The sequence below is a fragment of the Flavobacterium sp. FG68 genome, assembly GCF_057808895.1.
The window spans coordinates 1-57,671 of sequence record NZ_JBMDIY010000019.1; the positions used below are offsets into that span (position 1 = coordinate 1).

At 32.2% G+C, this 57,671-nt stretch carries 53 protein-coding genes (1 of these 53 running past the window's edge); 35 read left to right on the forward strand and 18 right to left on the reverse strand.

From position 1 onward, the window contains the following. Positions 1-650: 650 nt before the first annotated feature. The 3 genes from ACODSB_RS13295 to ACODSB_RS13305 form a co-directional block, all read right to left on the reverse strand. Positions 651-1,451 carry an ABC transporter substrate-binding protein gene (locus ACODSB_RS13295; protein WP_488937401.1) on the reverse strand — a complete coding sequence of 267 codons (801 nt, stop codon included), beginning with the start codon at positions 1,449-1,451 and terminating at the stop codon, positions 651-653. A 260-nt stretch (positions 1,452-1,711) separates the two neighbouring features. Continuing rightward, positions 1,712-2,539 carry an orotidine-5'-phosphate decarboxylase gene (gene pyrF, locus ACODSB_RS13300; RefSeq protein ID WP_488937402.1) on the reverse strand — a complete coding sequence of 276 codons (828 nt, stop codon included), beginning with the start codon at positions 2,537-2,539 and terminating at the stop codon, positions 1,712-1,714. Positions 2,540-2,648: 109 nt separating this feature from the next. After that, positions 2,649-4,832 (reverse strand): DUF5723 family protein, encoded by a 2,184-nt coding sequence (locus ACODSB_RS13305; protein WP_488937403.1) that lies wholly within the window; start codon positions 4,830-4,832, stop codon positions 2,649-2,651. Positions 4,833-4,992: 160 nt separating this feature from the next. On the opposite strand from ACODSB_RS13305, the gene ACODSB_RS13310 reads away from it, so the two are divergent. From ACODSB_RS13310 to ACODSB_RS13360, 11 genes are all read left to right on the forward strand, one after another. Continuing rightward, positions 4,993-5,466, forward strand: a complete 474-nt coding sequence (locus tag ACODSB_RS13310) for a Dps family protein (RefSeq protein WP_488937404.1) — start codon at positions 4,993-4,995, stop codon at positions 5,464-5,466. Positions 5,467-5,572: 106 nt separating this feature from the next. Then, complete coding sequence (locus tag ACODSB_RS13315; protein WP_053474138.1) at positions 5,573-5,758, forward strand: CsbD family protein; 186 nt, start codon at positions 5,573-5,575, stop codon at positions 5,756-5,758. 163 nt (positions 5,759-5,921) lie between these two features. After that, entirely contained in the window at positions 5,922-6,473 is a 552-nt protein-coding gene (locus ACODSB_RS13320; RefSeq protein ID WP_053474139.1) for a helix-turn-helix domain-containing protein, read from the forward strand. 21 nt (positions 6,474-6,494) lie between these two features. Then, complete coding sequence (locus ACODSB_RS13325; protein WP_053474140.1) at positions 6,495-6,944, forward strand: response regulator; 450 nt, start codon at positions 6,495-6,497, stop codon at positions 6,942-6,944. Positions 6,945-6,954: 10 nt separating this feature from the next. Continuing rightward, the gene (locus tag ACODSB_RS13330) at positions 6,955-8,736 is read left to right on the forward strand and encodes a CHASE3 domain-containing protein (RefSeq protein WP_488937405.1); all 1,782 of its coding nucleotides are present in this window, start codon (positions 6,955-6,957) and stop codon (positions 8,734-8,736) included. A gap of 140 nt (positions 8,737-8,876) precedes the next feature. Continuing rightward, on the forward strand, positions 8,877-9,446 hold the full coding sequence (locus ACODSB_RS13335) for a DUF4142 domain-containing protein (RefSeq protein WP_488937406.1): 570 nt from the start codon (positions 8,877-8,879) through the stop codon (positions 9,444-9,446). A 46-nt stretch (positions 9,447-9,492) separates the two neighbouring features. Further along, complete coding sequence (locus tag ACODSB_RS13340) at positions 9,493-10,143, forward strand: porin family protein (RefSeq protein WP_053474143.1); 651 nt, start codon at positions 9,493-9,495, stop codon at positions 10,141-10,143. Between the two features lie 32 nt (positions 10,144-10,175). After that, positions 10,176-10,328 (forward strand): lmo0937 family membrane protein, encoded by a 153-nt coding sequence (locus tag ACODSB_RS13345; protein ID WP_108422304.1) that lies wholly within the window; start codon positions 10,176-10,178, stop codon positions 10,326-10,328. Between the two features lie 48 nt (positions 10,329-10,376). Next, positions 10,377-10,661, forward strand: coding sequence for a YtxH domain-containing protein (locus ACODSB_RS13350; RefSeq protein WP_053474144.1), 285 nt, complete (start codon positions 10,377-10,379; stop codon positions 10,659-10,661). A gap of 36 nt (positions 10,662-10,697) precedes the next feature. Continuing rightward, positions 10,698-11,051, forward strand: a complete 354-nt coding sequence (locus ACODSB_RS13355) for a hypothetical protein (protein ID WP_488937407.1) — start codon at positions 10,698-10,700, stop codon at positions 11,049-11,051. A gap of 36 nt (positions 11,052-11,087) precedes the next feature. Continuing rightward, complete coding sequence (locus ACODSB_RS13360) at positions 11,088-11,477, forward strand: hypothetical protein (protein ID WP_256637415.1); 390 nt, start codon at positions 11,088-11,090, stop codon at positions 11,475-11,477. A 341-nt stretch (positions 11,478-11,818) separates the two neighbouring features. Here ACODSB_RS13360 and ACODSB_RS13365 read toward each other — a convergent pair whose 3' ends face one another. After that, positions 11,819-13,150 (reverse strand): DUF5723 family protein, encoded by a 1,332-nt coding sequence (locus ACODSB_RS13365; protein WP_488937408.1) that lies wholly within the window; start codon positions 13,148-13,150, stop codon positions 11,819-11,821. Between the two features lie 316 nt (positions 13,151-13,466). After that, positions 13,467-14,543: a peptide chain release factor 1 gene (gene prfA / locus ACODSB_RS13370; protein WP_180861522.1), complete on the reverse strand. Its 1,077-nt coding sequence runs from the start codon at positions 14,541-14,543 to the stop codon at positions 13,467-13,469. Positions 14,544-14,868: 325 nt separating this feature from the next. Here prfA and ACODSB_RS13375 point away from each other — a divergent pair, with 325 nt between their 5' ends. The 4 genes from ACODSB_RS13375 to ACODSB_RS13390 all read left to right on the forward strand — a co-directional run bounded on the left by ACODSB_RS13375 (position 14,869) and on the right by ACODSB_RS13390 (position 17,394). Further along, entirely contained in the window at positions 14,869-15,882 is a 1,014-nt protein-coding gene (locus ACODSB_RS13375) for a PD-(D/E)XK nuclease family protein (protein WP_488937409.1), read from the forward strand. Positions 15,883-15,978: 96 nt separating this feature from the next. Beyond that, positions 15,979-16,317: a hypothetical protein gene (locus ACODSB_RS13380; RefSeq protein WP_488937410.1), complete on the forward strand. Its 339-nt coding sequence runs from the start codon at positions 15,979-15,981 to the stop codon at positions 16,315-16,317. 53 nt (positions 16,318-16,370) lie between these two features. Beyond that, positions 16,371-17,141: a hypothetical protein gene (locus ACODSB_RS13385; protein WP_488937411.1), complete on the forward strand. Its 771-nt coding sequence runs from the start codon at positions 16,371-16,373 to the stop codon at positions 17,139-17,141. Between the two features lie 88 nt (positions 17,142-17,229). Beyond that, the gene (locus ACODSB_RS13390) at positions 17,230-17,394 is read left to right on the forward strand and encodes a hypothetical protein (protein WP_488937412.1); all 165 of its coding nucleotides are present in this window, start codon (positions 17,230-17,232) and stop codon (positions 17,392-17,394) included. 816 nt (positions 17,395-18,210) lie between these two features. On the opposite strand, the gene ACODSB_RS13395 is transcribed toward ACODSB_RS13390, so the two are convergent. Next, a complete protein-coding gene (locus tag ACODSB_RS13395) occupies positions 18,211-18,549 on the reverse strand; it encodes a hypothetical protein (RefSeq protein ID WP_488937413.1) in 339 nt (112 codons plus the stop codon). Between the two features lie 154 nt (positions 18,550-18,703). On the opposite strand from ACODSB_RS13395, the gene ACODSB_RS13400 reads away from it, so the two are divergent. Further along, positions 18,704-19,177: a hypothetical protein gene (locus ACODSB_RS13400; protein WP_488937414.1), complete on the forward strand. Its 474-nt coding sequence runs from the start codon at positions 18,704-18,706 to the stop codon at positions 19,175-19,177. Positions 19,178-19,278: 101 nt separating this feature from the next. Further along, positions 19,279-19,689: a DUF6157 family protein gene (locus ACODSB_RS13405; protein WP_488937415.1), complete on the forward strand. Its 411-nt coding sequence runs from the start codon at positions 19,279-19,281 to the stop codon at positions 19,687-19,689. A gap of 400 nt (positions 19,690-20,089) precedes the next feature. On the opposite strand, the gene ACODSB_RS13410 is transcribed toward ACODSB_RS13405, so the two are convergent. Both ACODSB_RS13410 and ACODSB_RS13415 read right to left on the reverse strand, forming a co-directional pair. Next, positions 20,090-20,875, reverse strand: coding sequence for a DUF5995 family protein (locus ACODSB_RS13410; RefSeq protein WP_488937416.1), 786 nt, complete (start codon positions 20,873-20,875; stop codon positions 20,090-20,092). A 163-nt stretch (positions 20,876-21,038) separates the two neighbouring features. After that, positions 21,039-21,416: a GreA/GreB family elongation factor gene (locus ACODSB_RS13415; protein ID WP_488937417.1), complete on the reverse strand. Its 378-nt coding sequence runs from the start codon at positions 21,414-21,416 to the stop codon at positions 21,039-21,041. A 439-nt stretch (positions 21,417-21,855) separates the two neighbouring features. On the opposite strand from ACODSB_RS13415, the gene ACODSB_RS13420 reads away from it, so the two are divergent. From ACODSB_RS13420 to ACODSB_RS13450, 7 genes are all read left to right on the forward strand, one after another. Then, positions 21,856-22,383, forward strand: coding sequence for a hypothetical protein (locus ACODSB_RS13420; RefSeq protein WP_488937418.1), 528 nt, complete (start codon positions 21,856-21,858; stop codon positions 22,381-22,383). A 127-nt stretch (positions 22,384-22,510) separates the two neighbouring features. Next, on the forward strand, positions 22,511-22,867 hold the full coding sequence (locus tag ACODSB_RS13425; RefSeq protein ID WP_488937419.1) for a hypothetical protein: 357 nt from the start codon (positions 22,511-22,513) through the stop codon (positions 22,865-22,867). 14 nt (positions 22,868-22,881) lie between these two features. Next, the gene (locus ACODSB_RS13430) at positions 22,882-23,376 is read left to right on the forward strand and encodes an SRPBCC family protein (protein WP_488937420.1); all 495 of its coding nucleotides are present in this window, start codon (positions 22,882-22,884) and stop codon (positions 23,374-23,376) included. Positions 23,377-23,515: 139 nt separating this feature from the next. Next, on the forward strand, positions 23,516-24,559 hold the full coding sequence (locus ACODSB_RS13435) for an SDR family oxidoreductase (protein ID WP_488937421.1): 1,044 nt from the start codon (positions 23,516-23,518) through the stop codon (positions 24,557-24,559). Positions 24,560-24,563: 4 nt separating this feature from the next. Beyond that, positions 24,564-24,728 carry a Rossmann-fold NAD(P)-binding domain-containing protein gene (locus ACODSB_RS13440; RefSeq protein WP_319800429.1) on the forward strand — a complete coding sequence of 55 codons (165 nt, stop codon included), beginning with the start codon at positions 24,564-24,566 and terminating at the stop codon, positions 24,726-24,728. A 149-nt stretch (positions 24,729-24,877) separates the two neighbouring features. Further along, positions 24,878-25,210 carry a Rossmann-fold NAD(P)-binding domain-containing protein gene (locus ACODSB_RS13445; protein WP_319800430.1) on the forward strand — a complete coding sequence of 111 codons (333 nt, stop codon included), beginning with the start codon at positions 24,878-24,880 and terminating at the stop codon, positions 25,208-25,210. 12 nt (positions 25,211-25,222) lie between these two features. Continuing rightward, complete coding sequence (locus ACODSB_RS13450; RefSeq protein ID WP_488937422.1) at positions 25,223-26,023, forward strand: helix-turn-helix domain-containing protein; 801 nt, start codon at positions 25,223-25,225, stop codon at positions 26,021-26,023. A 35-nt stretch (positions 26,024-26,058) separates the two neighbouring features. On the opposite strand, the gene ACODSB_RS13455 is transcribed toward ACODSB_RS13450, so the two are convergent. Continuing rightward, positions 26,059-27,060, reverse strand: coding sequence for a hypothetical protein (locus tag ACODSB_RS13455; protein WP_309841533.1), 1,002 nt, complete (start codon positions 27,058-27,060; stop codon positions 26,059-26,061). 212 nt (positions 27,061-27,272) lie between these two features. On the opposite strand from ACODSB_RS13455, the gene ACODSB_RS13460 reads away from it, so the two are divergent. From ACODSB_RS13460 to ACODSB_RS13485, 6 genes are all read left to right on the forward strand, one after another. Continuing rightward, positions 27,273-28,070, forward strand: coding sequence for a PhzF family phenazine biosynthesis protein (locus tag ACODSB_RS13460; RefSeq protein ID WP_488937423.1), 798 nt, complete (start codon positions 27,273-27,275; stop codon positions 28,068-28,070). A 14-nt stretch (positions 28,071-28,084) separates the two neighbouring features. After that, on the forward strand, positions 28,085-28,513 hold the full coding sequence (locus ACODSB_RS13465) for a copper resistance protein NlpE N-terminal domain-containing protein (RefSeq protein ID WP_488937424.1): 429 nt from the start codon (positions 28,085-28,087) through the stop codon (positions 28,511-28,513). 250 nt (positions 28,514-28,763) lie between these two features. Continuing rightward, complete coding sequence (locus tag ACODSB_RS13470; RefSeq protein WP_488937425.1) at positions 28,764-30,212, forward strand: hypothetical protein; 1,449 nt, start codon at positions 28,764-28,766, stop codon at positions 30,210-30,212. Positions 30,213-30,468: 256 nt separating this feature from the next. Next, positions 30,469-32,772: a type IA DNA topoisomerase gene (locus ACODSB_RS13475; protein ID WP_488937426.1), complete on the forward strand. Its 2,304-nt coding sequence runs from the start codon at positions 30,469-30,471 to the stop codon at positions 32,770-32,772. Positions 32,773-33,092: 320 nt separating this feature from the next. Beyond that, entirely contained in the window at positions 33,093-33,569 is a 477-nt protein-coding gene (locus ACODSB_RS13480; RefSeq protein ID WP_488937427.1) for a DUF6265 family protein, read from the forward strand. Positions 33,570-33,571: 2 nt separating this feature from the next. Further along, complete coding sequence (locus ACODSB_RS13485; RefSeq protein WP_488937428.1) at positions 33,572-34,006, forward strand: DUF4844 domain-containing protein; 435 nt, start codon at positions 33,572-33,574, stop codon at positions 34,004-34,006. 181 nt (positions 34,007-34,187) lie between these two features. Here the strand turns inward: ACODSB_RS13485 and ACODSB_RS13490 are convergent, their stop codons facing one another. Further along, positions 34,188-35,348 carry an MFS transporter gene (locus ACODSB_RS13490; RefSeq protein WP_073482855.1) on the reverse strand — a complete coding sequence of 387 codons (1,161 nt, stop codon included), beginning with the start codon at positions 35,346-35,348 and terminating at the stop codon, positions 34,188-34,190. A 272-nt stretch (positions 35,349-35,620) separates the two neighbouring features. Between ACODSB_RS13490 and ACODSB_RS13495 the strand changes: the two genes are divergently transcribed. The 4 genes from ACODSB_RS13495 (at position 35,621) to ACODSB_RS13510 (ending at position 43,117) form a co-directional block, all read left to right on the forward strand. Beyond that, positions 35,621-38,050 carry a TonB-dependent siderophore receptor gene (locus ACODSB_RS13495; protein WP_488937429.1) on the forward strand — a complete coding sequence of 810 codons (2,430 nt, stop codon included), beginning with the start codon at positions 35,621-35,623 and terminating at the stop codon, positions 38,048-38,050. Between the two features lie 323 nt (positions 38,051-38,373). Continuing rightward, on the forward strand, positions 38,374-39,099 hold the full coding sequence (locus tag ACODSB_RS13500; protein ID WP_488937430.1) for a DUF4198 domain-containing protein: 726 nt from the start codon (positions 38,374-38,376) through the stop codon (positions 39,097-39,099). A 239-nt stretch (positions 39,100-39,338) separates the two neighbouring features. Then, positions 39,339-41,633 (forward strand): TonB-dependent siderophore receptor, encoded by a 2,295-nt coding sequence (locus tag ACODSB_RS13505; RefSeq protein WP_488937431.1) that lies wholly within the window; start codon positions 39,339-39,341, stop codon positions 41,631-41,633. 167 nt (positions 41,634-41,800) lie between these two features. Continuing rightward, positions 41,801-43,117, forward strand: coding sequence for an APC family permease (locus ACODSB_RS13510; RefSeq protein WP_488937432.1), 1,317 nt, complete (start codon positions 41,801-41,803; stop codon positions 43,115-43,117). 65 nt (positions 43,118-43,182) lie between these two features. On the opposite strand, the gene ACODSB_RS13515 is transcribed toward ACODSB_RS13510, so the two are convergent. The 3 genes from ACODSB_RS13515 to ACODSB_RS13525 form a co-directional block, all read right to left on the reverse strand. Further along, positions 43,183-45,522 (reverse strand): hypothetical protein, encoded by a 2,340-nt coding sequence (locus ACODSB_RS13515; RefSeq protein ID WP_488937433.1) that lies wholly within the window; start codon positions 45,520-45,522, stop codon positions 43,183-43,185. Beyond that, positions 45,482-46,507 (reverse strand): hypothetical protein, encoded by a 1,026-nt coding sequence (locus ACODSB_RS13520; RefSeq protein ID WP_488937434.1) that lies wholly within the window; start codon positions 46,505-46,507, stop codon positions 45,482-45,484. Before ACODSB_RS13520 ends, ACODSB_RS13515 begins: the two co-directional genes overlap by 41 nt. 177 nt (positions 46,508-46,684) lie before the next feature. Continuing rightward, positions 46,685-49,318, reverse strand: a complete 2,634-nt coding sequence (locus tag ACODSB_RS13525) for a valine--tRNA ligase (RefSeq protein ID WP_488937435.1) — start codon at positions 49,316-49,318, stop codon at positions 46,685-46,687. 244 nt (positions 49,319-49,562) lie between these two features. Between ACODSB_RS13525 and ACODSB_RS13530 the strand changes: the two genes are divergently transcribed. After that, on the forward strand, positions 49,563-49,943 hold the full coding sequence (locus tag ACODSB_RS13530) for a DUF1573 domain-containing protein (protein ID WP_488937436.1): 381 nt from the start codon (positions 49,563-49,565) through the stop codon (positions 49,941-49,943). Positions 49,944-50,142: 199 nt separating this feature from the next. Here the strand turns inward: ACODSB_RS13530 and ACODSB_RS13535 are convergent, their stop codons facing one another. The 5 genes from ACODSB_RS13535 to ACODSB_RS13555 form a co-directional block, all read right to left on the reverse strand. Continuing rightward, a complete protein-coding gene (locus ACODSB_RS13535) occupies positions 50,143-50,634 on the reverse strand; it encodes a hypothetical protein (protein ID WP_053470972.1) in 492 nt (163 codons plus the stop codon). Positions 50,635-50,729: 95 nt separating this feature from the next. After that, positions 50,730-52,859: an OmpA family protein gene (locus ACODSB_RS13540; protein ID WP_488937437.1), complete on the reverse strand. Its 2,130-nt coding sequence runs from the start codon at positions 52,857-52,859 to the stop codon at positions 50,730-50,732. Positions 52,860-52,869: 10 nt separating this feature from the next. Further along, a complete protein-coding gene (locus ACODSB_RS13545; protein ID WP_488937438.1) occupies positions 52,870-53,799 on the reverse strand; it encodes a PorP/SprF family type IX secretion system membrane protein in 930 nt (309 codons plus the stop codon). A gap of 19 nt (positions 53,800-53,818) precedes the next feature. Next, positions 53,819-56,452, reverse strand: a complete 2,634-nt coding sequence (locus ACODSB_RS13550; RefSeq protein WP_488937439.1) for a T9SS type B sorting domain-containing protein — start codon at positions 56,450-56,452, stop codon at positions 53,819-53,821. Between the two features lie 158 nt (positions 56,453-56,610). Next, positions 56,611-57,671, reverse strand: partial view of a PDZ domain-containing protein gene (locus ACODSB_RS13555; RefSeq protein WP_488937440.1) — the 3' portion only. It continues 265 nt past the right edge of the window; only the last 1,061 of its 1,326 coding nucleotides appear in the window; its start codon lies off the right edge, out of view; it ends in the stop codon at positions 56,611-56,613.

The window sequence follows — 57,671 nt, forward strand, 5'->3', positions numbered from 1 at the left end:
ATAAACTGGTTATTTATTATTTTGGTTTTGGTTAGTTAAATGATGCCGGCGTCTTCGAGATGCCGGCATTCTTTTTTTCATTAAATTCCAACAAAAAAATTCCAAATTCCAATTTAAGCTAGTTTGCATTTTGGAATTTGGAATTTGAAAAATATTGTAATTTTAAATTTAGACATTAACTTATATTCAACAAAGTAATAACAAGACCTTAACAGCATAAGATTGATATATGTCGGATCTTTGTAATGTAATAAACTGGTTATTTATTATTTTGGTTTTGGTTAGTTAAATGATGCCGGCGTCTTGGAGATGCCGGCATTATTTTTTGTGTAAAGTTTGTTTCAGGTTTCAAGTTTTCTTTGTTTCAGGTTGCTTTACTTTGGGCATAATTTTTAACGCAAAGAGCGCTAAATTTTTTTCGCTAAGTGCACAAAGAAATTATCTGCAGTTTTATAAAGTTTTTTAAGTTCTCAAAGAAGAGTAAATAAGAGTATCGTTTTTATTTGTTTTAAGCTTTAGGAACTTAAAAAAGCTTTAATTCAAGAAACATACAAACCTTTGCGAAACTTTGTGAAAAAAACTTAGCGCTCTTTACGTTAAAAAATAAACGTTCCAACAACTTGAAACCTGAAACCTGAAACAAAAGAAAACTAATTCTTCAATCTTTCGTGTAGTAATTTAAAATAAGGGAAAGCCTTTAATAATCGGCTGCCATGCCAGGAGAACATTTCGCCGTCGACGAAAATGGTTTTGGCGTGATGTGTAAACCTTCCTATTTCAAAAGCATCTTCCTCTTTAAAAGGATAAGGTTCTGAGGAAAGAAAAACGATATCTGGATCACCTTCTAAACGCATTTTTTTAAGTTCGATTTCAGGATAACGTCCTTTATCCTCATAAATGTTTTTAAAATGATTCAGTTTTAATAACTCATTTATATAAGTATCTTTTCCTGCCACCATATAAGGATTTTTCCAAATAAAATAAGTAGCCTTCTTTTCTGGAATATCCTGAATATATTTTTTGAAATCGCTCAAGGCGAAAGTCAATTTATCATTCCACTTTTGAGATTCGGTTCTGCAATTGAATAATTGTCCGAAATCTGAAATCATCTGGAAATTATCTTCTATAGAAACTATATTCGTAACCCAAACCGGACAGATTTCCTGTAATTGGTTTACGATTTCTTCTGTGTTTTCTTCTTTATTACAAATGATAATATCAGGCTGTAATAATTTTATTTTTTCGAAATGGATTTTCTTCGTTCCGCCAACAATCTTCTTGGTAGATTTTAAATGATACGGATGCATACAAAACTTTGTTATCCCAATTATTTTATCTTCTAAACCTAAATCATAAAGCAATTCTGTTTGAGAAGGAACTAGCGAAATAATACGCTTTGGAGACGTCTCAAAAGAATGTAAAGTGCCAAGCTGGTCTTTAATTTGTTTCATGTTTTCTTTGTTTCAGGTTTCAGGTTGTTGGTGTGTGTATTTTAACGCAAAGAGCGCTAAGTTTTTTTCGCAAAGGTTGCAAAGGTTTGTATTTTCGTTGAAGTAAGGTTTTTTAAGTTCTCAAAGCTTAAAGCAAAAAAACTTATACACTTTTGCTTTGAGAACTTAAAAAAACTTTTACAAAATCCAGCTAATTTCTTTGTGAACTTAGCGAAAAAAACTTAGCGCTCTTTGCGTTAAAATTATGTTCAAACTAAACTTTAAACCTGAAACTTTAAACGAATAATTTCTGCCATTTCCTTTTGAACTGATAAAGCTTCTTCCCTAGCCTTTTCTGCAAAGTCTGTTCCTTTTGAGGCGTAGATAATAGCTCTTGCCGAGTTTACAAGCAATCCGATTTTATCATTCATTCCGTATTTGCATACTTCAGATAAACTTCCGCCTTGAGCGCCAATTCCGGGAACTAGTAAAAAGCTGTCCGGAACAATTTTTCTGATATCGGCAAAATATTCGGCTTTTGTAGCGCCAACCACATACATTAAGTTATGGCTGTTTTTCCATGTTTTAGAAGTTTCTAAAACTTGTTTGTATAATTCTGTTCCGTTTGTGTTTAAAGTCTGAAAATCGAAAGCACCTTCGTTTGAAGTTAAGGCTAACATAATGGTATGTTTATTTTCGAAGGCAAGAAAAGGCTCAACAGAATCTTTTCCCATATAAGGTGCAACGGTTACACTGTCAAAATTTAAATCTTCAAAAAAAGCTTTGGCATACATACTCGACGTATTTCCAATATCGCCGCGTTTTGCATCGGCAATCGTAAAAATATCAGGATAATTTTCGTTGATATAATTGATTGTTTTTTGCAGGGACATCCATCCTTTTATTCCATATGCTTCAAAGAAAGCGGTATTTGGTTTGTAGCCAACAGTTAAATCGTGAGTTGCATCGATTATCGCTTTATTAAATTCAAAAATAGGATCTTCTGTTTCTAATAAATGTGGTGGAATTTTAGCTAAATCAGGATCTAAGCCTACGCATAAAAATGATTTTTTTTGAAGAATTTGTTCGTGTAGTTGTTGTGTAGTCATATTGTTTTTTTAGTTCTTTTTCAAAGATTTTATTCTTTTTAGAAAGTATGCAAAAATAAAAAAAGCCACTCAATTAAGAATGGCTTTTTGGTTTTATATTCAAAAGCAATTATAAATTACCTAAGTAAACAATTTCTGTTCTTCTGTTTTCGGCTCTTCCTAAAGCAGTTTTATTTGTTTTTACCGGTTTTGAAGCTCCGTAACCTTTAGAAGTTAAATTAGCAGGATTTACTCCTTTTTCAATTAAAAGATCCATTACAGCTTTTGCTCTTGCTTCAGATAATTTCTGATTTGCTTTTGCATTTCCAACATTATCAGTATGCCCATTAATTGCAAATTTAGCGTTTGGATAATTCTTCAAAATTTCTTTGATTGCGTCAAGTCTTCCAGAAGTTTCTCCCATTTTAGCATTGTCTAAAGTTGCTTTTCCTGTATTGAAGAAGATAGATTTAGCTTCCACTTTTAATTGTGCTAATGTTTCTTTCGTCACTTTAGGACAACCTTTATTATCTGCTGGCCCAGCTACAAGCGGGCAATCATCTTCTTTGTCTAAAACACCGTCTTTATCAGCATCAAGATCTGGACAACCTTTGTTTACTGCTAATCCAGCAACATTTGGACACGCATCATCTTTGTCTAAAACGCCGTCTCCATCTGTATCTGGCCATGGGCATCCTTTATTTTCTACCGGACCTGCAATTGCCGGACAGGCATCAACATTATCTAATAAAGTATCTCCATCAGAATCTTTCCACGGACATCCTTTATTTTCTTTTGGACCTTTTACATCCGGACAAGCATCGTCTTTATCAAAAACTTTGTCCCCATCTGTATCTGGCCAGGGGCATCCATTATTTTCTTTAGGGCCGGCTACTTTTTTACAGGCATCTTCTTTATCAATAATTCCGTCTCCGTCTGTATCTTTAAATTGTTTTTCGTAAACCGGAATTTTCATCCCAATATGAAAATCTGCTCCTTTTGATTCTTTTGAAACTAAATTACTCAAAATAGAACCAGAACCTATAAAGAAAACTCCTGTACGCAAACCTGTACCAACCTGCATACCGCTATATTGCATATACGTTACAGGAACATAAAAACTAAACCATCTGCTTTCGTAACGAGGCGTTAATGTTACTCTGTCTGCAATTCCGTATGAATTTATTTTATTGGCAGAAACCATGCTGATATCTCCGTTAAGGTTCAAATAGAATTTATTGTACATATTCCAGTCAACATCTGCATGAATAGCTGTTGGCAGATTTGTTTTTACTCCTTTTGAAGTAGAAATTTTAGTATAATGATCGTTTAAGAAATCGTATAAATTGTCTGCATCATCAATCATTTGCTGGGTTACAATACCATTTACATTATAGGTATCCAGTTTCGAATTTTTGTAGTTGATCGATCCAATATCTGTAACCGATAATCCGAAACGTAATTTGTATTTATTTAAATCACGGAAATTATTATCTGCAGGTTTTGCATTTCTTAAATCGTATTGATCGTAATCTGGTCTCCATTCATAAACCAATCCGAAATCAAAACCAAATCCGCGTGAGGCAGAGTCAAAATCATAATCTTCGTTATTTTCCCAATCCTGGCTTCCTCCTACCGTAATTTCTCCACTTGATTGTAATACTCCTAATTGCGGATTTGCTGTGTTCTCAACATACCTTACACTTACATCTTTTCCCTGAACATAAGCATTTGCTCCGCCTTGTAAATATTTGGCAGTTAAACCTCCTTTTAAAAAGTGCTGATTGTTTTGATATAAAACGGCCGCATATGAAATTCCTAATTCTCCCCATGCATTTGAAGATCCGTTAGGATTTCCTAAATTGAAATTAAAGTCGCTTGCTTCGTCTAAACCATCTTTTACCTGATCTACTAAATATCCGTTGATTTTCTTGGCATTTGTTATTGATCTTGCTCTTGTAAATACTGCAATTGTGTGTTTTGGAGCAATATTAAACATGAATGACGGTCCCATAACATCTACATTTACTAATGCATTATTGGCATTTTTTGGAGACATTTTAGACTCGCTGTCAAAATCATAACCTTTTTTATAAGTATCAAAAACTTTAACTCCGTACAAATCATTTTGTACAGATCCGCTAACAGAAAATATATTAATGTCTGTTTTAAAACGAGAATCGGCTATAGAAGCCGGATTAAAAAGAACACTTTGTACACCTGCATAATTATCATGAAAATAACCTAAATAAGATTGTGCTTTGGCTGATACGGAAGTAATTAAAATAAATAAAATGAGTAATTGTTTTTTCATTAATCAGGGGTTTTAGTTTTAGTTGGCGGCAAAACTACAATTTTGAAATCATTAATATGTTATGAAAACATTGAATTCATGTAACATCTTTTGCTAATTATGTAAGATACGCCAGGCTCTTCCTTTTTATTTTTGAATCGAACCCAAAAAAACAACAATTATGACTTCACATATCGGAATATCAAGTGCAAACTTAAAAAAGAGCTCTACTATATTAGCTACAATTTTATCAAACGAAATGACGCTTTACGTAAAAACGAGAAAGTTTCACTGGAATATTTCCGGAAATAGTTTTATGGAACTGCATAAGTTGTTTGAAGAGCAATACCGAATTTTAGAAGCACAGATTGACGAGGTTGCAGAAAGAATCAGTCAGCTTGGCGAAAAAACAATTGGTACAATGAAGGAATTTATCGAAAATTCGACTCTTAAAGAATCTCCAAAAGAATATACTTCGCAAAAACATATGCTTGAGGAACTTTTAGAAAACCACGAACAATTGGTTACCGAATTTAGAGATTATATCCCGGTTTTTGAAAATGAAACAAAAGATGCCGGATCTGCTGATTTTGTTACGGGACTATTACAAGAACACGAAAAAATGGCTTGGGTTTTACGTCGTTATCAGGCGTAAATAAAGGCAAAATGTGAATTATGCAACGATCATCGAAATTCTTGTAACACAATTTTTATTGAGAAACTGCAATTTTACATTGTAATAATAAAAAACAAACACGATCATGAATACTACAGAAATAAAAGGAAATTGGAATGAGTTAAAAGGGAAACTAAAGCAAAAATATGCTGAGTTGACAGATGATGATTTAATTTATGCTGAGGGAAAAGAAGATGAATTGTATGGAAAACTTCAGCAAAAATTAGGTAAAACTAAAGAAGAATTTCATCAAATTCTGTCAGATTTGTAAACCTTCTGGCTCAATCAGGAAATACCGTCTAGTAATTAAATGTATTAGGCGGTATTTTTTTGAAACTTTTAGCGAGTATTATTACTGTTTATCGATTTTTAAAAAACATTAAACGCGGTAACCCCAAATAATTTATTTATCTTTAACCAAATTTTTTACAAAAATGAAGCTATTTATAAAGTTCGACATAAATACCATCTGTTCACTTTATCTAAAACAAAACCTGGAACAACAAAATATTAATTTTACCAGTTTAGGATTTGGCGAGATCGAGATTGACGACAATCTTGATGCTGATGCACTCGAAACTTTAAAAAATAATTTGACCCCGCACGGTTTTGAAGTTGTTGAAAATCAGAAAAGTGTTTTAGTACAGAAAATAAAAGATGCTATAATTGAACTTGTTTTTATGGAAGACAGTAACAATTATAAAAGTTCTGTATTTTTGGCAGAAAAACTAAACCATAGTTATGGTTATTTATCCAATGTTTTTTCAGAAGTTACCTATTCGTCTATCGAAAACTTCATCATTTTACAAAAAATTGAAAGAGCAAAACAATTGATTATTATTAATGAAATGAGTTTGACAGAAATTGCTTTTTTGTTAAATTACTCCAGCGTTGCGCATTTAAGCACGCAGTTTAAAAATACGACCGGAATTACACCATCGGCATTTCAAAGAATAATTAAAAAACGAAGAGAAAATTTAAAATAAAAAACCAAATACCATACTAAAATGCAAAAAAACGCATTAAATATTTTACTGGCGGATGATGACGAAGATGATCGTCTTTTTTTTAAGGATGCTTTTGAAGAAATCAAGATACAAACTAACGTAGAGTTTGTTCATGATGGAATGCAGTTAATGGAGCATTTAATGGACCAAGATAACAAACTGCCGGACATTTTGTTTCTGGATTTAAATATGCCAAAAAAAACTGGTAAAGAGTGTTTGATTGAAATTAAAAAAACAGAACATCTTAAAAATATAATTATTGCAATCTATTCGACTTCATCTTCTGAAGAAGATATAGAAGACACTTTTATTCAGGGTGCCAATATTTATATCAAAAAGCCAAGCGATTTTAATACGCTGAAAAAAATAATTAATGAAGTCGTGACCGTAAACTGGCACTATCATACCTCTGGGTTAAATCGTGATAATTTCTTGCTGCGACTAAAATAAAAGTATACCAATGAAATGGATACCAAATTTTAATTCTTCAAACTCTTTGAGAGTTATTTTTGTAATCGCAGTTTTCATTCTGTTATTTCTTTCTTCTATTGCTTATAAACATAATCAGGACTTGAACGAATCAAGTAAACTGGTTATGCATACCTACGAAATAAACATTCAGTTAGAAAGATTAATGTCGGCAATTAAGGACGCCGAAACCGGACAAAGAGGTTATATTATTACCCGAAATGCCCGTTTTTTAACTCCTTATATTTATTCTCGCGATAAGGTAAACACTTCATTTATTACTTTAAAAAAATTAACTGCTGATAATCCCGTTCAGCAGGCAAACCTTCGAAGGTTATTCAAACTCATTATTCAGCGTTTTGTTTCTTTCGAAAATTGTTTAAAATACAGCGATCCCAAAACATATGATAAACGAAGACTCGACAATCATATGTTTGGGGGACGAATCCTGATGGAAAACATTCGTTTTAAAGTGGACGAAATGAACGACATCGAGAAAACGTATTTAAAAAACAGACTTAAAATCTATGATGACGAAATTTCTTTAAGTCCTCTTTTCTCTATTTCCCTTTTTTTAACAGCTTTATTTTTTATCCTTATAGCTTTTAGACAAATCAGCAAGGATTTTCAGCGTTTAAAAGTTTTCAATAAAAGGCTTTTAATTTCAAACGGATTAATATCGGAGTCAGAAACTATTGGAAAATTCAGTACCTGGCAATGGGATTTAGATAGTAATAAAATAGATTATTCAGACAATCAATATCGGTTATTGGGTTATGATCCGGGAGCATTCGTACCTGTAAAAGAAACTTTTTTAGATTTTGTTCATCCTGATGACAAGGAAAATGTTTCAAATTCTATTGAAGGAATTTTAAAAAACAAACAGCTGCCTTTTGTTTATTATAAGGTAGTGCTTCCGAGCCATGAAGTAAGATATTTTAAATCTACAGGAAAATTATTGACAGATCAGCAGGGAAGTAAAATTTTACTGGGAATTAATTTTGATATTACTGATGAGCATTTGCTAAACATCGAATTGCAGGAACGTAATAAAGAATTAGAAAAAAGTAATAAGGAACTTGCTTCATTTAACCACGTGGCGAGTCATGATTTACAGGAACCGCTGCGAAAAATCCAGACTTTTATTTCTAGGGTTTCTGATGCTGATAAAGCAGTAATGTCACAAAGTGCAAGAGATTATATTGAGAAAATTGAAGTTTCGGCAAAAAGAATGCGTGTTTTAATTGATGATTTACTTTTATTTTCAAGAACTAATACGACTAAAAAAGAATTTATAAAAACGAACTTAGAGGAATTACTTGAAAACGCCGAATCTGAACTAACAGAAATTATTGAAGAAAAAAGCGCGGTTATTGTTTCAAATAAACTTCCTAAACTTGCCGTGATTCCGTATCAAATAGAACAGCTTTTTATTAACCTTATTGGAAATTCTTTAAAATACAGCAGACCAAATGTTATACCTTCTATAACTATTGAAAGCTCCAGAGTAAATGCTGAAGATTATCCGAAGCTGGATCAAAATATTAAAAAATTCCACAAAATAACTTTTACAGATAACGGAATGGGATTTGATCCTCAGTTTAAAGAAACGATCTTTATTTTGTTTCAGCGTTTACATTCAAAAACAGATTATCCCGGAACCGGAATTGGTTTGGCGATTTGTAAGAAAATCGTAGAGAACCATAAAGGATTTATTATGGCCGAAAGTGAGCCGAATAAAGGTTCTGTTTTTACCATATTTCTTCCTGACTAAGTCGTCAACACCCTAAAACACTACATATTAAACGTTATATAAATTCTTTATGGGAATTATATAACGTTTCTTTTTTATGCTGTAAAGCAAAACGTTGTATTCGTTAGCATCTTTGTAATGTAATACTTTAAGAAGTAATAATGAAAAAAATCCAAGTACTAAAAGCAGCATTTTTTAGGGTACTAATTTTATTGATTATGATTTGTGCTTCATCATGCAAAAAAAATAATTCGATAGAAAATACATTAAAAAAAAATGAAGCTTTTACAAAAAACGAGGAGGAAGAAACAATAGCCTTTTTTTTTATTGAAACGGCAAATGTTGGAAAAACAATTATTTCAAAAAGTCAAATTGCACAACAAAAAAGTTCAGACAATTCAATAGTGGTTTTAGGTAAAAATATCGAAAGACATCAAAATCAACTGCTGCAGGAAATAACAGAATTAGCAAATAAAAAGCTTATTATAATTTCTGAAATAAATGCAACACACAGAAGAGATACTTATGAATTAATTACCGCAAATCCTAGGGATTTCAACAGAGTGTATTTAAACTCTATGAAAGAATGCCTGGAACAGCAAATTAAGTTATTAGAAACCGTTTCGAAAGAAACTAACGATAAAATAATTTTAAAATTAGTATTAAAGTATTTGCCTGAACAATTTGATCTCTTGAGGGAAACCGAAAGAATCAGTAACAAAAAAAATTAAAAGAGAATTATTTAAAAGCCCGGATTACTAACTAAATTATTTTATTATGAAAATGCAAACAAATTTTTTATGCGCCTTAACCCTTTTTATCTCAGCTTCATTTGGAATGCTGCACGCTCAGGACAATAATGTAAACACAGAGTTTGGTGTAAAAGGAGGATTCAACATGTCGAATTTAATATCTGATGGTGACAACGAACCTACTGATGAAAATGTTCTATACGGTTTTAATGCCGGTGTATATGCTACATTACCAATTTCAGATTTCGTAGCTATTCAGCCAGAGATTTTATTTACAACAAAGGGTTCTGAATTTGAATACAACAATGCTTTTGCATCAGGAAACGCTAAATTCAAATTAAACTATATCGAAGTTCCTCTTTTAGTAAGAGTTAACATTACTAAAAACTTTAATGTACATGCCGGTGGATATGCATCATATCTGGTAAGTTCTAAAGTTACAGGAAACGGAGATTTTGATTTTGACGAAGATGTAGACACAGACGATTTAAACAAATTTGATGCGGGTATCGCTGCAGGTGTTGGAGTAGATTTTAACCCAATAAGCATCGGATTACGTTACAACTATGGTCTTACAACTGTTGGAAAAGAAAGAACTGTTGCCGGAACAACGTATACGTTCCCAGACGCAAAAAACAGCAATTTAACCTTATACCTTTCATATAAGTTAAATTAAACAATTATTACTAACCCATTAAATAAACAACCATGTCAAATTTATTATATACCGTAGCAGTAATACTTATTATTCTGTGGGCTCTTGGGTTCTTTGTATACAGTTTTGGAAGTATCATCCATATTTTATTAGTAATCGCCATTATTGCCATTTTACTAAGACTTATCAAAGGCCGAGAGATTTAAAATTAATCAACATTAAATAAATATATTAATCTATTAAAAATCAATATTATGAAAGCATCTAGCACAATTTTAGGAATCGTAGGAGCTGCAGCAGCAGGAGCATTATTAGGAGTATTATTTGCACCGGACAAAGGTTCAAATACAAGAAAAAAAATCAAAGATAAATCGAAAGATTACGGAGATAATATCAAAACTAAATTTGATGGTATTGTAAGCACAATCACTTCAAACGGTAAAGACATCATCGAGGAAGGAAAAGCAAAATTCAACCAGGTAAAAGATGATTTCAATACAGTTAAAGATGAAGCTAAAACTGTAAAATCAAACTATTAATATAAGTGATTTTTTCAAACCATAAATACCAACATCATGGAACCAAATGCAACAACAAACCAGGACTTTAATCTATATGAAAAAGCTGAAAATTATACAAAAACGAGTCTTGAATTATTAAAACTCAAAACAATAAGTTCAGTCGCCGATGGTGTTTCATCATTAGCATCAAAGATAGCGGTAGGTGTTGTTGTTGCATTTTTTACGTTGTTCCTTAATGTTGGTTTAAGTTTATGGATTGGTAAAGAACTTGGAGAATATTATTTTGGCTTTTTTATCATGGCACTTTTCTATTTAATAGTGGCCATTGTACTGCACAAATCGCATCACAGACTGATAAAAACCCCAATTGGTAACTCGATTATTTCGAGTATTTTAAAAGAAAAATAAACTGATTTAAAACAATTAATATTAAAAAAGACTATTATGGAGCCTATTTACACTATTGATGAATTAAATCAGAGAATTAAATTATTAGAAGATCGTCAGGATACAGAATGGTGCGCCATTAAAGACCATATCGAAGATATTAAAGAGAATTTAAAACCTATTAATCTCATTCGAAATACGGTCGAGGAAATCAACGAAACAGTTGGTTTTAAAAGCCACCTTGCACAATCTGCCATAAGCATCGGAATTGGATATCTTGCTAAAAGATTTATTGTAGGCAAAGGCGATTCAGTTTTTAAAGGAATTTTGGGCTCAATCGTACAGCTTGTTGTAACTAATCTGGTTTCAAAACCAAGCGAATCTTCACATGATACTTCTGAAGATGAAGAAGAAGAATCATCACAATACGAACCATCTAGAGAGTAATTGTTAAACTTAAATTTTAAACATTATGGAAAAGTTAAGTCATATAGTATTAAAAAACGGTGTATACATGTACTCTAATCTATATAAATGTTTTGAATACACACGAGTATTTTTTGGTATATAACTCGTTTATACGTTTTTGCTATTACAAACGGTTAAACAGTTAGTACTTTATTATATTTTTAAGGTTCTGAGGTTCTAAGTTGCTAAGATTCTAAGATTTTAGTTTCTAAGTAATATAGTTCTCAACCAAACAAAAAGAGATTGTTTCACACAAGTGAAACAATCTCTTTTTCATTTAAAAAAAACTTAGAAACTTAGCATCTCAGCAACTTAGAAACTTAATTATAATTTTGATAAATTGGTAATTTCAAACCAACATACACATTCGCAGCTTTAGAATTGTCCGAAAACAAATTCGAAATCAAAGATCCTGAACCAATAAATAACGGGCCGGCTCTAAAACCAGTTCCTATTTGCGTTCCGCTGTATTCCATGTAAGTTATGGGAATATAAAAACTGAATTGTCTGGTTTCATATCTCGGTGTAAATGTAACCGAATTAGCAATGGCAGTTCCGTTGATTTTTTTAGCATCGACTAAACTAAAATCTCCGCTTAAATTCAAATAAAACTTATTATCAATATTCCAGTCAAAGTTCGTGTGCAATGCCGTTGGTAAATTTGCTTTTACCCCTTTTCTCGATGAGATTTTGGTATAATAAGTATCAAAAAACTTAAAAACATCGTCTGCATTGTCAATGTCATCCTGAGTAACATTTCCGGTTAAATTATAGGTGTTTTCAGTAAGATTTTTATAATTCAGTTTACCAATGTCTGTTACAGCAACAGCAGCTTTAAGCTTATATCTGTTTCCTATACAAGTGTGGCAATTGGTGCGGTATTCATAAGTAAATCCTAAATCAAGACCTACACCAGCCGAAGCCAAATCAAACTCAGGATCTTTTCCGTTTTCATAATCATAGCTTGCGGCAGTTTTCAAAGTTCCTGTTGAAGTATAGGAACTCAAAGCTGGATCTGCATCATTTTTATTGAAGGCAACACTCAAATTATTTCCGTTGATATAACCGTTCACTCCTGCCATTAAATATTTTATGGTAATCCCAGCTTTAAGAAAATGTACATCATGATCTAACAAAATCGTTCCGTAGCTGGCTCCAATCTCTGCCCACGAATTATTGACACCATTAGGATTTCCTCCTGATATTAAAAAACTGTTTGACGCATCAATATCTTTATTCACCTCATCAACAAGCTGTCCGTTTACATCAACCAGATTGGTAATGCTTCGTACGCGCGTAAAAACGCCAATACTGTGCTGCTCATTAATATTCATCATAAAAGAAGGCCCCAGAATATCGACATTAAAATTCCCCCTGTTATTCGATTTGAATTTCTTTTTTGCATCTGTATCCAAGTCGTAACCGCCGTCGAATATTTCGGCAAAATTAACCCCGTACAAATCATTTTGTGCCGTTGCACTTGCCGAAGCAATGGTAATATCGGCTTTGTATTTAGAATCTACAATTGCCGACGGATTAAATAATACTCCCTGAATTCCGGCATAATTATCGTCCCTAAATCCGAAATAGGATTGGCTCTGGGCATAAAAAAAGCTTCCAAAGAAGCAAAATAATAGTAAAGTTCTCTTCATAAATTGGTTATAATTGGTTGATTAGTAACGCAAATATGAAATAAAAAATGACAAAATAAAATTTTTTGGAAGTTTCTAAGGCTCTAAGATGCTAAGGTTCTAAGTTTCTCAGAAAACCTTTATAATTAGAAAAGATAGATTCGTAAAAAAGGGACTTTTTTGAAAGGGGCTAAGGTTCTGAGATTCTAAGATGCTAAGTTTTTTGTGATAATAAAAAAGCCGAACATAAGTTCGGCTTTTTTATATCTTAATCTAAAATCCAAAGTCTACAATCTAAAAAAAACTCAGAACCTCAGCATCTTAGAATCTTAGCAACTTAGTATACTTCCGAAGCTTCTTTCAATTTCTCCATATTGTTTACCAATTGTAATTCGGCAACAATTTTTTGGATATCACCGTTCATGATGTTTCCTAAATCGTAAAGTGTTAAACCAACTCTGTGATCAGTTACACGACCTTGAGCATAGTTGTACGTACGAATTTTAGCCGAACGGTCACCAGAACTTACCTGAGAACTACGTTTTGTAGCATCTTCCTCTTGTTTTTTGGCTAATTCCATTTCGTATAAACGAGAACGTAATACGATTAAAGCTTTATCTTTATTTTTATGCTGCGATTTCTGATCCTGACATTGCGCCACTAATCCGGTTGGAATGTGCGTTAAACGTACAGCCGATTTCGTAGTATTTACAGATTGCCCTCCAGGTCCAGACGAACAGAAGAAATCTACACGAACGTCGTTCATATCAATTTGAACATCAAACTCTTCTGCTTCTGGCAAAACCATAACAGTAGCTGCCGATGTATGCACACGACCTTGCGTTTCTGTCTGCGGAACACGCTGTACACGGTGAACACCAGCTTCAAACTTCAAAGTTCCGTAAACATCCTCTCCCGAAACCTCAAAAATAACCTCTTTGAAACCTCCAGAAGTTCCTTCGTTCATATCTACAACCGAAGTTCTCCAGCCCATGCCTTCGCAATATTTAGTATACATTCTAAATAAATCCCCTGCAAAAATACTAGCTTCGTCCCCACCCGTTCCGGCGCGAATCTCAACCATTACATTTTTAGCATCTTCAGGATCTTTAGGAATCAACATAAATTTGATTTCCTCCTCTAGCTGCGGCAAGCGTTCTTTTGCTTCGTCAAGCTGCATTTTGGCCATTTCAACCATATCAGCATCGCTTCCATCAGCAATAATTTCGTTTGCTTCGTCAATATTTGCTAAAACAAGAATGTATTCTTCTCTCTTTTCAACCAGTGCTTTTATGCTTTTATATTCCTGGTTAAGCTGCACATAACGTTTTTGATCAGCAATAACATCCGGCTGAATAATCAAATCCGAAATCTCATCAAAACGCTGCTTTACATATTGAAGTCTATCTAACATTTTCTAATTCCTTTTATTGGACTGCAAAATTACAAAATTTTTGTGGAAAATTCTAGTGTTGATTTTTTTGGGCTTTTTAAGAATGTTTTTATGATATTTTTTAAAATTTATGTGATTGTTCTATACTTTTTTGTTAACATTTTTTTTGCTTATCTTTTAAATCAGGTGTTTTTACTTGTCTCTTTGTTAAAATTAAAAACGACGTTTGTGAGGATATAAGTTTTAAGATATAAAATAATAATAAAGAGATGATGGTTTTCCGTAAAAAAGTTCTTTTTTATGCCATTAATTTTGAAATCTCTTAAATCAATTATAATATAAAATAATGAATTTCAACATTTTTAAAATTCTCGAAAAAGACAATAAAGAATTAATTCATTCATCCTTTATAAATTTTTTAATTAATGAAGACTCAAATTTCGCAAATGAATTTTTAGGGGTAAATCTTTCAGCCAATTATAAAATAAAACTGGAAAGTTCTTATTCATATAGTTTTAAAAATAAGAAAAAATGCAGATTTGATTTAGAAATATTAGAAGATGACAGAATCATGATCATCGAGAACAAGTTTAAATCTTTCCCTAATGAATTTCAATTAAAAGAATATGACTTTGCATTAAATAAACAATTTCCTAATCTGGACAAAAAAAAGTTTCTATTGTGCTTTGATGCGAAATTATTTGGTGGTTACAAAGACTGGATAATTAAAGATTATAAAAACTTGTTAGAATATTTAGAAAAATATATTAAGTCTGTTTTAGATCTTGAAAAGAATATTTTCATCAATCATTATATAGCTTTTTTAAAGGAATATCTTGAAAAATATTCTCAATATAAAATTTCTGCAAAAGATATATTTACTAATCAACATGACAATACAAATAAGTTCTGGATAAGACTTTTATATTCAAACATGGAGGTGGAACTCTATAAATATTTTAGTTCTGAAAATATAGAAACTGAAATATATCTTGCTCCAGGAAATACAAGCCTGCCACTTTTAAATATTACCCCGAAACATTGGAAAATAGAAGGAGTTGAATTATTAATACAAATACAAAATGGAGATTTTAAATTTTATGCTCATACAGATAATAAAGAGTTTCTTAGAAAAATGGTGTTTTTTTCTCAATCCAAATCAATCGCTGAATATTTAAAGTATAAGAATATTGGAAATAAAAAAGAAAAAACAGCTTATATTTTCAAACTCAACATACATCAGCATCTTACGGTAAACCAAGAATTAACAGTTCAATCAATGATTGAGAAGATTATAGATTATTATAATTCTATCGATAATAAAATTATAGCAGAATTTAAATCTTTGGTTAGATCTTAAAACTGTTTTAAAAATATCATTTACCCTTTTGTTTACTTAATAAAATTTCAAGCAAGACCTGCAAAGCTATTAGAGCAGGAAATAATAAAATTTAATATGCTAATACCAGAATCTAAAGTTATTGAAGTTGCTGGAATTTCTCCAGACGAAAAAAAAGAAATTATGGCCTTTTTACAAGGAGCTGTTTATTGTTGGTGCAAGAATAGAAAGGGCGAATGGTTTGCTGCACGCGATTTATTAGGAGGTGAAAATTTCTATTGGGAAGGCACTCCAATGTATATACTATATGAAAAAACAAAAAATGTTGAACAAGCTGGTTTAGATGCAGGATCATTACTAAAAAAAGTCATTAATGAAGACAAGCGCTCTTTCGATACAAGAAAAGGTGTACGTGCTAGGGAATATTGTTGGAACGGAAAAGAAGACAATGAGTAAATACTCATATCAGCGCTAACAAAACATTAGAAAATACTCATCAATACTTAATTATGAAGACAATATTTTACTCATGGCAATCTGACTTACCAAACTCTACTAACAGAACTTTCATTCAAAAATGCCTTAAAGAAGCAGTAATTGAAATTAATGACCTCGATCTTAAAATAGAAATGAGAGTAGAACAGGATACACAAGGAATACCTGGTACTCCAGATATTACACAAACCATATTTGAAAAAATTGATAATTCAGAGATATTTGTTTGTGATTTAAGCATTATTAACATAGATTACGAAAAAAGAAAAACTCCAAATCCAAATGTTTTAGTGGAACTTGGATATGCTGCAAAAACGCTTGGATGGGAAAATGTAATTTGTATATACAATACTGCATTTGGAGAAATTCTACATTTACCTTTTGATCTGAGGCAACGTAGACCCCTTATCTACAGCCTTTCAGAGGGTGAAGATAAAAAAACAATAAAAGAATCATTAAAAGCAAGACTGATATATTCTATTGTTGCAATACATGACTTTGGACTACCAAAATTAAAGCGTGAACTTACAGCTTTATTTGATAAAATAAATCCAGAAATAATTAAAACCGTTAAGGAAGGTAACAAACAAATTTCAATTAACATAAATGCAATTAACTTAGCGCAATTGTATAGATTTAAAGAAAATAAGCATTTTAATGAACTGATTGAAATGTTATCAAATGAAAGCAGTTTATCAAGTAACATGAATTATAACGGAGGAATAAATGATACTAACCCAGGACGATTAGAAGGTTACTTCGTAATGTTTAAAGGTACATGGTGAAAAGAATGAGCATTCGTAAAAACCATTTAAATAGTTTTTTTATAAAATATTCACAAGAAAAAAATACAAATAATAATAAAAAAATAATATGCAAATAAACATTCAAACCAGTTATGAAATTGGACAATTAGTAAATGACGAAGGGCTTCAAGGAACTGTCATTAGAATAGAAATAATTATTTTAGATGGCAATGAATATATCGATTATATACTTGACAATGGTGGTCGTATTAGAATTCATTTCAACTCTTAAACTAGACAAATCTAAGATTAATAAAGCCCGATAGCGCGGATTTGCAATCCGTGCCCACAACAATAAGACACAACAAAAAACATCAAAAATAAAAGCTACAAAATCATGTAGCTTTTTTATTACAAAAACACAAACTAATCTTTGTGGGCACGGATTACAAATCCGCGCTATCGGATTGGCGATTTTGCATGTAGAATTTCTTGTGTGATTCTTCGTTCCTCAGAATGACAAAACTTTGCGTTTATCCACAACAGTAAGACACAATACAAATCAGCAAAAACAAAAAGCTACAAAATCATGTAGCTTTTTTATATTTACAAACAGAACAAACCAATCTTTGCGGGCACGGATTACAAATCCGCGCTAGTGGACATATACAAACCTTTACGAGAAAAAATCACTCCATATTCCCTAAAATTTAATTACAATTCATGCGAAATTCAACAAAAATCCTACTTGCTATTCTCCTTTTTATTGTAGGAATCGGAACAAATATTGTTACCTCAGGAATGAACAATACAATAATTTCATTAATAAGCTTTATGACTTATGTATTAAGTTTCAGTTATATCATTTATATAGCAACAAAAAAAAAAATAAATAATAACCTTAACCCGATCGCGCAGATATATCTCTACAATTCGCCCAGCCCCGATAGCGCGGATTTGCAATCCGTGCCCACAACAATAAGACACAACAAAAAACATCAAAAAATAAAAGCTACAAAATCATGTAGTTTTTTTTATTACAAAAGCACAAACTAATCTTTGTGGGCACGGATTACAAATCCGCGCTATCGGACGGATTATAGAAAATTTATACTGTATCAGTCTGCAAATAAATCTTATGCAAATCATCTAATAACTCCATTTCTTCTTCTGGCAAAAGCTGTAATGCAATTTCAAGTAAAGTCAATACATTAATATCTGTTTCTTTATGAAAAACGGCTAAACTTCGGGCTTCTTTATTCATTAGAACAATACTGGCTTTAAGCAAATCTGAAACTATTAGATTTAATTCGTTATAAGAAGAAACTTTTAGCGTTATTGTAAATGAAGTGTCTTCTTTATGCTCTAGTTTTAGTTTGGTGAAATAATTTCTTTTATTCATTAATTCTAACAATTTCTCGGTTCTTTCTTTATTCTTTAATTCCATGGTTTCATATTTTTTATTTCAAAACGAAATTAGAAATAACAGATTATTTTTAGGTGATTGTAAACAATCGGGTGTATACAACTGAAAATTTACAAACTCTCAATCAGTATAAAACGTGTCCTAAAAAAAGTATATTTGTTATAATCATAATTATATGAATCTAGAAAAGAAAATTGATACAATAAAAAAAATCATTAATGACAACGAAGATATCGACGGGGATTATTGGCATTATGAAGGTGACGAATTAATTCATCAAATTCTTGATACTTTTAATGAAAAAGAATGGTTTAGTTTTATAGAAGAATTAAATAATTTTACGGATAATGAGCGTTCTCAATTCTGTTGCACCTTGTTGAATTATGACAATAATAGAATTGTAAAAATTGTTGATATTTACGAAATCTTTTTTAGTCAATATCTATTATTACCGCTTGAAGATGCATCTTGGATTATGCAGGATATCATGTATGTAGAGAATATGCGTCAGCCAAATCTTGACTTGCTCAAAAAATTACGCCAAAAAGTAGAGACTATAAGAAATTTTAAAAATACACATTGGGAAGAAAATACTTTTTTGTGGGCAGAAAATATAATTGATAAAGTTATTGAAAAACATTTTCATTAGTTTCTCCACCAGATAATAACTCCCTAAATAAAACATTATTTTCGTAGGTAAAAAATATTCCGTAAGAAAAATCTAAATTTACAAAGCAAATTTATAGGAAGATGAAAATACACACCACCAACTATTTTGATACTTTTATAGAAACAGCAGAAGATAGCAAAGTTTCGCACGGAACAAAACCGCCAACCAAAGACAAAAAAACAGTTGCAGAAATGCAATACGAACTAATTAGCAAAAATCCGTATAAATACACTTCTGATGATGTTCTTTTTCAGGTATTTGCAGATCGGAATGATTTAACAAAAAGTGAATACGAAAAAGCCAGAGAAGATTTTTTTTCTAAGGGACAAGCTTGTTTTCGCGCTTCACCTCTCTCAAAAACATATGGTTTTGGAATCCATAATGACCATAATGGAAAAATAGCCATTTTCGGTATGGAAACAGATGAATACTTAAAGTTTTTAAAAGATCCCAAAATCAAAAAGGTAAAAGCCATGAAATCTGCCCGATGATTTCTGGCAACAGCGACGAATACAACAATGAGAAATTAATAATCAATCTCAATCCAAAATGAAAAAAACTATACCACAGCAAAAGTGGAGTTATCACGACAAAAACTTTAAAAAACAAGTTATTAAAACTCATAGTATGCTGTTTGGCTAGTGTAATTATCAACTTCTTATTTGACTCTGAAAATTTTGACAAAAGTGATATTGTATTTTCAATCATCTTTGGAATTGCAATATGGGGTCTTTTAATAGCACAAAAAAAAATCTAAAAACCATATAATTGGAATGTAAAATGACTGAACCAAAAAAGAAAAACTGGCTCAAAATAATTGTCGAGAATTTACTTAGTATTATTTTGGATTGGAAATAACAGCTTGCTTTTTTCGTTATATTTCATTCAAAATCAAGCCACAACACATTCCATATTTTTTTCTTCCATTATCTGCATATCAATTATTTTTTGAGCGATAGTTCCTCTTTCAAATAAGCGTATGAATTTAAAAACTGCACTAACAAAATATCCGGGATTTGAAACTAATCGGGCGATTTCTGTTATTCTTTCATCTCTTAACTTTATACAGGCTTCTATTTCATTTTTTGGAACCGCTACAAATTCGTTAGCAAATTTCCATGCTCCATTTCTTGCTTCTTCCATACTGAAATCAATAAAGAAATTATCTATTTTTCCTGTGTATTTTAATATCCAAGTAAGCGTTGGCCAAATTTTAATTAAACATTTTTCGACACCGCCTACTAAATTGCTAAGTATAAAGTTTATTTGGTCAAAATCATGTTTTAAATCTGCAATATCTTCCACTGTGCTGACTTGGGCTGAGGCAATTCCTAAATCAAGGTTTACGTGTGCATTGATTCCCAATAATAAATGCTGCAGAACTATTGGCCAGAATTTTTCGGCTTGTTCAAAGGCAAATCCCCAGCATTCTGATGGTTTTTCTTTGGCCTGATATTGATAGTAAGCTTTCAAATATCGATTAGCAAAAATAACATCCAGTTTTTCCATTCGTTCGCCGTTTTGAAAAGAACCTGCAGCGATGCCTTGTTTAACCCTTACAGTAACTTCACGATACAGAATAGCAAATAAACCTATATTGCTTTGATCAATCTTTGATTTTTCTATTATTTCATCTAAAAACTGAATTACTTCATCAATAGTATTTGCTTGTTTCATAATCGTTTAATGTTGGTTATTAGTCAAATTGAGAGCAACGAATATAATTATTTTAATCTTTCAATGCTTATTTTTTGAAGTAATTATCTTATTATTTTTAATGCAGAAAAATATCCCAAAAGAAAACTCTTTTGGGATGTTACTAACTTAAATGAAAACAATATTATGCCTCAACTTCTACCTTTAAAATTTCTAATTTTAAATTCCCTTTTTTAACCGGCCATTCTATAAGATCTCCTACTTTGTAGCCAACCATTGCAATACCTTCATCAGAAAGAACTGAGATTTTGTTTTTACTTACTTTTACTTTTTCGGGACCAACCAGAAGAATTGTTTTTTCTTCATTATTGGTGTGGTCTTTATAAGTTATTTTTCGGTTTATGGAAACAATATCTTCCGGCAGATTTTTTCTCAATACCTGAGACGCATTTTTTAACTGGCCCAGTAACAATTCTTCCTCTTGAGGCGTTACTTTTTTTCTTCTTACATGATCTTTAATTAAATCGTATGTTCCTGTGGTTAATATAATATTGTGTGACATGACTTTCTTGTTTGCTTCATTTCCATACAGTATGATATACAACTCTTCACTGAATAGCATAGGGCTTTCAGTGATATCATATCCTAAAAAATTGAAGATTAATAAATAAACTATAATATAGGAGTTCCCTGCCTAGAGTTGCGACAGGGCAAAATGAATAAACTCTTTTGAACTTTTTAAGAAAGTATCATCATGCAAATACAATAATGTGCACATCAGGCACATTAAACAGCTGTTTACTAAATATGAATTTGCAGTTATCATTTTATAATTATAATTGTGATGCAATATACAGTTATTTTCTTACAAAAACAACTTTACGGTTTATCCGTAACATAAACAATTTTAAAGCAGTTAATTTTGAGATAGAGGTTTAGTATTTATAATAAAAAAATCTAAACGAAACCCCAAAAATACCTTTAACTAAATTAAAATGATTATGAAAAAAAACACAAACAAGTACTACGCTAAATCGTTGCTTTTTGCCTTTGCATTTTCAGCGTTATTCTTATTCCAAAACTGTTCTGAAGACAATTCTGATTCAAACAGTATGGAGAACGCAGTAAAAAAAGAAACGTTATCAAAAGACAGCAAAGCGTCAAAAGCTGCCGCCACTACTACCGCAACATTATCATCGCTAGTAACTGCTTCGGGACCTGATTATATACAAGCCGGAACAACATTATTTAATTGGACATACACCGGAAGTTTGCCTAATGTTGACTTAGACAGCGCTATGTGGTGGTATACAAAAGTAAATAACAATGGTGAACTTCCTTATGTTATTGCCTGGGGTGATCCTGGAATTTTTATGGCTGTTCCAGATACATACTATTCAGACACAGGAAACCAAACTTCTAACTTTATAATATATCTTACTATACGTGATACAAATGGTAACCTTTACAGAAGCCCCAACTACAGCATAATGAAAAAGGGTAAATTTAAATTAGAATATGCTCTATAATAATAGAAAGCGCAAATGTCTCTGACTTTGCGCTTTTTTTATCTCTTTGTTTGAATTAACCTTGCAAATACATCGTTAAAAATCTACAAGAAATATCTTATATTTGTTGTAATTAAATCTATCTACAATGAATAAGCTGATCTACCTAAGTTTTATTGGAGCGATTTTATTTCTTAGTTCCTGTTCTTCTTCAATGTCTCCAATCCAAGTGAATAATACACTTCCCACTTTAACAAAATCAAAGTACATTTCCCACTCAGAAATAGAAACAAGTAATTGTAAATATCTAACTAAAAACAGAAGCTATACTGCTCCAATTGGATTATTTGCAAAAGATGATTTAAGAAATGGAGCAAGAGGAATAGATAAATGTGTAACTTTAGATGGAGGAAATGCTTATATCTTAAGAAATTATAGATGGGTTAATGTTGGTGATGAAGCAACACAGCTTCATTTAGAATTTGATACTCTGTTGTGTGAATAAATAAAAACCAAACCATGGAAAACTTCGACTGGACATCTTTCACCAAAAAAATCGCCATTAAAGCTAAAATCAGTGATATTTATAATGCCTGGACAATAGCCCATGAATTAGAAAAATGGTTTCTCGAAAAAGTATCTTTTTTTGATGCAAACCAGCAACCAATTGCTAAAGATAAAAACGCTGTTGAAGGCAATACTTACGATTGGCTTTGGTATTTGTATAAAGATGCCATGAAAGGAAAAATTATTTCTGCCAACGGAAAAGACGAATTACAATTTACTTTTGAAGGAAACTGTCTCGTAGATATAAAATTAACCGAAACAAACGATTATACTCTAGTTGAACTTCGTCAGCATAATATCGCTTTAGATGATTTTTCTAAACAATATATCAGACTTGGCTGTTCAAATGGTTGGGGTTTTTATTTGACTAATCTTAAATCAGTTTATGAAGGCGGTTTAGATTTACGCAACAAAGATGAGAATCTGAATCCTATGATTAACAATTAGAAACAACAATCAGTATATCAAACATCTACCTAATAAAAACAACCTAAAATCTGGACTTTTAAAGACATAAAATTTGGACTTTATAGCAAAATAAGCTGTTCGTTTTAATCTGAACTTTGCAGTATTAAAACTTAAAAAAATGACAAATTCAGAAAAAAACAAAACAGTTTTGGTTACAGGCGGTTCAGGTTTTATTGCCGTTCATTGCATTTTAAAATTATTGAAAGAAGGCTATTCGGTAAAAACAACGCTTCGTTCCTTAAATAGACAAGACGAAGTAAAACAAATGCTTAAAGTGGGCGGTATTAGCACATTTGAGAATCTTTCATTTATTCAGGCTGATCTTTCAAGCGACAAAAATTGGGATGAAGCAGTAAAAGGCTGCGAGTTTGTACTACATGTTGCCTCTCCTACTCCGGCGATTCAGTTTACACACGAAGACGAATTAATTAATCCGGCCAAAGATGGTGTTGTAAGAGTCCTTAAAGCTTCAAGAGATGCCAATGTAAAACGAGTAGTTTTAACTTCTGCTTTCGGTGCTGTCGGTATGGGACACAAAAACCGTAAAAAGCCATACACCGAAGAAGACTGGACAAACATTGACAGTAATATTCATGCGTATCAAAAATCAAAAACCATTGCAGAACAAACTGCTTGGGAATTTATAAAAAATGAAGGCGGAAATCTGGAACTTTCGGCAGTAAATCCGGTTGGTGTCATGGGGCCATTATTAGGCGCAGATTATTCGCATTCGCATCAAATGATTAAACAAATGCTGGAAGGTGACATTAAAGCCTGTCCAAAAATCAGTTCTTGTTACATCGATGTACGCGATGTTGCCGATTTGCATTTACTAGCAATGACAGATCCTAAAGCAAATGGCGAACGCTTTTTAGCCACTACAGGAAATGTTTTATCCATGCTTGATGTCGCTAAAATTCTTAAAAACAAATTAGGCAATGAAGCTGATAAAGTTCCAACAAAAGAGCTGCCTAACTGGGTTTTAAAAGCTAGCGCATTAAAAAAACCATCGTTAAAAATGCTGGTTACTTTACTGGGACAATACATGCAGGCCAGCGGAGAAAAAGCAAAAAAAACATTAAATTGGTCTCCTCGTTCGAATGAAGAAGCAATTTTGGCAACTGCCGAAAGTTTATTGAAATTAGGTCTAATCAAAAAATAAAAAGATGAAAGTAATCATAACAGGAGCCACAGGAATGGTTGGCGAAGGTGTTTTATTTGAGTGTTTAGAAAACGAAAATGTAAAAGAAGTACTGATCGTAAATAGAAAACATTACGATCTCGATCATTCTAAATTAAAAGAACTTCTTGTACCTGACTTTTACAATTAGAAAATTTCTCTGAACAATTAAAAGGTTATGACGCCTGTTTTTACTGTGCAGGAATTAGTTCTGTCGGCAAAAAAGAAGAAGAGTTTACCCGAATTACTTATGATACAACACTTGCTTTTGCAGACCAATTATTACAGTTGAATCCTGATATGATTTTCATTTTTGTTTCCGGTAACAGAACAGACAGTTCTGAAAAAGGAAAAGTAATGTGGGCCAGAGTTAAAGGCAAAACAGAAAATGCCCTGATGAAATTATATGGCAAAAATCAATATAATTTTCGTCCGGCGATCATGAAAGGAACTAAAGGACAGGCAAATGTAAAAACAATCTACAAAATATTAGGGCCGATAATTGCACCATTTTTTCCGCAAAAAACATTGACACTTCAACAAGTAGGGCGCGCTATGATTCATGCGGTTTCTAAAGGATATCCAAAACAAATTCTAGAAGTAGATGATATTGATCAATTAGCAAAACAATAAAAATTCTGAAAAATGAAAGAAACTGCTATATCTGCCTGTTATGTAAGTCCTTCACTTAATAATGAGCAATTTGTTCCTGAGCATTGCTTTATGTATTTAGTTTCGGGTTCGATGCTGGCTTACGACGGAAGTAAAGAATACAAAATTAAACCCGGAGATTTTGGTATTGCAAGAAGAAATCATTTAGCAAAATATACCAAACAACCTGATAATGGTGAGTTTAAAAAAATCTACATTTTGTTTGAACAGGATTTTTTAAAAGAGTTTAATGAAAAATATCAATTTAAAGTCGAAAGTGAGAAACCGACAAATGGTATTATAGCATTAACTAAAAATGCATTAACTAAAAATTTTATTCAGTCGCTTACTCCTTATTTCAACGAAAAGGGCACAATTGATGATCAGTTTTTGAATGTAAAACGCACCGAATTACTGCTTGTACTATTAAAAGTTAATCCTGAACTGGCCAATATTTTGTTTGATTTTGGCAGTCCCGAAAAAATAGACCTTGAAGCTTTTATGATTCGTAATTTCAGGTTCAACGTAAGTATAGAACGTTTTGCCTACTTAACAGGACGCAGTTTATCGGCTTTTAAAAGGGATTTCGAAAAAATATTTAATGCTACTCCAAGTCATTGGCTAGTTCAAAAACGACTTGAAGAAGCATATCATTTAATTGATAAAAAGAACAAAAGGCCGTCTGACATTTATCTGGACTTAGGCTTTGAGAACTTTTCCCATTTTTCGTTTGCCTTTAAAAAATTGTTCGGCCATTCGCCAACCCAGCTTATTGAAACGAAGAAAAATAATTAATTAAAATTGAAAGTTTAAGTCTGTAAACGCACCTTTTATTTTGGAGCATAACGATTGTGATCATACGATTTTCTCTCTGAGATATATTGTATAATAAGGTTCTTTTTCTGGTCGTCGGTCAAATTTTGAGTATAATTTTTAGCCACTACAACCTCAAGTCTGTTTAATTCATCCGTTGATAAATTATCAAAATAAGAAAGTACTAGTTCCTTATTTTCGAGCTCGTTAATATCAACATAAGGAACTACTTCCGGTCCTGTAGTAATTGCTTCCTTTTTCTTGGAAACATTTATTTTTTCTACTTTTTCAGATTCCTTCTGAGATGAAACTTTAGCTTTAGTAAGGTTCACATTTTCATTTATTTCAACTTTTAACGTCGAAGATAATTCAGCATAATTCATTTGAGAAGTCTCTTTCAAAATATAACCTAAAACTGCAGCCACAATTGCTTTTGGCAAAAATATAATGATATCACTGTCGATGACAGAAACTGCCTGCAACGCAGAACCAACTCCAAGTATAATAAGCGAAAAACCTAAAATCATGAAAAGATCTTTCAGAATAACATCAATTTTTCTGATACGGTTTCCTAATAAAATAGTAACCACTATCATTACAATATTAGAGAGAATCAGCAATATTGCACTCGAAATAGAGGTCGAAGCAAAAGAAGCTAATGAATTAAAACCTTGTTCTTCTTGTGCGAAATATATCGGTATTGAACTGAATAAAACTGAACCTAAAGAATAAATAGGTATTGCCAGGAAAACTAAAGATATAATTATTAATGAATCGGCCTTGCCATACTTAAGCACTCTATTTAAAAAAAGTTTAAAAACCAGTAGTATTCCAAACCAAACCGCAGCACTAAAAACTGCAAAACCATTTGCTAAAAAACCATGAAACCAGGTTTTGTCTACATAAAAAAATTGTTTGTAAATGGCAAATACAATTATTAAGGCAGCATAGATATAGGCAATTAATGCGGTAGTGTTATAAATTTTTGGTAAACTGGTTTCTTGGGTAGAGTTACTCATAAAGTTGGCAGGTTTCTGAAGTGGTTATTTGGGAGTTAAATTTTATTTTGATCAAAAATATATAAATTTAATTAGAAATCATTAGAAGATTTTTTTCGGTTCACAGAAGCTTCTCTTTCGTAAATATAATCTGAATCTATTATATCAGATTAGCATTTTTAATCGTATTTTCGTTTAACTAAAAATACCATTTAACGTACTCCCAAATAAAAATGAAAACTTATTTTGTTGACTCATTTACCAATGAAAAATTTAAAGGAAATCCGGCTGCGGTTTGTCTTCCCGATACAGAATTAGATGCAGAAAGTATGCAAAATATTGCAACCGAAATTGGTTTTTCGGAAACTGCCTTTATAAAACAAATAAAAGACAATACATATAGTATTAGATTTTTTAGTCCGAAAACAGAAATTCCGTTATGCGGACATGCAACATTGGCTTCGTCTAAAATTCTTTTCAGCACCACTGCATTAAACAGTATAAAATTTATCAACTGCGATAATGTTGAATTGAATATTGAAAAAGAAGCGAATAAAATCAAAATGCAATTTCCTGTTTATGACACAGAACAAACAGAAGTTCCTCAAAAACTCCTTGATGCTCTTGGAATTTCTGAAACTGTCGAAAAAAGGTACAGCCCAAATAACAAAATAATTTTACTCGAGATTGAAAGCGCTAAGGAACTGGCAAATTTAAAACCAGATTTCACAGCCTTGATAAACTCACATACCGGAATAAACGGTGTGCTTGTAACTGCTGTTTCAGACAACGAAAATTTTGATTTTCATTACCGATATTTTTGGCCTTGGGCTGGAACTAATGAAGATCCTGTAACTGGTGGAATTCAAACTTTTTTGACAAAATATTGGGCCATAAAACTCAATAAAACAAAATTGAACGCTTACCAGTCTTCTCAAAGAACCGGGACTATGAGTACAGAACTTTTACAAGACAAGGTTTATATTCTTGGAGAAGCGGTAATTGTTTTAGAAGGTGAATTTATTTTATAAATCTTAAAAAAACTATGAAAGCATTAATTACTACTTTATTTTTAATTTGCAGTATCACTTTATCTGCCCAATCAAATCAATTTGCGGGCGATTATTCCCGTTCACTTGGCGAAGAGGGAAAACATATAATTGAATATAAACTGACCTTAAATCAAGATGGAACATTTGTATTTCATTCGTATTCTAAACTTCAAGGCGGAACTCCGCCGGAAGAAAATAAATACGGAAAAGGGAAATGGAGCGTAAAGGACAATATGATTACTTTTTCTGCCAATAAAAAAGAAGACTTTGATGAAAAATATACTTTAGATTTTAATAATTCTGCAGCCAGGTTTGTAGGCAAAAATCCAAGAGATAAAAGTGATAAAGTCGTGAAAACGAAACTTCAATTTTTAGAATCGGAAATTAATTGGATGAGAAGAATTGATGTTTTTAGAATTTAGATATTCTTAAAAATAACCAGATGAGATTGCTTCGTTCCTCGCAATGACAAAACTCTGCGTCTTAGCGAGAACCAACGTAACAGCACAAAAACTTAGGATCTTAATATCTTAGAACTTTAGTAACTCTTTTTGTTGGTTTTATACCTAAATATGACGGACTTACGACATTTTTTTTGTAGTCACTTTCTTAATTATCTACTTTCAGGTATTCAAAAGAAATAATTACAAAAATTAACTAAAGCTCCATATTATGAAAACTACAAAAATGGTATTACTTTTTATCATAATAATCTCATTTGGTGCCTGTAAAAAGGACTCAAAGGGAGAAAAAGATAATTATACAACTGTAAAAGAAAGTGCTGCAGATTCTGAGTGTTTAGCTCCTGCTAATTGGTTTACGATCGTAAACAATACGCGCCAAACTCCTCCACCAAATGAAGGACCAACAAGCGTATTTGCTAACAATGCAACAGTAACAAACTGCGACTTTCATCAATGGTCATGGCAAAAATTTCTTTGGCTGACTAATGAGGTTAACGGACAACCGCAATTCATTACTAACCTGATTCAGGTGAATGCCGCAGGTCAGAGATTAGACCCAAGTAACGGGATTGTTTTAACAGATACTGCTCAGGCAAGTGGTAGTACTGATATCTTAAAAACGCCAAATTATCCATCGGGTGTTCCTAAATCGACTACGGTGTATTATTCTATATTTATGGACAAACTTATGTATGGAACTATGCTAAAATATGGTCCAATAGCAAAAAATGACCCTACTAAAGTAAAAGATATAGCTTTTCCTGTAGGTTCATTAGAACTTAAAACTTCTTGGATTGATGCAAGCGTTCTTAAAGATCCTTCTTCTTATTTTGTTACTCAAGGAGTAATAAATGGAGTAAAAACAAAAGTAGCACTTTTGGGAATGCACGTAGTTGGAATTGTAGAAAATCATCCTGAATTTGTGTGGGCTACTTTTGAACACGAAAATCTTGCACCTGCTTACGATTGGTCAAAAGCTACGCCAACAACTGATGCGCCGGTGACCAGTACAGTTGATTACCCATTTTTTAATAAAGCCAGTACGGCAACGGTTACTAATATCACTTCAGGAAATGGGATTTATACTGATGTTTTTTCTGTTTACAAATATGGTGTTCCTGTTGAAAAAGCAATGAAAGGCACTCATAATGTTCAGCTTTTTATGCAAACCAGCCAAAATGGTTCACAAAACTTAAATAATATCCGTACTATTAATCAAAGCGTTAAAACACAGCTAAAAGGTATCTGGAACAATTATTTTTACAATGGTTCATTATGGATAAATACCGCAGGATACAATAGTACTCCGGCACAAGCGGCTTTATTAGATTCGTTGAGTTATGATCTTTCAAATTCTGCTCCTGGAAAATTAACCAGAGGTTCGGTTTCAGCCTACAATATTACTATGGAAACTTATGTTCAGGTAGGTTTTAATCCAACATCAATACACGGGAATTCGGTATCTAATCTTGTTAATTGTTTCTCTTGTCACAATACATATTATAAATCAAATCTTTCTCCTCTTTTTATAAGTCATGTATTTACAGGATATGTAGGAGATCTACAAGGGTTAAACAGAAAACAAATCAAAGACGAGCATGTTAAAGACATTGTTAAACAATTCAATTTGCGTCTAAAATTAAGAACCAAACAATAAGCTGATTTACTTTTAAATCTAATCAATATAAAAACCACAAGCTTCTGTTTGTGGTTTTTATGCTTTATTGATGAATTATAAGATTAAAAATTCTATTCGATTTTTTAAATTATTGTGTGCAGATTTTGCTCAAATCTCTTTTAAATCTGCGTGAAACAAAAACCTTTGTGGCTTAGCAACTTTGTAACTTTGCCTCTTTAAATTTCAATACCACTTTTTAAATTCCTAATTTCGCTTTCGGATAAGAAAGAGAGAAATGAAGGTATGTATTGCTGAGAAACCAAGTGTAGCACGTGAAATCGCATCTGTTTTGGGCGCCAATACCAAACACGATGGATATTATGAAGGCAACGGTTATGCCGTAACCTACACTTTTGGGCATTTATGTACTTTAAAAGAACCTAACGATTACAAACCGCACTGGAAAAGCTGGGATTTAAATAACTTACCAATGCTTCCCGAAAAATTTGAAACCAAAGTTGTTCAGAATTCGGGAATTCAAAAGCAGTTTAAGATTATAAAATCACTTTTCGACAAAGCCGAATTAGTCATAAACTGCGGGGATGCCGGACAGGAAGGAGAATTAATTCAGCGCTGGGTGATGAACGAAGCGCATTATAAAGGCGAAATAAAACGCTTGTGGATTTCATCCCTAACAACCGAAGCTATAAAAGAAGGTTTTGACAACTTAAAACCATCTGAAAACTACGATAATTTATTCTACGCCGGATTTTCAAGAGCGATTGGCGACTGGCTTCTGGGAATGAATGCTACACGTTTGTATACTGTAAAACATGGCGGTTACAAACAAGTTTTATCTATTGGTCGTGTACAGACGCCAACTTTGGCAATGGTTGTAGACCGATTTAAAGAAATCGAAAACTTTAAACCTCAGCCTTATTGGGAATTGCAGACTTTGTACAGAGAAACTCTTTTTAGCTACGAAGAAGGTCGTTTTCTGAAAAAAGAAGATGGAGAAATTCTGGCTGAAAAAGTCAAAGAAAGTGATTTCGAAATTGTTTCGGTCGATAAAAAGAACGGAAACGAATATGCTCCAAAACTGTTTGATTTAACGGGTTTACAAGTTTATTGCAATCAAAAATTTGGGTTTTCTGCAGAAGAAACGCTTAAAATAGCACAGACTTTATACGAGCAAAAAGCGATTACATATCCCAGAGTTGATACCACTTTTCTGCCGGGAGATATTTATCCGAAAGTACCGGGAATTCTACAAAAACTGACGAATTATAGTCATTTAACAGAACCGCTTTTAGGAAAGAAAATTAAAAAATCTCCAAAGGTTTTTAACGATAAAAAAGTAACCGATCACCACGCGATTATTCCAACAGGAATTGAGATTAATCTGCCGTACAATCAGCAGCAGGTTTATGATATAATTGTAAAACGTTTTATTGCCGTTTTTTATGATGATTGTCTCGTTGCAAACACAACGGTTATTGGAAAAGCAGCCGATGTAACTTTTAAAGCGACAGGAAAAGAAATCCTGAAAAAGGGTTTCCGTGTTGTTTTTGAAGATCCAAATGCAAAAGAAAAAGAACCCGATTTATTACCGAGCTTTGTTGTGGGTGAAAAAGGTCCGCATGAACCTTCTTTCCTTCAAAAAGAAACCAAACCGCCCAATCATTTTACCGAAGCAACTTTACTGCGAGCGATGGAAACCGCAGGAAAACAAGTCGATGACGAAGATTTACGCGAATTGATGAAAGAAAACGGAATTGGGCGTCCGTCAACGCGTGCAAATATTATCGAAACGCTTTTCAAACGTCAGTATATTGTTCGAAACAAAAAACAGGTTTTGCCAACAACAACCGGAATTCAGTTGATCGATACGATTCAGAATGAATTGATAAAATCGGCTGAACTTACAGGTTCTTGGGAAAAACAGTTAAAAGATATTGAGAAAGGTACTTTTACAGCTGCTGCTTTTATTCGAAACATGAAACGTATGGTTGAGGCTTTGGTTAACGAAGTTCGAAGCGAAACAAGACACGCTAATATTTCGCATGCTGCAACGATTCAAAAACCAGCTGTAAAACCAGAAAAAAAGAAAGCGGACGGAATTTCGGCAGAAACTTGTCCGAAATGCCAGAAAGGAAATCTAATAAAAGGGAAATCGGCTTTTGGATGCAGTGAGTATAAAGCTGGTTGTGATTTTGTACTGCCTTATGTTTTTTTAGATAAAAAAATTACCGAAAGTCAGTATCTAAGGTTGGTTCAAAAAGGTTCAACTGTAAATATAAAAGGATTTAAAACCGAATCTGGAACTGTTGAGGGTTTAATTCGTTTTGAGGAAAATTACAAACTTAAATTAGAACCAAAGAAAACCGAAGCAAAAAAAACAAAACAAGAATCATCAGATTCTTTAATGTGTCCGAAATGTAAAAAAGGAACCATCTTAAAAGGAAAAACGGCTTATGGCTGCGCTGAATATAAATCGGGTTGTGATTTTAAAGTCACTTTTGATGAAGTACGTGCCAAACTGAAAGATCAGAAACCAACGAAGGAATTGGTGTATTCGATTTTAGAAGAAAGCGTTTAGTTTTTTTTGCCACAGATTAAAGGGATTAAAAAGATTTTTTTTCTACTGTGTGTTTTTTTTGCCACTAATTACACGAATTTTCACGAATTTATTTTTCACGCAGATTTGAAAAGATTTAAGCTGATACTCGCAGATTTATACAATTCTGAATCAAAATTAAATCTGCCTAAATCTGCTGAATCTGCGTGAGACAAAATCATTTTAATCCTTTTAATCTGTGGCAAAACATTTCCAGTTTCTTAAAAAAGAAATTCGTGAAAATTTGTGTAATTAGTGGCAAACTTTTTTTTCATACTTTAGTACAATCAAAAATCATAAATATGTTTCAGAAAATTACTCTTTTAGCGCTTGTATTAGCTGTTGTTTCCTGCCAGAAAAAGGAATCGGTAGAAAAAGATAAAATCAAAATTGCCGACTGGCTTATCGGAAACTGGGAAAATACTTCACCAGATGGTGTTTTAACGGAAAACTGGGGAAAACTAAACGACAGTACTTTCAACGCTTATTCTTATTTTATAAAAGGAAAAGATACTTTGCATTTTGAGACTATCGTTTTAGCTCAAAAAGGCGAAACCCTAACTTATTTCGCAACTGTAAAAGGACAAAACGAAGATAAAGCCGTAGCTTTTCCATCAACTGCAGAATCTGACAAACAATTGGTTTTTGAAAACGCAAAACACGATTATCCTCAAAAAATCACGTATACAAAAGGTGCAAATAATACTTTAACTGCTGAGATTTCAGGAAAATTGAATGGAAAAGTGAGTTCTGAGAAGTTTGTTATGACGAAGAAATAATAATGAAATTAAAATTATTTTTAATAACGATAATATTTTCATTTTTATCTTGTGGACAAACGAAGATGAAAACAACAAGTGATACTATGCCTAAATTTCAAAATTTCAAAAACAAAGAAAAATTTCTACCCGACAATACCATTTTTTATCCAGGAATTGGTGATGAAAAATTAAAACCTATTTTAACAGAAAAAATTAATTCAGCTGCAGATGATTTTAAAAAGATTGCAGAATCAAACAATCCTACAGATGAAGATTATCAAAATGCAATAAAAACTGGACTTAATCGTTTTTCAGAAATTTATCTTGAATTGGATACAGAAAATCGTGAAAGGATTTGTACTTATTTTGAAGAATTAATGGATATTGTAGGTCTGGAAAGTTCTGGTGGTCAATTGAATGACTTTATGTATGATTTTGATCCAAATCAAAACTAAGGATAATCTTTAAGCTTTAATTTCTTTTAATTCAATTTCAAAGGGATTGAAATTCTTGCTACAATATAATTCATTCCACCGGAATTCTTCACAATATTAAAAGAACCGGAGGTTCGATCAATTTTGTAGAGCTGGACTTCAGTCCAGTTTAAGCGTCAAATATATAAAACAAAGAAAAAAATTATTCATTCTCCCCGATCTTATTCACCATAAAAATCATCAGAATACCTAAAAGCGCCATAATTAAAAACGCCCATTTCATACTCAGATATTCAGAGATAAAACCAACCATTGGCGGAACCAATAAAAACCCAAGATAACCAATAGTTGATATAGAAGTTAAGGCAGAACCGCTGCTGAGTTTTGAAGATCTTCCAGCAATGCTAAATACCAACGGAACTACGCAGGAAACTCCAAATCCTATTAAAACATAACCAAAAATAGTTGGGTAAGCATATGGCAGAATAAAACAAAGAGCAAAACCAACAGTTATTAAAATACCACTGTAAAGCAGGATTTTTTTAGTTCCAAATTTCATTACACCATAATCACCAAATATACGCCCTAAAGTTACCGCAGTCGCAAAAAATACAAATGCTGCACTGGTTAGCTTTGGCGAAGCCTTTAGTATATTTTCAAAATAAATTCCGCTCCAGTCGTACATCGTATTTTCGCAAGCCATTGAAACAAAACAAATAAGCGCAAACTTTACAAGGTTTTTTTCCGGCATCGAAAAAAACTTCTTTTTAACCGGTACAGGTTCATTATGAATACTCAACGGATAAAAACAAGCTGTAAGAGCCAGCATAAAAACACTTACTCCTAATAAATGATGTGATGGTGCAATATGCTGTGTAACCATTACATAACCCAAACCTGCTCCCGAAAAAACAGCAATACTCCAAACTGCATGAAAACGGGTTATGATCGATTTTGGATATAATTTCTGCACTTCAAGAGATTGCGCATTAATCGATAAATTGAAAATATTACGCGAAGCACCAAAAATTAAAAGTATAATTACCAGCTGCCATACAAAAGCGGCTAAACCCGGTAAAGACAGAACTATATTAAACATAATCGCTCCTAAAAGCATAATATAACGACTGCTGTATTTATTTAATAACTTTCCTGTAAACGGCATTGTAAGCATTAATCCAATTGGAAATGCAAATAAAACAGCTCCAAACTCAGCTTCGCTTAAATGCAATTGCGCTTGTATATGCGGAATTCTGGATACCCAGGAAGAATAGCCAAATCCGGAAAGGAAAAAAAACACAGTATTTGCTATACGGAATCCTCGAGGTGTATTTTGTATTTTTTTGAAGAAAGGTAAAATCATGAAGTCTGTTTTTCAGATTGCAAAAATAAAGCTTTTAAAGAGAATTATTGTTTATTTTACATTTAATAAAAGCCTGTAAATTTCACTTTTATTCCTTCCATTTTCTCTTATTCGATGTTTCTATTTTTTTCGAAAATAGATTTCTATCACTAAATTTTAAAAATATTTTTCTTTAAAAGTCCCGTATTTGTTGGTAAAAAGATTAAAATTTCTAAATTTGTGTTGTTTTTATTTATTCTAAATAATAAAAAATATCCAAAAAAAGAAATCCAATGAATTATTCAAATGTCAGCTTTAAACAGATCCTTACCAAAATCTGTTTGTTGCTATTCTTCAGCTGTAATGTATTTGCACAGCAAAACTTAGGTAAAATTAAAGGAGTAATAACTACATCTGACGGAGAACTTGCCGTTGGTGTTAATATCATCCTTAAAAATTCAAAATACGGCACAATTACTAATGAAGATGGTGCTTTTGAATTTAACCGCATAAAACCAAATACTTACACACTGCAAGTTTCATTAACCGGATATGAAACACTAGAAAAACAAATAAGTGTAACTACTAATGAAACAACTTCTCTTAATTTAAAATTGGCTGTTTCTAACAAACAATTAAAGGAATTTATCATTACCGGTAACAGAGGAAAAGCTTTTCCTAAGCAAAGTACATACGTTTCGAAGCTTCCACTTAAAAACATTGAAAATCCACAGGTTTACAACATAGTTTCATCTGAATTGATGAAAGAACAGGCGATTACCAATTATGAAGACGCATTGAAAAACGTGCCCGGAATTCAGAAATTATGGGAATCTACAGGGCGCGGCGGCGATGGAGGCTCTTATTATTCGCTTCGTGGTTTTGAAGTTCAGGCTAATATCGTTAACGGATTACCGGGCTTAACAAGCGGAACATTAGATCCTGCCAATATCGAACGTATTGAAGTTATAAAAGGCCCGTCTGGAACTTTATTCGGAAGCAGTTTGGTAAGTTACGGCGGACTGATTAATACGGTTACTAAAAAACCGTACGAAGGTTTTGGAGGTGAAGTTTCCTATCTTGTTGGAAGCTTTGGTTTGAACAGAGCTACAGCAGATATCAATACACCTCTCGATGATAATAAAAACATTTTATTTAGAGTTAATTCTTCTTTTCAAACAGAAAACAGCTTTCAGGATGCCGGTTTTCGAACTTCTTATTTTATAGCTCCAACTTTATCTTATAAAGTAAATGAAAGACTTTCTTTTTTATTGAATACAGAATTTATGCAGGAAGAAAAAACAACGCCGTCAATGCTGTTTTTAGGAAGGGATGCCCCTCTGCAATTTGCTAATCTAGCCGACTTAAATTACAATACCAATTTATCATTTTACAGTGATGACTTATCAATAAAAAATCCAAGATTCAATTTGCAGGCTCATATGAATTATAAAATTTCATCTAAATGGAGCTCACAAACTGTATTTTCAAGAGGAAATTCTAAATCAAATGGTTATTACTCCTATATTTATGATAATGAAGATGGAAACAGGGATTTTGGCTTATGGATTACTAAAGAAAAATCACAAACTTCAACCACAGATATTCAGCAAAATTTTATAGGCGATTTTAAAATTGGTCCTATGAGAAACCGTATTGTAATTGGTTTTGATTATTTTAAAAGAGATGTAATTTTTGCAGGTACAGGTTATGCAAAACTTTATAATCTTACAGCACAAGGCGAAGTGAGACAATTTGATGATCTTAATCCAAATTACCTAACTGTAGAATCTGTAGATAAAGCTTTAGCTGCAGAAGCTGGACCTGATTATCACTCTAAAGACGCGACTTATAGTGCTTACGTATCTGATGTATTAAACATCACTCCTACTTTATTGGCAATGGCAAGTTTAAGAGTTGATTATTTTGATACTGAAGGAAATGTTAAAACAGCCGATGACAATTATAATCAAACGGCTTTATCTCCAAAATTTGGAATTGTTTACCAGCCAATAAAAGATCAGTTATCTGTTTTTGCAAATTACATGAACGGTTTTAGAAATATCGCTCCTTCGGCCATATATGATAATGATGGAAATTTTATCAGATCTCAAACTTTTGAGCCTGAACACGCTAATCAGTTAGAAACCGGAATTAAAACAGATTTATTTTCAGATAAATTAACTGCAACTGCAAGTTTTTATCTTATTAATGTTGCCAATTTAGTTACAAGTAACCCAATGTACAGCGCACAAGGCGGTGAAGCAAGAAGCAAAGGTTTTGAATTTGATTTGAACGCTGCACCTGTAAAAGGTTTAAGTATTATTGCCGGATACAGTTATAATGACAGTAAAATTACAAAAGGAGATCAAGGAAATGTTTGGTTAGATCAAGGGCAAAGACCTTTTTGGGCCGGACCAAAAAATTTAGTAAATCTTTGGGCAAGTTATAAATTTAATGAAGGTTTATTAGAAAATTTCGGTCTAGGTTTTGGTGGAAATTATGCCAGCGATAATGCTATTTTGGATAGTTCTGTAACTGGGAAATTTGTTTTACCGGCATATACAGTTATAAACGGATCTGTTTTTTACAATTCAAATAAATTTCGCGTAAGCTTCAATGTGAATAATATTGCAAACAAAGATTATTTCAACGGAGGCTGGTCAACATTGAACCCGCAAAAACCAAGAAATATTGTAGCGAGTTTTGCTTATAAATTCTAAAAGATTATCAAGTGCAGCTTAAGCTTTGTCAGGCTGAGCGAAGTCGAAGCCCCTCGTGCTTTAAAGCCCTTCGACTTCGCTCAGGGTGACAGCTCAATTTCATTCTAGTTAAATATCAAAAAAGGGATTAATTTTTATTAGTCCCTTTTTTGATATTTTAAAAACTTACAGCATTATTTCACTACATTATCAATAATTAATCTAAATAAGCATTGTGCAACGAATATTAAACAGTACATTTGTGACACAAAATAATAACCCATAAAGCAAAAATTCTGAGTGTTTATCGGGATTTTTCAATATTAATTTTAAATCTTATTATCATGAAATCAAAAACTTTTAAATTAATAACATTTGCATTTTTAATGCTTTTTGCTGCACCTCAACTTTTTGCTCACGCACTTTGGATCGAAACTAAAGCAACCGGAACTAAAGGAAAAGCACAAGAAATTTCAATTTATTTTGGAGAATTTTCGGAAAATGATATTACAAAAGCAGATAAATGGTTCTCTGATTTAAAAGATTTTACTTTGGTATTGGTTTCTCCGTCAAAAAAAGAAACAAAACTTACTTCAAAAGCTTTAGATAATAAATATCAGTCATTTTTTACTCCAGATGAAGACGGAGTTTATACAATCGTAATGCAGCATACAGTAAAAGATGTTTACGGTACAATGAAATTAGATTACAACTCAAGCGCAACTGTAGTTGTTGGAAACAAAACTGCAGGAAACAGCATTGCATCTAACACAAATAAAATTGCTGTTTTCTCAGAAAATGCAGATGCTGCCAAAAAAGATACTAAAATTACCGGAGTTGCATCTTATGATGGGGCTATAGCTAAAGAAACTAAAATTAAAGTAATTGCTCCAAACGGATGGGAAAAAGAATTATGGACAAATGAAAAAGGTGAATTTTCTTTTACACCAATCTGGTCAGGAAATTACATGGTAGAATATGCCCATACTGAAAAAGCTGCCGGAGACCATAACGGTAAAAAATACGATGAAATCTGGAAAATGGCTACTTACCTAATTACAGTTAAATAATTTTCAAAACTTTTTTAGATTTTAATTTTCGATTAAACCTTGCTCTTTTGGGCAAGGTTTTTTTGTTTTATATAATATCGTATCATAAACAATTAAAGTTACAAAAGCAAAATATTAAGACAATCTTAAGACAAAACTAATACAACTTTAAGCAAGATAATCATCTCATAATTTTTTGTTAAGGTGTTGTCAGTTCTATATTTGCACTCGATAATTTTTATTGAATCTAAATAAATACCATGAAACATAATTTAATTACATTCTTAGCCTTACTATGCTTTGCTTCTTCTTATAGCCAAAACTATACAAGTACAGAAAACAGTACAGCAGCCGATACTGTAAAAAACAAAAAAGGAGAAATCCTTAATGAAGTATTAATCACGGCAAATAAACCTAAAAAGCCAGTTGAAGCAGCACGTTCAGGTATTAAAGTAATGGACTTGCCACAAAGCGTTCAGGTTATTGGCAGTGAAGTAATCGAACAACAACAAGCAATTAGATTAAGTGAAGTAGTAAAAAACCTTAATGGTGTTTATGTAGGATCTGCTCGTGGTGGTGCGCAGGAATCATTCTTTTCAAGAGGATATGATATGAGTGCTAACAATATGTTCAAAAATGGTTTTAGATATAATGCCGGTTCTATACCTGAAGTTTCTTCTTTAGAAAAAGTTGAATTTTTAAAAGGAGGTTCAGCTTTATTGTATGGAAATGTTGCTCCTGGCGGAATCATGAATTTAGTTACCAAAACGCCAAAATTTACAAGCGGTGGAGAAGTTTCTATGCAAATGGGGAGTTACTCTTATTATAAACCATCTGTTGACTTTTACGGACCTTTAAATAAATCTATTGCTTACAGATTTACAGGATCTTATGAAAATTCAGAAAGTTTTAGGGATTTTGTAAAGAACGAACGTATTTATATAAACCCTTCTTTCCTATTTCATATTTCAGATAAAACCCAAATTACATTACAAGGAGATTATCTAAGTGCTGACTGGACTCCGGATTTTGGAACCGGAATTTACGGAAAAACAATTTTAGACTTACCTCGTAATGAATTCTTCGGAGCACTTTGGTCTACTGCAAATACTAAATCTTCTAGCGCTTCTTTATTATTTAATCATGATTTTAATAAAAATTGGAAATTAAATTTTAATTCTTCTTACCAATCTTACAGAAGAACACAAACTTCTACAGCCCAATTAAGTACAATTGATGCAAATGGAAACTGGAAACGTGGTTTAACAAAAGCGGATGCTGCCGAACAAATATTTGGAGACCAATTAAGTTTACAGGGAAATTTTAATACCGGAAGCATTAAACATCAAATATTTACAGGAGTTGATTACGAAAATTCTATAGCTCCAAATTATACTTTTGGATTCTATGCTCCTGGAAAACCTGCAGATCTTTTAACAACAGAAGCCACCGCTATTAACTTATATACTTATGATTATAGCACACAAAGTACTGTTATTCCTTATCCAACAAGAACTACGCAATTAACCAGTACAGAAACGCAGCGTTTTGGAGCTTATTTTCAAGATTTAGTTTCGATTAATAAATACATTAAAGTTCTGGCAGGATTACGTTGGTCGTGGCAGCAAAGTGAAGTTACCACTACAAAAGAAGTGATTGAGAAAAAGAATAATGTTAATGTTATTACAACTACTTACGAAGATGCAATACCTGTAACTGGTGCAAAAACTATAAACAAAGCTTTTTCGCCTAAAGCAGGATTGGTCGTACAGCCAACTAAAGATTTATCGTTGTTTGTGAGTTACTCAAACTCTTTTACTCCAAATACAGGAACTACAGTAGATGCAAAACCATTAGATCCATCTATTATAGATCAATATGAAGTTGGTGTGAAAAAAGATTTTTTTAGAGGTCTTTTGACTACTAACGTAACACTATATCAAATTACCAATAATAATTTAGCCCAAACAGCTCAATATTTATCAGACGGTGTTACACAAAACGTTAATACTAATCTAAAAGAATTAGTTGGAGCTACAAAAGGAAAAGGAGTCGAAATAGATATTACTGCGACCCCCTTAGAAGGTTTGAACATTATGGCTGGTTACAGTTTTAATGAAACAAAAGTATCTAAATCATCTGGTACAAGCGGAAGCCTTGTTGTTGGAGATATTTTAGCAAGAACTCCAAAAAACACTGCCAATTTGAGTTTTTTCTACAAATTGCCTAGCGGTTTATTAAAAGGAGTAACTTTTGGAGCGATTGGAAATTATGTTGGAGATCGTACAGGAGGTTGGAATGATGATTATTTATGGACAGAAAATACACCTTCAACCAATCCAAAAACATATACGGTAACAATTAGAGATCGTGATATTCCTTTGGAAGGTTATGTTACTGTAGATGCTTCTCTTGGGTATGAATGGAAAAAATTCTCCATCTTATGCAGATTATCAAACATTACAAACGAATTGAATTATACCGTTCACGAAAATTATAGTGTAAACCCAATTGCACCTCGTCAAATTATGACAAGTCTGCGTTATAAATTCTAAAATTTTGAATTAGATTTTTTCCATTCTGCATTTTCTGATTATTAGAAATTAGAATGTTTTTTGGAAACTTTAAACCTCATCTTGCAAAAGGTGAGGTTTTTTGTTTTGTTAAAAAATGTATCTCTTTTTATAAGTACTTTTGTTTGTATAAAACATAAAATCCAAATATGTCTGATTCTACAAAAAACCAATTAAAGAAAAGTTTAGGTCTAAGTTTTAATATCGCCGTTTTAATTGGAGGAACAATTGGAGTTGGAATTTTACGCACGCCAGGCTCGATTGCAGATTTATTAAATAATTACTGGCTTATTCTTGCATCTTGGCTTTTTGGCGGTTTGTATATTTTATTTGGCGCGAATTCGTATGCAGAACTTGCTACAATGTTACCAAAAGCCGGAGGGTCTTATAATTATATCAAAAGAGCTTTTGGTGAATATGCCGGATTTTTATCAGGCTGGTTTGATTATATTACAAATGCTATTCCGCCTGCATTTTACTGTATTGTAATTAGTGAATACATGATTATTTTGTTTCCTGCTCTTGCTAATTATTCAACAGTAATGGCTATTTCCTTATTAGCTGCTTTTGTATTGATTCATTTAAGCGGTGTGAAAAACGGAAGCGTAATTCAGCAGATTACAAGTTTCCTGAAAGTAATTTGTTTTGTGGCTTTGGTTGTAGCATGTTTTATGCATTCGGGCGTTGAAATTGCTCCAATTAAAACAGATAATTCGTTTTTTCAAATCGGACTTTTATTCGGATTCTTTAAATCATTACAACTTATCATAGGAACTTATAATGGATGGAACGCGGCTTGCTTTTTTGCGGAAGAAAATGACGATCCTGGTAAAAATATTCCGAAATCATTATATAGCGGCGTCATTCTCGTTGTTGCCATTTATGTTTTGGTAAATGCGGCCTTTTTTCATGTTTTACCAATTGAAACTTTAGCCAAATCAAATCTGGCTGCCGCCGATGTTGCTAAAATTCTATTTGGAGAAAACGGTTCTATTATCGTTACGGTAATTTCGATATTTTCTTTAATCAGTATTTTGAATGCTTTTATGATGATTCCACCAAGAATTCTTTACGGATTAAGCCGCGATGGTTTTTTTATCGAAAAGGGAACAACCGTAAATAAAGGCGGAACGCCAATTGTGGCGCTTTTGGTTTCATCTATTTTCAGCTTATTGCTAATTATTTTTGTTGGCTCTTTTGAAGTTTTGTTTGGATTCGCCGCATTTATCTCCATTATCGTTTGGGGACTTGCCTATTTTTCACTTTTAAAACTAAGAACTTCTGAGCCAGATTTACCAAGACCTTATCGTTCGTTTTGGTATCCGTGGACTACAATAATTGCTATTATTGCTTCGATTGCTTTATTGATTGGATTTATTTACAGCGACCCAAAAAGCTTTATTGTTATTTTGGGAATTACGATTGTTTCTTATCCTTTGTTTTTGGTTATCAAGAAGAAAAAGTAAATATTACGCATAAAAAGACCTAACAGGTTTTATCCCGAGTCTTCGGGACTGTTAGGTTTAATCATTTATCTTCTTGCCTTAAAATAGTCTTCAAAGGCATTACAACCAAAAGCTAACCTTTCATAATCATATTCATAATTTAATTCCAAATCCTTATAGTATCTATTTTTATTCCAAAGAAAAGTTTCATAATTTTTCTTTGGTTTATTATAATCATCCGGATATTTATGAGCTAATTTATTTGCCTCGCACCTGGCCATCATAGTTAGACACAAAGCTTTAAACTTAGCTGTTTTAGCATTTTTATACGCCTGTGTGTAATATTTTTTTGCCAGATTGCATTCATAATATTCATTGTTATCTTCAATAGGAAAATCTCTAATATCAGTTGTTTCTCCTTGTCCGTAACGTCTCACTTGCCAAAGGCTTCCATAAATACTCATGTTATAGTAGCAGTTGGCAACCAAAAAATTATAATAATCTTTATTTTTCTCTGCAGGATTTGAAGCTTGTTTTAAATACAAAATTAATTTTTGAGTTATTGCATATTTATCAAACCTAAATATTTTTTTTTGCACAACAAATTCTGGCGTGTATTTTAAAACAAGAAAAGGGTCTTTTAATCTATTGTCACAATTTTCTTTTTCCCACAAACAATCAGAATAATTAATTTCTCTATATGATTTGTTATCATTTTTTTCAAAATAAGACAAAGCCTGTTCTAATTTATTCTGACGAATGTATTTTGTGCCTATTAAATCGTAAAGTCTTGGAATTTCTTTTTTAATAAAACTATGTTTCCAAGCAGAAAATTTATCTGAATCTTTTTCACTTTTTACAGTTTCATCAATTATGGTTTGAACTTGTTCCGGAGAATAAAAAACATTGATATACGTAAAATAGTCCGAATAATAATCTGTGTAGTAACCAACTTTTGCCTTTGAGCTTTTCCAATAAGCGAAATTATAATAATTATAATTATCTGGATTTTCCTCTAATTTCGAATATAGAAATGAAGCATCAATTCGATTTCCTTTAAATTCTAATTCTCTTCCAATAGCAAATAAAAATTTCTTGTGGTTTTTATTTTTTAGCAAAATAGGTTTAACATCATTCAGAATAACTGCTTTTTCATTTTTTTGATTTGCTGTTAATGCCAAAGCTTTAATAATCTCAATCTGATTATAAAGTGAATCTTTTTTAGGTATGTTTTTCTCTAATTGTGAAATTTGATTTAAACAACCCTGATTATCCTTTGTTACAAATGACAAATAAGCTTTACAAGTTTTCCAAAAAATAGGATTTTGTACTTTTTTAAAATTAAGGTTCTTGATAAAATCCAATACTTCACCAGCATAAATTCGGTCGCTTTCTACACGTTTCATAATTTCCTTGACCGAATTCTTTTCATTTTCATCATAAGATACTATCGATGGGTTAAAAAGAGAATAATAAGGTGTAAAAACCCAGTCTTCAATTTTATTGACTTCTCTTAATAGCAAAAATGAAAGTCCATCCAATTCAGGATTGTATTTATAAACCTGTTTTAGATAATCAAGCGAACGGTCTGCTTTTTTTATTCCACCAAGTAAATAAACATTTGCTTTTTCCTTATTTGTTTTAGCGTATTTTAAAACTTCTTCAATCGGAATTTGTGAATTAAATGCAGATGAAACTACAAAACGCTTATCCGGTGCATTTGCAAAAACCTGCGAGGCATAAAAACTAGCAACAGCTTTGTCTGGTTCTGCAAACGTCCTGAAATACAAACTCCAATATTTTAATATATTATCTTGTTTTTGAGTTTCGAAAACCTTAGTATATAAAGTTCTGATTTTTGGAAAATCTCCATTGTAATACGCTAATCGTATGGCTAAAAAAGTATATCGTTGTTTAAGGTTTTTGTTTTTAATTGAATTTGAAACCAAAATTGCCTCATCAATACATTTTGTTCTGTTTTCAACCTTTAATGATGCAGGATTATGCTCCCAAAGATTCTCATTAAAAATATTAAAAACTTCGCATTTTTTGGCAAATTTCAAATAATTGACAGCGTCAATATCTTTGATTTTATAAAGGTAACGAAGCATTTCATTTGTACTTTTATCTGTAATATCTTCTAAAGTAAAATCAAACAAAACCTCTTTTATCGATTCCAGAGAAACTTTGTTTCTGCAATATTGCATCCAAAGTTTTTCATTTGCATCCATTTTTATTATTCCATCTGCAAACTTTTGATTTGGACCAAAAGAGTCTGAAGAATAATCAAAACCAGAATACCAGTAATAGTTGAAGTTTTCCGGATTAAAAAACGAAAAACGAACATCTTCACCATAAGGATAAAATCCGCAAGCAAAAATAGCATTACTTGCTAAAATTAGTATAAAAACCAGAAAGTGCTTCATCGTTGTATTTACTTAATTGTTCTTCGTCTAAATGAAATAATGTTACAGTTGTTTCAGGATCAAAAACAACATTTTTCTTGATAATTTCAATGGCTTGGTTTATTTGTTCGGGAGTCAATACTTCATATTTAATTTTATCTCCTATTCTTAAATAAAAATCGCCTGCAAGCTGGTCTTTTGTGACTTCATACCACAATGGTTTTATTTTTTTTAATGATTCTAAAATTTCCTTTTGATTGTCATAAATTACTTTTGAGAATTTATTATTCTGATACACCTGCATCCAGGAATAAGTGGGCAATGCAATATCGAGATGCAACGGATATTTTTTTTCTTTATTAAGATAAAGGCCTAATTCCTTAAGGTCCAGAATAGAATTTTTAGAATGATTATCCAGCGGGTTTACTAAGTTATAACACATCAAAGTTGCTTTGTCGACCGGCGGAATTCCCATTTTTTCAGGATATTTATAAGGATATAATCGTAATGTACAACTTATTTGCTTTTTAGAGATCGCTTTTAATTTCTTCAAAAAATAGAAGTAATTGTCTTTTGTTTTTAAAGTCCAGTCGCAATCCATTTGAAATTCAGTAACAGTATTAGCCTTCTCAAAATTCTCTTTTGTATATTTATTTATAAGAAAGTTTACATTATCTGCCAAAGTATCCATTCTTTTTTCATTGGTGTTTTTAAAGACTTCGTTTTTTATGTATACAGTAGGAACAATAGTTAGTATTTGTTCTCCATAATAGCGCAAAGATGTTTTTGAAATAGGAAAATCTCCATAATTTTCATCATGATCTACTTCAAAAAATTTGACATATAGATTGTTAACTTGTAAATCGCGCATTCTTGCCTTTTCATTGTCGGATAACTGCCAAGAATTACTTTTCCAGTAATAAAAAGATTTTTCAACGTTTTCTACTTTATTAGAACAGCCCAAAAAAAGAGAGGAAATAAACACAAACAACACGATTTTTTTCATTCAGAAGAGAGATTTTATTTTAATAGAAATCGTATTAAAATTATATCATTTTTGAGATATAAAATTTAAAAAATAAAAATATTTTTTTGCTAAAAACAAAATATTTTACAAATAAGAAACCCGACAGATTTTAAAAAAATCTATCGGGTTTTTATAATAAAAAAGAAATTCTATTTCTTATTTCAAACCAGCCAAACTCTGCTCTATTGTAGCAATTTTTGTTAAAGCATCGGCTTGTTTTTGTTTCTCTATATTTAAAACTTTTTCCGGAGCTCCGTTTACAAATTTCTCGTTTGAAAGTTTTGCTTCAACAGATTTCAGGAATCCTTTTGTGTAATTCAATTCTTCTGTTAGTTTTGCGATTTCAGCTTCAACATCAATATTTCCGGTAATTGGAATAAAATACTCATTTGATTTTACACGGAAAGATAATGCACCATCCACTTTTGCAGAAACATATTCGAAAGCAGAAACGTTTCCTAATTTCGTTACAATTGAATCAAAATGCGTTGTTAGATTTTCGCTGTTGATTGCTTTTAATTCGATAGTATCTTTAAATGGAATATTTTTGTCTTTTCTGATAGTTCTAATTCCAGAAATTACTTCTGTAATATTATCAAAATCAGAAATTAAACTAGCATTGAATGGTTTTAATTCTGGCCAAGTTGAAACGATTAAAGCTTCTTCCGGAGTTCTGTCAGCAATTAACTGCCAAATTTCTTCCGTTAAGAAAGGCATAAATGGGTGAAGTAATTTTAAATTACTTTCTAACATTTCGATTGCTTTATCAAACGTTACTTTATCAATTGGTTGTTGATACGCTGGCTTGATCATTTCTAAGAACCAAGAACAGAAATCATCCCAAACTAATTTATAGATTGCCATAAGAGAATCTGAAATTCTGTATTTCTCAAAATTATCTTCAATGTCAACTAAAGTCTGCTGTAATTTTGCTTCGTACCATTCGATCGCCACTTTTGATGATTCCGGCTGCGGAATTGTTTCTGAAACTTCCCATCCTTTAATTAATTTGAAGGCATTCCAGATTTTATTTGTGAACGATTTTCCCTGAAGGCATAATTCTTCATCAAACATAATATCGTTTCCTGCAGAAGCGCTTAAAAGCAATCCTACACGAACACCATCGGCACCAAATTTATCAATCAAATCTAAAGGATCAGGAGAATTTCCTAATGATTTAGACATTTTACGACGTTGTTTGTCACGAACTAAACCAGTCAAATATACATTTGTAAAAGGTTTTTCACCTGCATATTCGTAACCTGCAATAATCATTCTGGCAACCCAGAAAAATAAAATATCCGGTCCTGTAACTAAGTCGTTTGTTGGATAATAATATTTATAATCTGCACTTTCAGGATCCATGATTCCACCAAAAACTGACATTGGCCATAACCAGGAAGAAAACCAAGTATCTAATGCATCAACATCCTGTGTTAGGTTATTAATTGTTAATTGTTGATTGTTAGTTTTTTCTTGTGCTAATTTTAAAGCGTCTTCAATATTTTCTGCAACTACGAAATCTTCTTTTCCGTCTCCGTAATAATAAGCCGGAATTTGTTGTCCCCACCATAATTGACGAGAAATATTCCAATCGCGAATGTTGTTTAACCAATGCGCATAAGTGTTTTCAAAACGTTTTGGATGTAATTTAATATCTCCTGTTTCTAAAACTGATTTAATCGCTGGTTTTACCAATTCTTCCATTTTCAAAAACCATTGATCTGATAATCTTGGTTCGATTACAGCTTTAGTTCTTTCAGATGTTCCTACTTTATTTAAGTGGATTTCGGTCTTCGCCAAAGCTCCAATTTCTTCCAGTTCTTTTGCAATTTCAGTACGAACTACAAAACGATCTTTTCCTTGATAATGCAATCCGAAGCTATTTAATGTAGCATCTTCATTAAAAATATCAACGATTTCAAGATTGTGTTTTTCTCCTAAGGTTTTATCGTTCATATCGTGTGCAGGAGTTACTTTTAAACATCCTGTTCCGAATTCAACATCTACATACTCATCTTCAATAATTGGAATTACACGGCCGCAAATAGGAACGATGGCGCTTTTACCTTTTAAATGTGTAAAACGCTCATCGTTTGGATTGATACAAATTGCTGTATCTCCAAAAATTGTTTCCGGACGAGTTGTGGCAATGGTCAAAAATTCCTCAGTTCCTTCGATTTTATATTTTAAGAAAAATAATTTTCCTTGTTGTTCTTCATAAATAACTTCTTCATCAGATAAAGTCGTTTTTGCTTCCGGATCCCAGTTTACCATTCTATATCCTCTATAGATCAAACCTTTGTTGTATAAATCAACAAAAGAACGAATTACGGATGCAGACATATCTGGATCCATCGTAAATTTAGTACGTTCCCAATCGCATGAAGCTCCAAGTTTTTTAAGCTGATCTAAAATTACACCCCCATATTTATCTGTCCATTCCCAAGCATGTTTTAGGAATTCTTCACGAGTTAAATCGTTTTTATTAATTCCTTCTGCTTTTAGTTTTGCTACTACTTTTGCTTCAGTTGCAATAGAGGCGTGATCCGTTCCCGGAACCCAGCAGGCATTGAAACCTTTTAAACGTGCTCTACGAATTAAAACATCCTGAATAGTATTATTCAACATATGTCCCATATGCAAGACACCAGTGACGTTTGGAGGCGGAATTACAATAGTATACGGCGTTCTATGATCTGGTTCTGAATGAAAATAGTTGTTTTTCATCCAGTAATCATACCATTTGTTCTCAATCGTCTTAGCGTCAAATTGTGCTGGAATTGTCATTTAAATAGGTTGTTTTAATCGTTAATTCGTTTAATGGTCAATTTGTTTATTTATTCAATCTTTCCGAGTGGTTCGGTTAAAGGATTAAACTCTTAAACAAATAAACTAAAAACTTTGGTTCAATTTTTGTAATTGTAATTGACAGCAAAAGTAAATAATTAAGTACACTATAAAAAGCGAATTAATAATTTGTGTGTTAATTAAAAGAATGTATATTTACTTACAACTTAAAAATAATTTCAAGATGAAAAATGTTGCCTCTTTTATTGCAGTCGTATTGTTTAGCGCAATAGGTTATGCACAAAATGGCCCAAAAATTGAATTTGCAGCCCCGGACAATACAATTGATTATGGAAAAATTTCTAAGACTGATAATGGAGTTCGCTCCTTTGAGTTCACTAACACCGGCGATGCGCCACTGTTAATTATTGGTGCAGAATCGACCGTTAGTTCTATAGTTGTTACAAAACCTGCAGCAGCTGTAATGCCTGGTAAAAAAGGAAAAATCGATGTTAAATATAACATGGCTGTCGGTCCAATTCGTAAAACAATTACGGTTGAAACCAATGCTGTAAACTATCCTGATGGGCGTGTTGCCTTAAAAATTAAAGGTGAAGTTTTATAACAAAAATAAAATCTAATAAATAGTAAAAGCCGTTTCTTAAATTTAGAAACGGCTTTTTTTATGATGAATTAAAGTCACGTTTTGATGATTTTGTCATTTCGACGAAGGAGAAATCTCCGCAAGTAACTCGCAACTAGTATCCAATCTTTGTCGAGCTTCTCGCGGAGATTTCTCCTTCGTCGAAATGACAATATTGTGGCTATTTTTCTGTTTTCACAGCACATTCAGCTGCATCAAATTTATATTTTACACGATCAAAATCAATTGGCTGGTCTTTTACTAAGTAAGTAACTCCCATTGTGGTCTGCATTGTTCCGTTTCCTAAAATAAGCTGTTTGTCTTTCTTTAAAAAAGCCATTGGGTTTTTAAATGTTTTGTCTTTAGTTGCTAAATCCTTAAAAGTATAATCAGCAAATAAAGTATCTCCATGAAATTCGCCTTTAATTTCACCCGTTCTTACAGTTGAAGGCGCAACTTTCATAATCATATTTCCACTTAATTTTCCATTTTTTAAAGTGTTCAGCTTTAATTGAAGAGTATCTTTTTCATATATGGCCTGATAACACTCCGTTTTTACAACTATTTCAGATTCAGCTTTTGCTGCTTCAGCTTGTTTTTGTTTTTCTTCATTTTTACAGCTTTGAAATCCAATGCAGATAACTACCAGACAAGGTAAAACTAGGTTTTTCATATTTCAATATTTTGTTTCAAGGTTATTTTATAAAATTAAATAAAAAAGAAGCCAAAATAAAGGCTTCTCAATTAAATTATTTGTTTTCACAGAATTTATAAATTCTTAATCACAAATTCAGATCTTCTATTTAATTCATGTTCTTCTTCAGAGCATGCATGATCGGTTTTACATTTTATAATTGGCACCGATTCTCCGTAGCCTTTAGCAGAAACCCTTTTGGCATCAATTCCGGATTGTATGATAAATTCTCTGGTCGAATTGGCTCTCTTTTGAGATAAATTTTCATTGAATTTTGCATTTCCACGAGAATCTGTATGCGAACCAATTTCGATTACCATTCCCGGATATTTATTCATCAGTGCCACAACTCTTCCTAAAACAACTTTTGATTCTTTACGAATGTACCACATATTGTAATCAAAATAAATTGGATCTGTTTTGATAATTAAACGATCTTTATCTCTTACAACATCTTTTTCCTGCTCTAAAATTTGTTTTACTTTTTCGTTCTTTTTGACTTCTGCAGCAGCGATTTCAGCTTCTTTTGCTTTTTTCTCTTTCTGCTTTAATTCGACAGCGGCAAGAACTTCTTTTTTCTTGTTTTCTTCTTCTATAATAATTTCCTGTTGTCTTTTCTTTTCAGCATTTTCTTTTTCTTCGAGTTTAATTTTTTCCAAAGATTTTAATGCTAAAGATGCATCATTTTCTTTATCTCTGATATTATCTAAAGTTACCGTTTTAGATTCATTTGTATATTTTTCTTTAAAAGCCGAAACTTTATACGAAGCTTCGCAAGGAACTCTAAAACTAAACTTTCCGTCTGCAGAAGTTGTTGCTGTATTCAGGGTTTTATTATTTGAATCCTGCAGTATTACGGTTGCATTATCTAAAACCAATTTAGTGTCGATATCTGTAATAATACCTGTAATTAACTGATGACAATCTTCAACAATTAAATCTTTAGTTTCTTTAAATTGATAAATATCGTCGCCGCCCTTTCCTCCTTCTCTATTTGATGCAAAATATCCTTCTTTAGTTTCCGAATCGATATTAAATGCAAAATCATCTAAGTTTGAGTTTAACGGAAGTCCTATATTTATTGGTTTTGAATATTCATTTCCGTTTATTTCAGAAACAAAAACATCCAAAGATCCGTAACCTAAATGCCCGTCAGAAGAAAAGTAAAGTTTATTATCTGCGGAAGCAAAAGGAAATTGTTCTCTTTTATTTGTATTAATTTCGGGACCTAAATTCTTTGGAGTATCAAATGCACCTTTATTTATGTTTACCGAATAAATATCAAAAGAGCCTATAGAACCTGGCATATCTGAAGCAAAATACAATACTTTTTCATCAGCACTAAGTACTGGATGTTCTACGGAATAATTTGCACTATTAAACGGAAGCGATGTGATATTCGTCCATTTTCCGTCAACTAATTCAGCCTTAAAAATTTGAAGATTTGAAATTTTCTTGTCGTCTTTCTTTTTCTTTCCGTTTTTAGAATTATTTCTGGTAAAGTAAATTGTTTTTCCATCTTTGGTAAAAATGGCATTTGATTCGTGCATTCCGGTTTTTAATTCCTTGGCAAAATAATGCGTAATAGAATCTGCTGCATTAATATTTTTTAGCGGAACTGTAACCAGATTTAAATAGGCTTCGCCATCCCATTTAAATTTTTTATCGAATATTCCCGGCTTCAATTTAACGCCTGCAAAAACTAAATTGTCTTTGTATTTAACTGCTCCAAACTCAGAATTTGGTGTATTTATTGTAAGATTTTTAATTTCAAATCTTTTTCCAATTGCCGAAACATTTTCTAGAGTTTTTACGTCTTTTTCGTAATTTACTGCATCTTCGGGATTTGATGATTTTGCATAATATTCTTTTAAAACAGTATTTGCATCATTGTATGCATTTGTAGCTTTTAGAGTTTGTGCGTATCTAAAATAATATTCCCTGTCTAAATTGTCATTATAATTTTGAATCAAAAGACGATAATAGCGCTGTGCTTTTACTAAATCATTTGTATAATAATAAGAATCGGCAAGGTTTTTTATTACTTCCTGAGATGGTTTTTCTTCGGCTAATTTTTCATATAAAACAATAGCTTCGCTGTAGTAAGTTCTATCAAAGAATTTCTTTGCTCTAATCAATTCCTGATCCTGGGCATTTATAAACTGTATTGAAAATACGAATATAATAACGAGTAGTTTTTTCATATTTTTCATTTTAGAAGAATCTTGGTGATTTATCAAATCCTTTACCTAATAAATCCAAATCAAAAAGCAGCATGATTTCGTGTGTTCCCGAATTAAACTGACCTAAATTTGTTAATGTATAATCATAAGCGTAACCAACTCTTAAAGTAGGTGTTACATTAAAATTAAACAAAGCACTTACCGAATCGTCAACTCTATAAGCTGCACCAAGTTCAAATTTTTCATTATACAAAACATTAGCTGTTAGATCTATTGAGATGGGCGCACCTTTTACGAATTTTGTCATAAATGCAGGTTTCACTTTCCACATATCATTTACTTGGAAAACATATCCTGCGGTTAGGAAAGTGTGAATGTTTTCAGCTCCAAAAGCATTTACTCCTGATTTTTCTTCAATATATTTCGTCTTCAATAAGTTAGGAACTGAAAGTCCTACATATAGATTATCTCTAAAATAATAAGCTCCAACTCCAATGTTAGGTTTTGTTGCATTTATGTTTTCGGCGAAAGCCATATCTGTCGCAGGATCATTAAACTTAAATCCATTAAAATTGGTTTGCATTGATGATAATCCGGCTTTTAGACCAAGAGAAAGTTTATTTTTTCCTCCTAACTTTAGAACGTATGCAAAATCAGCATAAATATTATTTTCTTTTTTAGCACCATCACCAATATCATCTGATATAAAAGAGAGTCCGGCTTCAACTTTATCTGAAATCGCTGTGTGACCAAAAAAGGTAAAAGTTTTTGGAGCGCCTACTGCACCAACCCATTGTGTTCTGTACAATCCACCAAAATTCATCATAGCAGGAACTCCAGTTGCATATGCCGGATTCACCACACTCATGTTGTACATATAATGCGTGTATTCAGGATCCTGCTGTGCAGAAACTGATGTTATATAGAAGAAGAAAGTTATATAGAGTATTATTTTTTTCATTTGAAATTTATATTAAAAATTATCGATTTAAATAAAGACGCCCTTGTTGAGGAGGTCTATTGTCTTTATTAAAATAGAGAATGTAAAAATATACTCCGTTTGGTGCTATTCCGCCGCCAATTCCACTTTGTTCGTAATTTATTCCATCCCATGCCGGCTTATTTTTAAAGCCTTTATACATTCCGTTTCCATATCTGTTAAAAATTTCCAGTGAATAATTTGGGTATAAAAAATCGATGTCCGGAATAGTGAAAGTGTCGTTAATTCCGTCTCCGTTTGGCGAAAATCCGTCGGGAACAAAAAATGTATATTCCGGAGAATCACAAACTATTAATGAAACCGTAACGGCAATATTTTCTTGTGAAACACAATTTTGTGTCGGCGAAAAATCAAACCCATAATAAGTTGCTTTATCTACTAAAGGAGTTGAAGCCGAAAGCAAGTTTCCATTATTTGGTGCGTCATACCAAACAACAGTTGAAGGTGATCCTGTATTATTTGATAAATCAAGAATTGTTGGATTGTCTAAGCCGCAAAAGTTTTGCCCGTCTTGGTTTAAAGTTGGCGCTGGTACATCGTTGATAGTTACAGTAATTTGCGTTGCAGGAGATACACAACCAGCAGCAGAAGTTTCCTTAACAAAATAATCTTCAGATTTTAAAACATATGTATTTGGAAGAGGTGTAACTTCAGTTGCAGAAATATACCATTTATATTGAGCTCCCTGAGGCTGTAAATTTGCAATAGTAGCTTGATCTCTTTTACAAAATTCCTGATTGTTTACTGATGGCGCTGCTGGAATTGGATTTAGCATAAAAGCAGCTGATATTCCCGTTACATCACTTTCACAAGTGGTGATATTATTCTTTATTTTAATAATAGAAATTGTTGTTGAACCAGAGTTTACCAGCAAGCTTGACGGAATTATAAAACTAGAACTTCCATCCACTGGATTTAAAACAATCGTTTCTACATTAGAAATGTTACTTCCCGAAAGTTTATAAGACAAAGTAACGTCTGTCAAAGTCTGAAAACCAGAGACGTTTACTTTTACTTCTTCACCAAAACATACATTTTGAATCTGCAATCTTAAAAGCGATCCATTTGGCAGAGGATTAATCAGAATCTCACCTGATAAATTGGCTGCATTAACGCATTGCGAAACTACATGTGTAATTGCTGTAATGGTTACAATAGAGGTACCGCTTCTTGAGTTAAATATTTCCGGTACAACGAAGGTTGCATTTCCTCCCACAACGGTAATTCTTGCAACTTGTGAAGAAACATTTGTTGCCCCAGATAATTTATACACTATATCATAATCTCCATCTGCCAGCTTTGTTGCATTTGTTATCTGAATTAAGGCATCTTGATTTTGACAAGTTACTGCAGGAGTAATGGCTGCTCCTTGTAGGTCTGGAATAGGATAAATAATTAAATCATCTGATAAATTATTGATAGTATTAGTACAGGATCTTTGACTATTAAAGGCATAAATATCTAATATGGTTACAGTAAATTTTCCAGCTTGTTGAAAAAAATCTGGTCTTATTGGAAAAATAAGAACTCCGTTACTGAAATTTGCTAAAGCTGTTTCTGTCGTTGCTCTTGGTCCTGAAACACTATATCTAACATAATAACTCCCATTTGGAATATTTGCTGGCCCTCTTGTAATAGTAACAGTATAATTTGCTGTTGGTATTTCACTTTCACATATATCAGAGTTAACCTCTAAAATTGCTCCGGTAAAATCAAGTTTTTCTTCAAGTCTGATTACAACTGTTGTCTGCTTATTTGGGCAAATAGGATTTGATGAATTGACTCTATAAGAAAAGCTATATTCATTAGAACCCATGCTATTATATATTTTTTCTATATCAACTTCATGGTCGCCTTTAAAACTAAGTTCACCTGTATTACTATTATCTACCCACGTTCCTCCTGGATCCTGTCCTGAAATTAAATTAAATAAATCATGATTTCTGTATGCTGACAAACCATTACTAGCACATAATGTTAATCTTTGAGAATCACCTGATTTTGGTGCTTGGAAAACTGTTATAAATACTGTTGAAGCAGCAGGCGAAGGACAAGAACCTATAGCCGGCATTGTATAAGTAAACTGGTAAGTCCCCTCTAGATCTTTAATATTAACAGATGAGCCTGATATATTTTGATTTGTACTGTCGTTATGCCATTGACCATTAGAATGCGGTCCTAAATAAGCACTATCAAAAGCTTGGAAAAGATTAAATGGAGTATCTTCACTACAAACTGTTGCCGTAGGAGACGGTTTTCCTGCGTATCCTCCAATAGTGACTATTACTGTAGCTGAATTATCAACACAGCCACTAACACCGCTTACTGTATATGTATACCGATAAATTCCACTTTGGCGAATTGTATGTGCATTTAAAATGCCAGTGGCAGTACTTAAACCACCTGAGCTATTATCATCATTCCAAACACCTCCAGGAGTTGCTGATCCTAGTAAAGAAAATAAATCTATAGATTGATTGGCAGGATCTGGAATATCACAAACAGTGAAAGCAGCGTCATTCCCTGCACATTGAGCATTTACTATTTGAGGTAAAAATGATAAAAAAACAAAAAATAAAATTATACGTAAGAAATCATTGTATTTTTTGGCCATAAACTGCTATTTTTTGATAAACTTAATAAATTATTAATGTTTGTTAAACAAAAAAGTAGTTTTAACACTTATTTTTTCACAAAATTCAAACAATTTTAAAAATCATTAATGAAACAAAACTTTTAATCTAAAAAATTTAAAGAATCATAATCCATAATTTACAACTCATCTTCGAGTTTAAATCTAAACTTCAAAATCAGACTGTTACGCTCTACTTCAAGATTAATCCATTTATCTTCTTCTGATTTCAAAAGCTGGTTAATTTGCTGCAACGAATATTTATAAGGCCGTTCACCATTTATGGAGGTTATAATATCTCCTTTTTGCAATCCGCATTTTTCTGCTGCAGATTGTTTTCTAATATTGACAATCTCATAAACAGGTTTCAAAGAAAATTTATATCTAAAATTCCCCCCGTTATTTTGGTTTGGTTCTCCTTCATTTAGTGATGCAGCAACCTTTACAGTTTCCAAATGAACAGTTTCCTGAACCCATTGCAGTCCATTGTGCTGGATTGTAATTCCACTTTTATTATAAGTAAAAGGATCTTTAAACTTGTGATTTTTTTTAAGGTACAACTTTTTATCTGCATAATCTAAAACTACTGTAAAACGCTTTAAGATTTCTCCGCCAACAGAACCAATACGGTCCGGAACCATCTTTACATTTTTAATAGATGTCGAATCTGGAAAAGCTACAATTGGTTTCTTAAATTCAAATTCATCAATTATAAATTTTTGAATTCTTGCACGATGCCCTTCAATATCACCGCTAAAACCTTTTCCTAGAAAATCAGGAAAATTTCTCTTCGGGAGTTTTATTTTATTGTTTTCAAAAATCCAAAAAGCATCACTATTACCAATATCAATTAATAATTTTGCCGGAATTTCTTCATCATCTACAACTGCAGTTGTGTAAATATAAGGCTTAGATTTTTCAATTGTAATAGGTATTGCTTTAAATTTTTTATCTAATTTTTTTCTAATAGATTCATTATTTGAATGCACAATAATTTTTCGCTTTTCATAATTAACTTCTACAATATTATTTTTAAAGAATTTATGCCCAATAATTCCATTTACCGGAATACCAATATGTGACGAAAGATTAAAACTCTGATCTAAAATCACAAACAACATATGATTATCAGATCTTAATCCGTGTGTTTCAAAAGTATTTTTTGTCGATTTAAGTCCTTCAATTTCACTTTCAGATCCTA

Bases quoted from the DNA above. Each gene is read 5' to 3' on its own strand.
- ACODSB_RS13295 (WP_488937401.1), bottom strand. From the start codon at position 1,451: ATGAAACAAATTAAAGACCAGCTTGGCACTTTACATTCTTTTGAGACG.
- pyrF (WP_488937402.1), bottom strand. From the start codon at position 2,539: ATGACTACACAACAACTACACGAACAAATTCTTCAAAAAAAATCATTT.
- ACODSB_RS13305 (WP_488937403.1), bottom strand. From the start codon at position 4,832: ATGAAAAAACAATTACTCATTTTATTTATTTTAATTACTTCCGTATCA.
- ACODSB_RS13310 (WP_488937404.1), top strand. From the start codon at position 4,993: ATGACTTCACATATCGGAATATCAAGTGCAAACTTAAAAAAGAGCTCT.
- ACODSB_RS13315 (WP_053474138.1), top strand. From the start codon at position 5,573: ATGAATACTACAGAAATAAAAGGAAATTGGAATGAGTTAAAAGGGAAA.
- ACODSB_RS13320 (WP_053474139.1), top strand. From the start codon at position 5,922: ATGAAGCTATTTATAAAGTTCGACATAAATACCATCTGTTCACTTTAT.
- ACODSB_RS13325 (WP_053474140.1), top strand. From the start codon at position 6,495: ATGCAAAAAAACGCATTAAATATTTTACTGGCGGATGATGACGAAGAT.
- ACODSB_RS13330 (WP_488937405.1), top strand. From the start codon at position 6,955: ATGAAATGGATACCAAATTTTAATTCTTCAAACTCTTTGAGAGTTATT.
- ACODSB_RS13335 (WP_488937406.1), top strand. From the start codon at position 8,877: ATGAAAAAAATCCAAGTACTAAAAGCAGCATTTTTTAGGGTACTAATT.
- ACODSB_RS13340 (WP_053474143.1), top strand. From the start codon at position 9,493: ATGAAAATGCAAACAAATTTTTTATGCGCCTTAACCCTTTTTATCTCA.
- ACODSB_RS13345 (WP_108422304.1), top strand. From the start codon at position 10,176: ATGTCAAATTTATTATATACCGTAGCAGTAATACTTATTATTCTGTGG.
- ACODSB_RS13350 (WP_053474144.1), top strand. From the start codon at position 10,377: ATGAAAGCATCTAGCACAATTTTAGGAATCGTAGGAGCTGCAGCAGCA.
- ACODSB_RS13355 (WP_488937407.1), top strand. From the start codon at position 10,698: ATGGAACCAAATGCAACAACAAACCAGGACTTTAATCTATATGAAAAA.
- ACODSB_RS13360 (WP_256637415.1), top strand. From the start codon at position 11,088: ATGGAGCCTATTTACACTATTGATGAATTAAATCAGAGAATTAAATTA.
- ACODSB_RS13365 (WP_488937408.1), bottom strand. From the start codon at position 13,150: ATGAAGAGAACTTTACTATTATTTTGCTTCTTTGGAAGCTTTTTTTAT.
- prfA (WP_180861522.1), bottom strand. From the start codon at position 14,543: ATGTTAGATAGACTTCAATATGTAAAGCAGCGTTTTGATGAGATTTCG.
- ACODSB_RS13375 (WP_488937409.1), top strand. From the start codon at position 14,869: ATGAATTTCAACATTTTTAAAATTCTCGAAAAAGACAATAAAGAATTA.
- ACODSB_RS13380 (WP_488937410.1), top strand. From the start codon at position 15,979: ATGCTAATACCAGAATCTAAAGTTATTGAAGTTGCTGGAATTTCTCCA.
- ACODSB_RS13385 (WP_488937411.1), top strand. From the start codon at position 16,371: ATGAAGACAATATTTTACTCATGGCAATCTGACTTACCAAACTCTACT.
- ACODSB_RS13390 (WP_488937412.1), top strand. From the start codon at position 17,230: ATGCAAATAAACATTCAAACCAGTTATGAAATTGGACAATTAGTAAAT.
- ACODSB_RS13395 (WP_488937413.1), bottom strand. From the start codon at position 18,549: ATGGAATTAAAGAATAAAGAAAGAACCGAGAAATTGTTAGAATTAATG.
- ACODSB_RS13400 (WP_488937414.1), top strand. From the start codon at position 18,704: ATGAATCTAGAAAAGAAAATTGATACAATAAAAAAAATCATTAATGAC.
- ACODSB_RS13405 (WP_488937415.1), top strand. From the start codon at position 19,279: ATGAAAATACACACCACCAACTATTTTGATACTTTTATAGAAACAGCA.
- ACODSB_RS13410 (WP_488937416.1), bottom strand. From the start codon at position 20,875: ATGAAACAAGCAAATACTATTGATGAAGTAATTCAGTTTTTAGATGAA.
- ACODSB_RS13415 (WP_488937417.1), bottom strand. From the start codon at position 21,416: ATGTCACACAATATTATATTAACCACAGGAACATACGATTTAATTAAA.
- ACODSB_RS13420 (WP_488937418.1), top strand. From the start codon at position 21,856: ATGAAAAAAAACACAAACAAGTACTACGCTAAATCGTTGCTTTTTGCC.
- ACODSB_RS13425 (WP_488937419.1), top strand. From the start codon at position 22,511: ATGAATAAGCTGATCTACCTAAGTTTTATTGGAGCGATTTTATTTCTT.
- ACODSB_RS13430 (WP_488937420.1), top strand. From the start codon at position 22,882: ATGGAAAACTTCGACTGGACATCTTTCACCAAAAAAATCGCCATTAAA.
- ACODSB_RS13435 (WP_488937421.1), top strand. From the start codon at position 23,516: ATGACAAATTCAGAAAAAAACAAAACAGTTTTGGTTACAGGCGGTTCA.
- ACODSB_RS13440 (WP_319800429.1), top strand. From the start codon at position 24,564: ATGAAAGTAATCATAACAGGAGCCACAGGAATGGTTGGCGAAGGTGTT.
- ACODSB_RS13445 (WP_319800430.1), top strand. From the start codon at position 24,878: ATGATTTTCATTTTTGTTTCCGGTAACAGAACAGACAGTTCTGAAAAA.
- ACODSB_RS13450 (WP_488937422.1), top strand. From the start codon at position 25,223: ATGAAAGAAACTGCTATATCTGCCTGTTATGTAAGTCCTTCACTTAAT.
- ACODSB_RS13455 (WP_309841533.1), bottom strand. From the start codon at position 27,060: ATGAGTAACTCTACCCAAGAAACCAGTTTACCAAAAATTTATAACACT.
- ACODSB_RS13460 (WP_488937423.1), top strand. From the start codon at position 27,273: ATGAAAACTTATTTTGTTGACTCATTTACCAATGAAAAATTTAAAGGA.
- ACODSB_RS13465 (WP_488937424.1), top strand. From the start codon at position 28,085: ATGAAAGCATTAATTACTACTTTATTTTTAATTTGCAGTATCACTTTA.
- ACODSB_RS13470 (WP_488937425.1), top strand. From the start codon at position 28,764: ATGAAAACTACAAAAATGGTATTACTTTTTATCATAATAATCTCATTT.
- ACODSB_RS13475 (WP_488937426.1), top strand. From the start codon at position 30,469: ATGAAGGTATGTATTGCTGAGAAACCAAGTGTAGCACGTGAAATCGCA.
- ACODSB_RS13480 (WP_488937427.1), top strand. From the start codon at position 33,093: ATGTTTCAGAAAATTACTCTTTTAGCGCTTGTATTAGCTGTTGTTTCC.
- ACODSB_RS13485 (WP_488937428.1), top strand. From the start codon at position 33,572: ATGAAATTAAAATTATTTTTAATAACGATAATATTTTCATTTTTATCT.
- ACODSB_RS13490 (WP_073482855.1), bottom strand. From the start codon at position 35,348: ATGATTTTACCTTTCTTCAAAAAAATACAAAATACACCTCGAGGATTC.
- ACODSB_RS13495 (WP_488937429.1), top strand. From the start codon at position 35,621: ATGAATTATTCAAATGTCAGCTTTAAACAGATCCTTACCAAAATCTGT.
- ACODSB_RS13500 (WP_488937430.1), top strand. From the start codon at position 38,374: ATGAAATCAAAAACTTTTAAATTAATAACATTTGCATTTTTAATGCTT.
- ACODSB_RS13505 (WP_488937431.1), top strand. From the start codon at position 39,339: ATGAAACATAATTTAATTACATTCTTAGCCTTACTATGCTTTGCTTCT.
- ACODSB_RS13510 (WP_488937432.1), top strand. From the start codon at position 41,801: ATGTCTGATTCTACAAAAAACCAATTAAAGAAAAGTTTAGGTCTAAGT.
- ACODSB_RS13515 (WP_488937433.1), bottom strand. From the start codon at position 45,522: ATGAAGCACTTTCTGGTTTTTATACTAATTTTAGCAAGTAATGCTATT.
- ACODSB_RS13520 (WP_488937434.1), bottom strand. From the start codon at position 46,507: ATGAAAAAAATCGTGTTGTTTGTGTTTATTTCCTCTCTTTTTTTGGGC.
- ACODSB_RS13525 (WP_488937435.1), bottom strand. From the start codon at position 49,318: ATGACAATTCCAGCACAATTTGACGCTAAGACGATTGAGAACAAATGG.
- ACODSB_RS13530 (WP_488937436.1), top strand. From the start codon at position 49,563: ATGAAAAATGTTGCCTCTTTTATTGCAGTCGTATTGTTTAGCGCAATA.
- ACODSB_RS13535 (WP_053470972.1), bottom strand. From the start codon at position 50,634: ATGAAAAACCTAGTTTTACCTTGTCTGGTAGTTATCTGCATTGGATTT.
- ACODSB_RS13540 (WP_488937437.1), bottom strand. From the start codon at position 52,859: ATGAAAAAACTACTCGTTATTATATTCGTATTTTCAATACAGTTTATA.
- ACODSB_RS13545 (WP_488937438.1), bottom strand. From the start codon at position 53,799: ATGAAAAAAATAATACTCTATATAACTTTCTTCTTCTATATAACATCA.
- ACODSB_RS13550 (WP_488937439.1), bottom strand. From the start codon at position 56,452: ATGGCCAAAAAATACAATGATTTCTTACGTATAATTTTATTTTTTGTT.